Annotated in this window: 56 protein-coding genes and 1 tRNA gene (2 of these 57 running past the window's edge); 32 read left to right on the forward strand and 25 right to left on the reverse strand. The window is 43.0% G+C overall.

Features of this window, described 5'->3' with window-relative positions:
- The 6 genes from ACT3ID_RS09820 to fahA all read left to right on the forward strand — a co-directional run.
- A protein-coding gene (locus ACT3ID_RS09820) for a M28 family peptidase (RefSeq protein ID WP_491541845.1) crosses the window boundary here: on the forward strand, positions 1 to 710 show its 3' portion. Its footprint begins 949 nt before the window's first position; only the last 710 of its 1,659 coding nucleotides appear in the window; its start codon lies beyond the left edge, outside the window; its stop codon occupies positions 708 to 710.
- 67 nt (positions 711 to 777) lie between these two features.
- Positions 778 to 1,371, forward strand: coding sequence for a DsbA family protein (locus ACT3ID_RS09825; RefSeq protein WP_491541846.1), 594 nt, complete (start codon positions 778 to 780; stop codon positions 1,369 to 1,371).
- A 3-nt stretch (positions 1,372 to 1,374) separates the two neighbouring features.
- Positions 1,375 to 1,926, forward strand: a complete 552-nt coding sequence (locus tag ACT3ID_RS09830; protein ID WP_491541847.1) for a gamma carbonic anhydrase family protein — start codon at positions 1,375 to 1,377, stop codon at positions 1,924 to 1,926.
- Positions 1,927 to 1,995: 69 nt separating this feature from the next.
- Complete coding sequence (hemW, locus tag ACT3ID_RS09835) at positions 1,996 to 3,120, forward strand: radical SAM family heme chaperone HemW (RefSeq protein WP_491541848.1); 1,125 nt, start codon at positions 1,996 to 1,998, stop codon at positions 3,118 to 3,120.
- Between the two features lie 69 nt (positions 3,121 to 3,189).
- Entirely contained in the window at positions 3,190 to 4,170 is a 981-nt protein-coding gene (locus ACT3ID_RS09840) for a hypothetical protein (protein ID WP_491541849.1), read from the forward strand.
- A gap of 96 nt (positions 4,171 to 4,266) precedes the next feature.
- Positions 4,267 to 5,562 carry a fumarylacetoacetase gene (gene fahA, locus ACT3ID_RS09845; protein ID WP_491541850.1) on the forward strand — a complete coding sequence of 432 codons (1,296 nt, stop codon included), beginning with the start codon at positions 4,267 to 4,269 and terminating at the stop codon, positions 5,560 to 5,562.
- 180 nt (positions 5,563 to 5,742) lie between these two features.
- On the opposite strand, the gene ACT3ID_RS09850 is transcribed toward fahA, so the two are convergent.
- Complete coding sequence (locus ACT3ID_RS09850) at positions 5,743 to 7,494, reverse strand: MXAN_6640 family putative metalloprotease (protein WP_491541851.1); 1,752 nt, start codon at positions 7,492 to 7,494, stop codon at positions 5,743 to 5,745.
- A 167-nt stretch (positions 7,495 to 7,661) separates the two neighbouring features.
- Between ACT3ID_RS09850 and trhO the strand changes: the two genes are divergently transcribed.
- Positions 7,662 to 8,621 (forward strand): oxygen-dependent tRNA uridine(34) hydroxylase TrhO, encoded by a 960-nt coding sequence (gene trhO / locus ACT3ID_RS09855; protein ID WP_491541852.1) that lies wholly within the window; start codon positions 7,662 to 7,664, stop codon positions 8,619 to 8,621.
- 508 nt (positions 8,622 to 9,129) lie between these two features.
- On the opposite strand, the gene ACT3ID_RS09860 is transcribed toward trhO, so the two are convergent.
- Complete coding sequence (locus ACT3ID_RS09860) at positions 9,130 to 9,819, reverse strand: RNA polymerase sigma factor (protein WP_491541853.1); 690 nt, start codon at positions 9,817 to 9,819, stop codon at positions 9,130 to 9,132.
- A gap of 88 nt (positions 9,820 to 9,907) precedes the next feature.
- Here ACT3ID_RS09860 and ACT3ID_RS09865 point away from each other — a divergent pair, with 88 nt between their 5' ends.
- On the forward strand, positions 9,908 to 10,249 hold the full coding sequence (locus ACT3ID_RS09865) for a hypothetical protein (RefSeq protein WP_491541854.1): 342 nt from the start codon (positions 9,908 to 9,910) through the stop codon (positions 10,247 to 10,249).
- 29 nt (positions 10,250 to 10,278) lie between these two features.
- Positions 10,279 to 10,746: a DUF2231 domain-containing protein gene (locus tag ACT3ID_RS09870; protein WP_491541855.1), complete on the forward strand. Its 468-nt coding sequence runs from the start codon at positions 10,279 to 10,281 to the stop codon at positions 10,744 to 10,746.
- A gap of 156 nt (positions 10,747 to 10,902) precedes the next feature.
- Here ACT3ID_RS09870 and ACT3ID_RS09875 read toward each other — a convergent pair whose 3' ends face one another.
- Positions 10,903 to 11,700, reverse strand: a complete 798-nt coding sequence (locus ACT3ID_RS09875) for an alpha/beta fold hydrolase (RefSeq protein ID WP_491541856.1) — start codon at positions 11,698 to 11,700, stop codon at positions 10,903 to 10,905.
- 366 nt (positions 11,701 to 12,066) lie between these two features.
- Between ACT3ID_RS09875 and ACT3ID_RS09880 the strand changes: the two genes are divergently transcribed.
- Genes ACT3ID_RS09880 through ACT3ID_RS09895 form a run of 4 tightly spaced genes read left to right on the forward strand, consistent with a single transcriptional unit; the run spans position 12,067 to position 14,941 of the window.
- A complete protein-coding gene (locus ACT3ID_RS09880; RefSeq protein WP_491541857.1) occupies positions 12,067 to 12,609 on the forward strand; it encodes a ComEA family DNA-binding protein in 543 nt (180 codons plus the stop codon).
- 18 nt (positions 12,610 to 12,627) lie between these two features.
- A complete protein-coding gene (gene porX, locus ACT3ID_RS09885) occupies positions 12,628 to 14,181 on the forward strand; it encodes a T9SS response regulator signal transducer PorX (protein ID WP_491541858.1) in 1,554 nt (517 codons plus the stop codon).
- Positions 14,182 to 14,212: 31 nt separating this feature from the next.
- Positions 14,213 to 14,641: a tRNA (adenosine(37)-N6)-threonylcarbamoyltransferase complex ATPase subunit type 1 TsaE gene (tsaE, locus tag ACT3ID_RS09890; protein ID WP_491541859.1), complete on the forward strand. Its 429-nt coding sequence runs from the start codon at positions 14,213 to 14,215 to the stop codon at positions 14,639 to 14,641.
- A gap of 18 nt (positions 14,642 to 14,659) precedes the next feature.
- A complete protein-coding gene (locus ACT3ID_RS09895; protein ID WP_491541860.1) occupies positions 14,660 to 14,941 on the forward strand; it encodes a hypothetical protein in 282 nt (93 codons plus the stop codon).
- Between the two features lie 469 nt (positions 14,942 to 15,410).
- Here the strand turns inward: ACT3ID_RS09895 and ACT3ID_RS09900 are convergent, their stop codons facing one another.
- Together ACT3ID_RS09900 and ACT3ID_RS09905 are read right to left on the reverse strand one after the other, a co-directional pair.
- A complete protein-coding gene (locus tag ACT3ID_RS09900) occupies positions 15,411 to 16,853 on the reverse strand; it encodes a sodium:solute symporter family protein (RefSeq protein ID WP_491541861.1) in 1,443 nt (480 codons plus the stop codon).
- A gap of 95 nt (positions 16,854 to 16,948) precedes the next feature.
- Entirely contained in the window at positions 16,949 to 17,575 is a 627-nt protein-coding gene (locus ACT3ID_RS09905) for a thiamine diphosphokinase (protein ID WP_491541862.1), read from the reverse strand.
- 146 nt (positions 17,576 to 17,721) lie between these two features.
- Between ACT3ID_RS09905 and ACT3ID_RS09910 the strand changes: the two genes are divergently transcribed.
- Both ACT3ID_RS09910 and ACT3ID_RS09915 read left to right on the forward strand, forming a co-directional pair.
- Complete coding sequence (locus tag ACT3ID_RS09910) at positions 17,722 to 18,705, forward strand: DHH family phosphoesterase (RefSeq protein ID WP_491541863.1); 984 nt, start codon at positions 17,722 to 17,724, stop codon at positions 18,703 to 18,705.
- 151 nt (positions 18,706 to 18,856) lie between these two features.
- A complete protein-coding gene (locus ACT3ID_RS09915) occupies positions 18,857 to 19,978 on the forward strand; it encodes a S1C family serine protease (RefSeq protein ID WP_491541864.1) in 1,122 nt (373 codons plus the stop codon).
- 87 nt (positions 19,979 to 20,065) lie between these two features.
- Here the strand turns inward: ACT3ID_RS09915 and ACT3ID_RS09920 are convergent, their stop codons facing one another.
- Complete coding sequence (locus ACT3ID_RS09920) at positions 20,066 to 20,830, reverse strand: enoyl-CoA hydratase/isomerase family protein (protein ID WP_491541865.1); 765 nt, start codon at positions 20,828 to 20,830, stop codon at positions 20,066 to 20,068.
- Positions 20,831 to 20,891: 61 nt separating this feature from the next.
- Between ACT3ID_RS09920 and ACT3ID_RS09925 the strand changes: the two genes are divergently transcribed.
- Positions 20,892 to 21,548, forward strand: a complete 657-nt coding sequence (locus ACT3ID_RS09925; protein ID WP_491541866.1) for a phosphoadenylyl-sulfate reductase — start codon at positions 20,892 to 20,894, stop codon at positions 21,546 to 21,548.
- Positions 21,549 to 21,647: 99 nt separating this feature from the next.
- Here ACT3ID_RS09925 and cutA read toward each other — a convergent pair whose 3' ends face one another.
- Entirely contained in the window at positions 21,648 to 22,007 is a 360-nt protein-coding gene (gene cutA / locus ACT3ID_RS09930; RefSeq protein WP_491541867.1) for a divalent-cation tolerance protein CutA, read from the reverse strand.
- A 181-nt stretch (positions 22,008 to 22,188) separates the two neighbouring features.
- On the opposite strand from cutA, the gene ACT3ID_RS09935 reads away from it, so the two are divergent.
- The 5 genes from ACT3ID_RS09935 to ACT3ID_RS09955 all read left to right on the forward strand — a co-directional run bounded on the left by ACT3ID_RS09935 (position 22,189) and on the right by ACT3ID_RS09955 (position 27,060).
- Positions 22,189 to 22,271 (forward strand) — tRNA-Leu (locus ACT3ID_RS09935).
- A gap of 52 nt (positions 22,272 to 22,323) precedes the next feature.
- A complete protein-coding gene (gene tig, locus ACT3ID_RS09940; protein WP_491541868.1) occupies positions 22,324 to 23,610 on the forward strand; it encodes a trigger factor in 1,287 nt (428 codons plus the stop codon).
- Positions 23,611 to 23,661: 51 nt separating this feature from the next.
- Positions 23,662 to 24,318, forward strand: coding sequence for an ATP-dependent Clp endopeptidase proteolytic subunit ClpP (clpP, locus tag ACT3ID_RS09945; protein ID WP_491541869.1), 657 nt, complete (start codon positions 23,662 to 23,664; stop codon positions 24,316 to 24,318).
- A 24-nt stretch (positions 24,319 to 24,342) separates the two neighbouring features.
- The gene (gene clpX, locus ACT3ID_RS09950) at positions 24,343 to 25,605 is read left to right on the forward strand and encodes an ATP-dependent Clp protease ATP-binding subunit ClpX (RefSeq protein WP_491541870.1); all 1,263 of its coding nucleotides are present in this window, start codon (positions 24,343 to 24,345) and stop codon (positions 25,603 to 25,605) included.
- 138 nt (positions 25,606 to 25,743) lie between these two features.
- Positions 25,744 to 27,060: a sensor histidine kinase gene (locus tag ACT3ID_RS09955; RefSeq protein ID WP_491541871.1), complete on the forward strand. Its 1,317-nt coding sequence runs from the start codon at positions 25,744 to 25,746 to the stop codon at positions 27,058 to 27,060.
- 18 nt (positions 27,061 to 27,078) lie between these two features.
- On the opposite strand, the gene ACT3ID_RS09960 is transcribed toward ACT3ID_RS09955, so the two are convergent.
- From ACT3ID_RS09960 to ACT3ID_RS09985, 6 genes are all read right to left on the reverse strand, one after another.
- Positions 27,079 to 27,654, reverse strand: coding sequence for a sigma-70 family RNA polymerase sigma factor (locus tag ACT3ID_RS09960; protein ID WP_491541872.1), 576 nt, complete (start codon positions 27,652 to 27,654; stop codon positions 27,079 to 27,081).
- A 263-nt stretch (positions 27,655 to 27,917) separates the two neighbouring features.
- The gene (locus tag ACT3ID_RS09965; protein WP_491541873.1) at positions 27,918 to 28,643 is read right to left on the reverse strand and encodes a CPBP family intramembrane glutamic endopeptidase; all 726 of its coding nucleotides are present in this window, start codon (positions 28,641 to 28,643) and stop codon (positions 27,918 to 27,920) included.
- Positions 28,640 to 29,746 (reverse strand): LysM peptidoglycan-binding domain-containing protein, encoded by a 1,107-nt coding sequence (locus ACT3ID_RS09970; RefSeq protein ID WP_491541874.1) that lies wholly within the window; start codon positions 29,744 to 29,746, stop codon positions 28,640 to 28,642. Before ACT3ID_RS09970 ends, ACT3ID_RS09965 begins: the two co-directional genes overlap by 4 nt.
- Positions 29,736 to 30,089, reverse strand: coding sequence for a tetratricopeptide repeat protein (locus tag ACT3ID_RS09975; RefSeq protein ID WP_491541875.1), 354 nt, complete (start codon positions 30,087 to 30,089; stop codon positions 29,736 to 29,738). Before ACT3ID_RS09975 ends, ACT3ID_RS09970 begins: the two co-directional genes overlap by 11 nt.
- A 123-nt stretch (positions 30,090 to 30,212) precedes the next feature.
- The gene (aroC, locus tag ACT3ID_RS09980; RefSeq protein WP_491541876.1) at positions 30,213 to 31,394 is read right to left on the reverse strand and encodes a chorismate synthase; all 1,182 of its coding nucleotides are present in this window, start codon (positions 31,392 to 31,394) and stop codon (positions 30,213 to 30,215) included.
- Positions 31,391 to 32,497, reverse strand: a complete 1,107-nt coding sequence (locus ACT3ID_RS09985) for a potassium channel family protein (RefSeq protein WP_491541877.1) — start codon at positions 32,495 to 32,497, stop codon at positions 31,391 to 31,393. The genes aroC and ACT3ID_RS09985 overlap by 4 nt, the downstream gene beginning before the upstream one ends.
- Positions 32,498 to 32,618: 121 nt before the next feature.
- Between ACT3ID_RS09985 and ACT3ID_RS09990 the strand changes: the two genes are divergently transcribed.
- The 6 genes from ACT3ID_RS09990 (at position 32,619) to ACT3ID_RS10015 (ending at position 38,993) form a co-directional block, all read left to right on the forward strand.
- Entirely contained in the window at positions 32,619 to 33,356 is a 738-nt protein-coding gene (locus ACT3ID_RS09990) for an MlaE family ABC transporter permease (RefSeq protein WP_491541878.1), read from the forward strand.
- An 11-nt stretch (positions 33,357 to 33,367) separates the two neighbouring features.
- Positions 33,368 to 34,108, forward strand: a complete 741-nt coding sequence (locus ACT3ID_RS09995; protein WP_491541879.1) for an ABC transporter ATP-binding protein — start codon at positions 33,368 to 33,370, stop codon at positions 34,106 to 34,108.
- A gap of 12 nt (positions 34,109 to 34,120) precedes the next feature.
- A complete protein-coding gene (locus ACT3ID_RS10000) occupies positions 34,121 to 35,050 on the forward strand; it encodes an MlaD family protein (protein ID WP_491541880.1) in 930 nt (309 codons plus the stop codon).
- Between the two features lie 183 nt (positions 35,051 to 35,233).
- Positions 35,234 to 36,991, forward strand: coding sequence for a peptidylprolyl isomerase (locus ACT3ID_RS10005; protein ID WP_491541881.1), 1,758 nt, complete (start codon positions 35,234 to 35,236; stop codon positions 36,989 to 36,991).
- Between the two features lie 253 nt (positions 36,992 to 37,244).
- Positions 37,245 to 38,360, forward strand: coding sequence for a bifunctional diaminohydroxyphosphoribosylaminopyrimidine deaminase/5-amino-6-(5-phosphoribosylamino)uracil reductase RibD (gene ribD, locus ACT3ID_RS10010; protein ID WP_491541882.1), 1,116 nt, complete (start codon positions 37,245 to 37,247; stop codon positions 38,358 to 38,360).
- 39 nt (positions 38,361 to 38,399) lie between these two features.
- A complete protein-coding gene (locus ACT3ID_RS10015; protein WP_491541883.1) occupies positions 38,400 to 38,993 on the forward strand; it encodes a riboflavin synthase in 594 nt (197 codons plus the stop codon).
- 512 nt (positions 38,994 to 39,505) lie between these two features.
- On the opposite strand, the gene ACT3ID_RS10020 is transcribed toward ACT3ID_RS10015, so the two are convergent.
- Together ACT3ID_RS10020 and ACT3ID_RS10025 are read right to left on the reverse strand one after the other, a co-directional pair.
- Positions 39,506 to 42,199 (reverse strand): putative LPS assembly protein LptD, encoded by a 2,694-nt coding sequence (locus ACT3ID_RS10020; RefSeq protein WP_491541884.1) that lies wholly within the window; start codon positions 42,197 to 42,199, stop codon positions 39,506 to 39,508.
- Between the two features lie 118 nt (positions 42,200 to 42,317).
- Positions 42,318 to 42,623 carry an FtsB family cell division protein gene (locus tag ACT3ID_RS10025; RefSeq protein WP_491541885.1) on the reverse strand — a complete coding sequence of 102 codons (306 nt, stop codon included), beginning with the start codon at positions 42,621 to 42,623 and terminating at the stop codon, positions 42,318 to 42,320.
- Between the two features lie 64 nt (positions 42,624 to 42,687).
- Here ACT3ID_RS10025 and ACT3ID_RS10030 point away from each other — a divergent pair, with 64 nt between their 5' ends.
- Together ACT3ID_RS10030 and ACT3ID_RS10035 are read left to right on the forward strand one after the other, a co-directional pair.
- Positions 42,688 to 44,646, forward strand: a complete 1,959-nt coding sequence (locus tag ACT3ID_RS10030) for a phospholipase D-like domain-containing protein (RefSeq protein WP_491541886.1) — start codon at positions 42,688 to 42,690, stop codon at positions 44,644 to 44,646.
- Between the two features lie 172 nt (positions 44,647 to 44,818).
- Positions 44,819 to 45,745, forward strand: a complete 927-nt coding sequence (locus ACT3ID_RS10035) for a bile acid:sodium symporter family protein (RefSeq protein ID WP_491541887.1) — start codon at positions 44,819 to 44,821, stop codon at positions 45,743 to 45,745.
- Between the two features lie 311 nt (positions 45,746 to 46,056).
- On the opposite strand, the gene ACT3ID_RS10040 is transcribed toward ACT3ID_RS10035, so the two are convergent.
- The 9 genes from ACT3ID_RS10040 to ACT3ID_RS10080 form a co-directional block, all read right to left on the reverse strand.
- A complete protein-coding gene (locus ACT3ID_RS10040; RefSeq protein WP_491541888.1) occupies positions 46,057 to 46,434 on the reverse strand; it encodes a YraN family protein in 378 nt (125 codons plus the stop codon).
- Complete coding sequence (locus ACT3ID_RS10045; protein WP_491541889.1) at positions 46,431 to 47,024, reverse strand: GbsR/MarR family transcriptional regulator; 594 nt, start codon at positions 47,022 to 47,024, stop codon at positions 46,431 to 46,433. The genes ACT3ID_RS10040 and ACT3ID_RS10045 overlap by 4 nt, the downstream gene beginning before the upstream one ends.
- Positions 47,025 to 47,049: 25 nt before the next feature.
- Positions 47,050 to 47,301 carry an FmdB family zinc ribbon protein gene (locus ACT3ID_RS10050; protein WP_491541890.1) on the reverse strand — a complete coding sequence of 84 codons (252 nt, stop codon included), beginning with the start codon at positions 47,299 to 47,301 and terminating at the stop codon, positions 47,050 to 47,052.
- Positions 47,302 to 47,385: 84 nt separating this feature from the next.
- Positions 47,386 to 48,579, reverse strand: coding sequence for a pyridoxal phosphate-dependent aminotransferase (locus ACT3ID_RS10055; RefSeq protein WP_491541891.1), 1,194 nt, complete (start codon positions 48,577 to 48,579; stop codon positions 47,386 to 47,388).
- 123 nt (positions 48,580 to 48,702) lie between these two features.
- On the reverse strand, positions 48,703 to 49,200 hold the full coding sequence (coaD, locus tag ACT3ID_RS10060) for a pantetheine-phosphate adenylyltransferase (RefSeq protein ID WP_491541892.1): 498 nt from the start codon (positions 49,198 to 49,200) through the stop codon (positions 48,703 to 48,705).
- Between the two features lie 326 nt (positions 49,201 to 49,526).
- Positions 49,527 to 50,081 carry a 16S rRNA (guanine(966)-N(2))-methyltransferase RsmD gene (gene rsmD / locus ACT3ID_RS10065; protein WP_491541893.1) on the reverse strand — a complete coding sequence of 185 codons (555 nt, stop codon included), beginning with the start codon at positions 50,079 to 50,081 and terminating at the stop codon, positions 49,527 to 49,529.
- A 147-nt stretch (positions 50,082 to 50,228) separates the two neighbouring features.
- Complete coding sequence (locus ACT3ID_RS10070) at positions 50,229 to 51,092, reverse strand: hypothetical protein (RefSeq protein WP_491541894.1); 864 nt, start codon at positions 51,090 to 51,092, stop codon at positions 50,229 to 50,231.
- 6 nt (positions 51,093 to 51,098) lie between these two features.
- Positions 51,099 to 51,572, reverse strand: a complete 474-nt coding sequence (locus tag ACT3ID_RS10075) for a hypothetical protein (protein ID WP_491541895.1) — start codon at positions 51,570 to 51,572, stop codon at positions 51,099 to 51,101.
- 135 nt (positions 51,573 to 51,707) lie between these two features.
- Positions 51,708 to 52,376 (reverse strand): thiopurine S-methyltransferase, encoded by a 669-nt coding sequence (locus ACT3ID_RS10080; RefSeq protein ID WP_491541896.1) that lies wholly within the window; start codon positions 52,374 to 52,376, stop codon positions 51,708 to 51,710.
- 60 nt (positions 52,377 to 52,436) lie between these two features.
- Between ACT3ID_RS10080 and ACT3ID_RS10085 the strand changes: the two genes are divergently transcribed.
- The 3 genes from ACT3ID_RS10085 to ACT3ID_RS10095 all read left to right on the forward strand — a co-directional run bounded on the left by ACT3ID_RS10085 (position 52,437) and on the right by ACT3ID_RS10095 (position 55,032).
- Entirely contained in the window at positions 52,437 to 52,937 is a 501-nt protein-coding gene (locus ACT3ID_RS10085) for an MgtC/SapB family protein (protein WP_491541897.1), read from the forward strand.
- A 15-nt stretch (positions 52,938 to 52,952) separates the two neighbouring features.
- Entirely contained in the window at positions 52,953 to 54,251 is a 1,299-nt protein-coding gene (locus tag ACT3ID_RS10090; protein ID WP_491541898.1) for an MATE family efflux transporter, read from the forward strand.
- Positions 54,252 to 54,519: 268 nt separating this feature from the next.
- Positions 54,520 to 55,032, forward strand: coding sequence for a SixA phosphatase family protein (locus ACT3ID_RS10095; protein WP_491541899.1), 513 nt, complete (start codon positions 54,520 to 54,522; stop codon positions 55,030 to 55,032).
- Between the two features lie 434 nt (positions 55,033 to 55,466).
- Here ACT3ID_RS10095 and ACT3ID_RS10100 read toward each other — a convergent pair whose 3' ends face one another.
- Positions 55,467 to 57,198, reverse strand: the 3' portion of a protein-coding gene (locus tag ACT3ID_RS10100) for a SulP family inorganic anion transporter (protein WP_491541900.1). The gene runs 2 nt beyond the window's last position; the window shows 1,732 of its 1,734 coding nt (coding positions 3–1,734); only part of the start codon is in view: it crosses the right edge, with 1 base visible at position 57,198; its stop codon occupies positions 55,467 to 55,469.

Genomic DNA, 57,198 nt, shown 5'->3' on the forward strand with positions numbered 1-57,198 from the left:
TTACGGCACATCACGATCATTTAGGTGTTACAAAGCCAGTAGAGGGTGACTCCATTAACAACGGAGCTCACGACAACGCAGCGGGTGTTAGTGCTGTTCTGAATATGGCACGCGGCTATCAAGAACTGCAGCCGCAATTGAAACGCAGCGTGCTGTTTTTGCTGGTAGGGGCCGAAGAAGTAGGTCTTTTAGGGTCAAAGTATTGGGCTGAAAACCCAACAGTTCATCCCGGAAAAGTCACGGGCAATATTAATCTTGACGGAATGAATGTCTATGGCAAAACCGAGGACCTGGTGCTGGTCGGCTATGGACGAAACAGCGTCAGTGATCTTATTGAAGAGCTTGCTGAGGAACAGGGTCGCGAAGTAAAACCCGATGCCAATCCGGATCAGGGATATTTTTATCGATCCGATCACTTTTCACTGGCGAAGAAAGGTATACCGGCAGTTTTCCCCAATCCCGGTAAAAATTTTGTAGATAAACCCGAAGGTTATGCTGAAACAGTTGACAGTTTGCAAGATGCCAATTACCATTCTGTAAGTGACGAAGTTAATGAGTATTGGGACTTGTCGGGTATGGTACAGGATGTACGACTGTTTTTTGACGCTGGATACCGGATGCTTAATACCGATAGAATACAGACATGGCGTGACGATGATGAGTTTAAGCAGGCTCGATTGGAAATGATTGAAGAAGTATTATCAGAGTAAGATATGCGCAGAATTTTTCGCTAAAAATATTGTTTTAATAAATCTAACATTAAATAAGCTAAAACAGATGAAGAAGTTACTTTCTATTTTTTCTCTTGCACTTACAGTGGTATTAATTTCGGGAGCTACGTTCGAAGCACAAGCACAAAGTGAAGAAGAGCCATCCATTACCATCGTGGAATACAGTGATTATCAATGTCCGGCCTGTGCTTATTTTCATCCCATTGTTGAGAAATTAAAGGATAAGTACGGGGATCAGATTAATTTTGAGATGAGATATTTTCCGTTGAACAGCCACCGCTATGCGGCAATTGCGGCGCGTGCAGCCCAGGCGGCTAAAAATCAGGGGAAATTTAAGGAGATGCATGATCTGCTTTTTGAGAACCAGGATCAGTGGTCGAATTCCGGGAATCCGGGAGGTATTTTTGTTAACTATGCTGAAAAAATCGGTCTTGATGTAGAACAGTTCAAAAATGAGCTGAATGCGGCGGAGACACAAAAAATAGTGATGGAAGAACGGAAAGAAGGACGTACAAAGGGTGTTAATTCAACTCCGACTTTTTATATCGAAGGCGAACAGTTGAATAATTTGCCCCGTACGTTTGAACAGTTCGACCAGATTGTGCAAAATTACCTGCAGGAAAAACAAAGCAGTGACTAAATAATGATTTATGAATTTTTAGATCAAAAGCCCGATTTTCCCGAATCTGTTTTTGTGGCTCCCAGCGCCGATATTATCGGTGATGTAACATTGGGAGAAGAGAGCAGTGTCTGGTTTAATGTGACAATCCGCGGCGATGTTAACTGGATAAAAATCGGCAGTCGATCTAACGTACAGGATAATACCTGCATTCACGTAATGAATCAGACGGGGCCTACAAAGATCGGTGATGAAGTGACGATCGGTCACAATGCCATGATTCACGGCTGCACGATTCATGATCGAGCATTGATTGGAATTCACGCTACGATTCTGGATGAAGTCGTTATCGAATCCGATGTAATTGTTGCGGCCGGAAGCCTGGTGCCGCCGGGTAAGCGCTTGGAGTCGGGTTATATGTATATGGGCAGTCCTGTAAAGCAGACGCGGAAATTGACTGACGAAGAGATCATCTCCATCAAAGAGCATTCCGACAACTATGTGAAATACGCCCGCGCCTACCAGCAAAAAGATACCTACGAGACGAATCCCTTTTATACCCGAACCCAAGAATAACGAACAGGGAATTTCGAATAATGAAATATTTTGAAATTCAGCATTCCTTGTTCAATATTCGATATTCTAATGTCCGGAATTTACCTCCATATCCCATTTTGCAAGCAGGCCTGCTCGTACTGTGACTTTTACTTTGTTACGCGTACCTCTGAACGAGAACATTTCGTGAAGCGATTGCTCGAAGAAATCGAGGATTTTCGGGATACCAAGTTTACCCGTGAAACCGTTGAGACGATCTATTTTGGCGGAGGTACTCCATCGCTGTTAGAACCGAAACAGATTGAGCAGATATTGAAGAAGATACACAGTGTTTTTGATGTAGAGCTGCGGGAAGTCACCTTTGAGATGAATCCCGATGACGTTTCGGAAGAGTTCTTGGCGGATTTAAAATCGCTGGGTATTCATCGCGCCAGTATGGGTGTGCAGTCGTTTCAGCCTGAGCTGCTGAACTTTATGAATCGGGCGCATTCTAGAGACGAAGCCCTTCGCTGCATGGAGCTGTTGAGTAAATCCGATTTCGAGTCATTTACTGTGGACCTGATCTATGGAAATCCAAATGAAACAATGGAGCAGCTCAAAGCAGATTTGGAACTGCTCTTGCAGTTTCATCCGCCACATGTATCGGCGTATTCGCTTACTATCGAGCCGAATACTCGGCTGGGAAAACAGGTTGAGCTGGGGCGCATTGCGCCTCCTGAAGATGACAGAGTAGCCGATCAGTTTGATCTGATAAATAAGTATCTTAGAGAGCATGGTATTGAGCGGTACGAAGTAAGCAATTACAGTCGCCCGGGATCTGAAGCCGTGCATAACAGCAGCTATTGGGAGCACGAAAATTACTTGGGATTTGGCCCGGCAGCGCATTCTTTTTGGTGGAATGATGAGGCGGTGCGATGGGACAATGAGCGGAATCTTCGCGGATATCTGCGCAATAATTTTAATCAGGAAAGGGAGCTGCTTTCGGACAACCAACTGGTCGAAGAACGTATTATGATGGGGCTCAGAACAAGAAAGGGAATTAGTTTGAAAGAGCTGTCGGAGAGATATGATTATCATCTTAATGAACGTCAGGAATCGTATTTAAACAATCGAGAGCGGGAAAATAAACTAACGTTTGACGATCGAATTGTTTTGAGCGACCGTGGCATCAAGATTGCCGATGCTATAATTTTGGATCTTATTACGTTGCACTAATCCAATTGCTTTTCTACAGCAAATGGAACAAATTAATGCATCCGCAAATCATAATTAGGGGTACGTGATATGAAGCCGAGCTTTAAAGCATTTATGGAGAAAATTATTGACTATGCCGGATTATTCCCACCGGCCGACTTATCTCTTGACACCTCACTCCAAAATTATAACAGATATCGCAAGAGTGGGGATGCCTGGATGCTGGGACGTTTTATTATTCCCTCGGCACGGCTCGATGAGCTGGAGCCGTATCGTGATGATCTTTTTCAGAAAAAAGATCCGTATGATTTTTCTGTGCTGGGAAATGGGACTGATACGGTTGATGAGTTTCGTAATCATCTGCGAGAGATTGTGGAAGCCATAAAGCAGTTTCACGATACACACGGCGACCGGGTGACTACAGAGATACTGGAAATGAAACTTCCCCGCGAAGCAGTTTTTGTGAATGACACCGACCTGTTGTTGGATATTTATGAAGAGGTGGCTCTTCAGATGAACAGTTCAGAGCTGTTGCCGAACCAGGTTTTTTTTGAAGGACTTTTTGAGGAGAATTGGGAAAAGGAGATCGGCCTCATCCTCGAAATAATGCAAGAACATAATCAGGCGTTTGAGAGTGAAACGCTTCAGGAAATAGGTTTTAAGCTTCGTTGCGGGGGTGTTGAGGCAGAAATGTTCCCTTCGCCCCAGCAAGTTGCCTTTACGATCACTAAAGCGCGTGAGCATAATGTAGCGTTAAAATGTACCGCGGGATTACACCATCCTATTCGTCACTATTCCGATTCAGTCAATACAAAGATGCATGGCTTTTTTAATGTTTTTGGCGGTGCTATGTTGGGATATGCACATAACCTTTCGCAAGACGAGCTCATTAAAATTATCAAAGAAGAAGATCCTGGGCATTTTCATTTTACCGACGATGAATTTCAATGGGAGAATTTAGCTATTGAAAAACATGAAATTTCTGAGTTGCGAGATGTTGCACTTTTATCTTTTGGAAGCTGCAGCTTTGATGAGCCGCGCGAAGACCTTCAGAAGCTGAAGCTCCTGTAAATGGCAAATTACAAACGCCAAAAATCAAATTCCTGTTTATAATTATAATTAAGAACCAGTTTGAAATTTGATAATTATTAATTGAAAATTGATACAATGCATCAAACTAATGATCCGGAACTGGAATCATTCATCGAGGTAGATCCTGATTCTCATTTTCCAATCCAAAATCTACCATATGGAGTCGCACGATCGAAAGACAGCGGAGAAGTTTTCATCTGTACGGCTATCGGCGATCATGTTGTGAATCTGGCAGAACTCGACGCCGCCGGAGCGTTTGACGGTCCGCAGCTTGATGGCAAACCAGTTTTTCGGGAAAGCACATTGAATGACTTTATGGAGCTAGGTCCCAAAGCCTGGGCCGAAGCCCGGACGTATATCAGCACGTTATTAAGAGCTGATGAACCCTCGCTGCGAGATAATGAGCCACTTCGGGAGCGTGTATTTACACCCATGAATGAGGTGGAAATGTTACTGCCCGTGGATATTGGCGACTATACCGATTTTTACTCTTCAGAGCAGCATGCCACAAATGTGGGCAGCATGTTCCGTGATCCCGAGAATGCGCTGAAGCCGAACTGGAAGCATCTGCCGGTTGGCTATCACGGACGTGCAAGTTCGGTGGTTGTCAGCGGTACAAATCTGCATCGTCCGCAGGGACAAGTATTGCCGCCCGACAGCGATGATACGCCGGTTTTTGATGCCTGTAATCTCTGCGATTTTGAGCTTGAAATGGGATTTTTAACAGGCCCCGGGAATCCGCTGGGAGAACCTATTCCTGTTAGTAAAGCAGAAGATCATATATTCGGATTAATACTCGTCAACGACTGGAGTGCCCGCGACATCCAGAAATGGGAATACCAGCCGCTTGGTCCGTTCCTGGCTAAGAACTGGGCAACGTCCGTTTCTCCGTGGATTGTGACACTGCAGGCGCTGGAGCCGTTTCGGATTGAGGGACCGGAACAGAATCCGAAACCATTGCCGTATCTGCAGTCGCAAGGCAAATGGACCTTTGATATTAATTTGGATGTTTATCTGCAGGGCGAAGAGATGGATGAGCCGCACAAGATCTGCGCATCCAATGCAAAGAACTTGTACTGGAATATTGCCCAGCAGCTGGCGCACCAGACAATTACCGGGTGCAACGTGCAGGCCGGCGATCTCTATGCATCAGGGACCATCAGCGGAGAGGAGAAAAGCTCGTACGGCAGCATGCTTGAGCTGAGCTGGAAGGGAACTGAACCTATTGAATTTCCCAATGGCGAAACACGCACTTTTTTAGAAGATGGCGATGAGGTAACAATGACTGGCTATGCTGATACCGATGAGTATCGTATTGGTTTCGGTGAGGTAACCGGCAAGATTTTACCGGCAAAAGAGTTGGATTTTTAAGATAAACGTGAGATGTGAAACGGCAGATGTGAAGAAGAAATTAAGCCTAAAAGGTAAACTTAATGTGCTCGCAAATAGCGCGAATAATGCAGATTTACGAATTCTGCGAGGTCTGCGTAATCAGCGGGTCAAATAGCTTTCGAAGGCACGCGTTTGTCGTCTGCCGTCTTACATCTGCCGTCACTTCACCAGCGTCATCTGTTTGGTAGTTATGTTGCCATCAATATTTAAGCGAAAAAAATAAATTCCCGATGCATAGTTTCTGCCGTCGAACCGTTCTGTATAAATACCTTCGGGAAGAGACTCCTCAATCAGTGTAGCAACTTTTCGTCCCAGTACATCGAAAATTTCAAGCTGCACGTTCTGGCGTTTGGTAAGGCTGAATCTGATTGTAGTTTCATTAGAAAAAGGGTTGGGATAGTTTTGTTCAACCTGCACCGTTTGCGGATTCACCGACTGTAGCGCCAATCCATATTGGGTTTCCAGATGATAGGAACCATTTGCTGCCACAATCCCCAGCTTTTTGATTTCATTCCATCGCCAATTGGTTTCGTAATTAATAGATTCTTGCTGACTGTTATTTACAGTGATAAACTCCACAGTGCCGTCATCAAAATAACCCAGTGCTGCAACTGCGGTTTGAGGATTAGATATTTTTGAAAGGTTAACAGCAATAGCACCCGGGAAAGGTGACGGTTGTACATCAAAATAAGTGGCTGATAAGTTATTTAGAGTATCAGGCATAGCCAGCGGATCATCCCCAACAGACTGTTGGGTAATATTAGGAGCTGGATAATGTGCGCTTTCCTCGAAGCCGAAATTGCCTGAACTGAATTCCGGTCCCGAAGCCAGGTGCCAGAGCTGTGATTCAGCATATGCACGTTGATATGCCTCTTCACCGCCAAGCTGTTGTTCCAGTGCATTCACCATCGGTATTGTGGGATTATCCTTGATAATTTCCCAAACCTGCGGCCAGAAGTCCGAGCCATATTTTTCTTCAAAAAAGAGCGCCCAGGTTACGTGATAATAAGACCCGGGATAAAATGACTCCTTGGGATTATTAAAAATTGAGTCATCTGATTCAATGTAATTATAGTAGTCGTTGACATCATCATAGACCACTTCTTCCATCAGCGTGGCATCCATTTCAAGCCATAAACCCGTCTCATACCTCCATTCATTGGCGGCATACTGAATAGCATGTTTAAATTCGTGAGCGACTGTTGCATATACGGCTCCGATTTGATCGCCCTCGGGATGGTCATTGGGCGGGAAATTTTCAGAAAAGTCATTTTCTATACGGATATATGTAGTACCACCCCCCGGCGCCCGGATATCACCATAAAAAGACCCTAAGTTACGGATTAAAATTTCATAGGGTTGGTTGTTGAAAATAGGATCGGTATATCCAAGCGTTTGTACCTGGTGTCGGTACGAAGAGTCAGCAGCTTCCGCAACTTCTTCTACATAATCGGGGATGTCATTTTCATTTTCGTCAGCCGATGGAACAGCGTGGCTGCCGGTGGTTTCGTAGTGGATCTCAAAGTTTCCCGACGGCGATTGGTATGTTTCGGATGATTGAGTGGTTGGACTATCCATTATCGACTCAATTTCAGAAATCGTGGGACCTGAAAGTTTATTGTAATTTTGATGGAAATCGGTAATAGCGGGGGTCCCACATTTGAGGGGAGATGAGTTCTGTTGTTGATAGTTTTCAGGCAATTTTTGAGAATTACCTGCAGCATAAAATTTATATAGTACCTTTTGGTCAATATTCAGTTGCCCCTTCTTATAATCCTGCTCGATATCCTTATAAATGTCGTGATTGTGTTTATGGAGATCAGAATCCAGCCGTTGTTGCCCATTAGCAATATTGACAGAGGCAAGGAAAATAAGTAAACAAATGGGTAAGCAGAGCAGGGGATACTTCATTCAACAACGAAATATTAGACAGATCTGGAGTTCATTTCTTGGAAAATTACTCTTATTTTTGGCATCTGCAAATAATGTATCACCACTAAGACACTAAGTCCACTGAGGTAAAGTAAAATAAATTTCTTAGTGCTCTCAGTGATTTAGTGGTAAACAAAAATCAAATCATGTACGAAGTAATACTCTATTACAAATTCCACCCCATTGAAGATCCTGAAACCTTCTGCGAAGAACACAAGCAGTTTTGCAAGGATTTGGGAATCAAAGGACGAATTTATATCAACGAAGAAGGCATTAACGGTACTGTTGGCGGTACCCCGGAACAGATAACCAAATACAAAGAATATCTGACAAGTATTTCCGGATTTGAGGATATCGATTTCAAAACCGATGCCAGTGATTATGTGCCGTTTGCAAAGTTAAAATGTAAAACGCGTGATGAGTTGGTGGCGATTCACAAAGAGGATGTAGATCCCTCTGATGGTGGAAAGTACCTTGAGCCGCACGAATGGAAACAGGTACTGGAAAACGAGGATGATTATGTGCTGATTGACGTTCGTAACGATTATGAATCAAAAATCGGCCATTTTGAAGGTGCTATTACGCCGGATGTGGAAAATTTCTATGATTTCCCCAAATGGCTGGAGCAGGTTGAAGAGGAGATTGACAAGGATAAAAAAGTGCTGATGTACTGTACGGGTGGCATCCGATGCGAAAAATTTTCGGTGCTGATGAAAGAGAAAGGATGGCACGACGTAAATCAGCTGCACGGCGGTATTCTGAAATATGCCAATGAAGAGGGCGGCAAGCATTATAAAGGCAAGTGCTTTGTGTTTGATGATCGCCTGGTGGTGCCGGTTAATGAAGACGATATGGAACCGATCGCGCGTTGTGAAATCACGGGCAAGCCGGCAGATACCTATATCAACTGTGCGAATATGGAGTGTAATAAGCTATTTGTCTGCTCAGAGGAGGGCGCGCGGCTGATGGAAGGATGCTGCAGCGAGGAGTGCCGTGAGAGCGAGTTTAAGCGGCCGTTTGATCCCGAAAATGCCTTTCGTCCGTTCCGCAAGTGGTACAACTATTTCGACGAAGATTTTAAAGAGCGTCAGCTGGAAGAGGGGTAGTTGTTAATTTTTTTTGTCATGCTGAACGGGTCCTGCACCCAGAATAGCTGGGGACAGAGTGTTTCGATTTAGGATTTTATAGTTATTCCACAAAGATTCACAGAAAAGACACAGAGTTACACAAAGGTTTGCGTTACGAATATAGTTGCGAGGGAGCTCTGCTCCCGAAGTAATAGGGGTTTTTTGTTCTGCAGTGCAAATCAACTCCGATGAGGAGTCTCAACAGTACTGAAACAATGTAATCGTACCCTGCTATGATAAGCGTCCGCGCTTATCATTTAACCACGTTTCATGTTTCAAGGGTGGATGCTTGGAACATTCAGTGATAAGGTTTCATCCTGTCCGCTGGCTGGCGGATCAGGAATATCAGTAAAATTCAATAACTGCTTTTTAAATGAGCAGTTGCAATAGATGCTGAAGAGATTAAATCAGTTAAGAACATAGCTTGCCAGATTGTAGAAGATCCGGAAAGTCTTCTTCCACTTTGCGAATCATCTTTACAAATTTTTCATAGCAATTCTTCCTTTACAACCTGCAAAACCTGTTGGGTCATCTGGTCACAGTCTTCACCCTTGAACGAAAGAAGGTCTATTTCGTCGAGCATATCGGCCAATTCATCCCGAAGCATCTTTTTGGCGCGATGAAGTCGTACCTTAACGTTAGCTCGTGAAATATCCAGAATTTCCGCGGTTTCTTTCGTACTCATCTGCTCAATTTCGCGCATAATAAGTACACTCCGATATTTGGGCGGCAGCGCATCAATTGCTTTTTCGAGGTGCTCGTTCATATCATCCTGTATAAGATTTGTCTCAGGTGTGGATGTTTCTTTTCTACTCTTTTGATCATCATCTTCGTGATCGGTTACATCAACAAGATCAGAAATATTATTATTCCGGCTAATTTTCTTTAAAGCCTCATTTATCCCGATGCGAAAAAGCCAGGTTGAAAACTTGGCCTCACCGCGAAACTGATTCAGGTTTTCAAATGCTTTCAGGTAGGAGGTCTGCATCACATCCTTGGCATCTTCTTTATTAGAAATATAGCCTCGGACAATGCGAAAAAGCTGTTGATTATAGCGTTGAACAAGGACGCTGAACAGATCAACATTTCCAGAAATCACATCTTTAATAATCCGTTCATCAGTAAGTTTATCGGGAGATTTCTGCCGGAGTATATCTATATCGTCAGGATCTTTCATAGTATCGAATAATTGTTTTGTAACCTTTTCCGGTTTTAATGATCAAATAGTCTAGCAAGTGAATTTAAACTTAAAACCGGAACGTCGTATGCTTATAACAACAATCATTTTATTTGCGCTGGCAGCGGTACTTGGTGCGGTTCTCATTACAAAAGTACTTAAAGATGAAGAAACTCCAAAGGGAGTTGTGTACAGCCATGGTGCTGCGGCTGCCATTGCATTAGTGTTACTTATTATCGCATATATAAATCAGGGTGATACGCTGATGATGACCAGCTTACTCATATTTGTGGTAGCGGCACTGGGTGGTTTTGTGATGTTTGGGCGTGATATTTCAGACAGAGATATTCCAAAGTGGCTGGCTGTGGTTCATGCCCTTGCTGCTGTAACAGCATTTGTATTGTTGCTTTTAACAGCCTTCTGGTTGTAAAAATGAGGCATCTACAAAGTAGGTTATATATGGGGTTTAAAGGCACACTGTTTAATCATCCGGTGCATCTGATGTTGGTGCATTTTCCTTCAGCACTCTTTTCGGCCGGATTTCTGTTTGATATAGCCGGAATTATTATTAGAGAGCCGCAGCTGTTTGCAGCTTCCTTTTATACGATTTCTTTGGGGGTGGCCGCCGGATTTGTAGCCGGACTTTTTGGCTTTCTGGACTATATTAAATTAGCAGATCGTCCTAAAGTTTTCAGGATTGCAGGTTGGCATGCCGGTATCCAGCTCTCTGTACTTACTGTTTTTGGGATTGTTGCGGGACTTAAATTCCGAACCTATCCCAATTTCGTACAACCGGATATTTGGCAACTAACAGCGATGGGATTAATTTTAGCTGCTATGTTATTTGGTAATTATTTGGGTGGGGAGCTGGTGTTGAAGCATAAAGTGGGATCGATTGGAAGTGAGGAGAAAAGGGAGACTGGCTAATGAAGAAATTTAAGTGTTCACGCCCGAAAGTTTATTACAGCGTTAATAAGATAATAGAAGGCACTGCCCATTGGATCGCTGGGTTTGGGATCCGATGGATAAATTCAAGTCTGCCACCTAAAATATGCCCAAGTAGTTCAAACTTGGTATCTATTATTATCCCTTATAAAATGCTTTGGCAATGGATGTAAAATGCGACGGCCGGTCCAGAAAGGCATAATGACCGGCATTATCGATGACGACCAAAGCTGCATTTTCTATGCCTTTTTCCATACGCTCAGCTTGATAGAGGGGAGCCGCCTCATCGTTTTCGCCCCATATCAGAAGTACCTCGTGTGGGATTTTCGGCAGGCACGGCTCAAGGTATTCGGTCACCGTTTGTACGAATGTTTCTCGCATAACACCGCTTAGTTTGCTATAGTCGCTAGACCCGAGGGCTTCCCACGCGGATGTTTGCCGAAGCCGTTTTAAGGCCTTTCCACGCAGCTTAGAAGGTAATATTTGAAAGGGGGCTTTAAGCAGTTTAGCAGTGTACTTTTTGAAGTAATAGGAAACAGTTCGCCTTGGTTTCATGCCGGCACCCCCGGTAATGAGAACTTTATCGATATATTGGTCAGCTCCGGAGCGGGCACAAAGTTTTAGGGTAATACGTCCGCCGAAAGAGTGAGCAAGGAGGTCCGTTTTTTCGTATCCCTGATCGCTGATAAATTGTTGGATAAGATCCGCATAGTCATCTACATTCCAGGCTTCCTGAGGTATTGATGAATTGCCGAATCCCGGCAGGTCAAGTACATAACAATCTCTGATATCAGCCAGTTGTTTGGCCAGCGGCATCATCACCTGCTTATTGCTGCCCCAGCCGTGCAAAATAATCAGAGGATGATCACTTTCTACTCCCACGCGAGAGTAGGAGATTGATAAATTTTTGTAATGATAGATCTTTGATGTCTCCATACCTGGATTATTTATAGAGGGCTTTGAAAAACCCGTGCCACCCTGGATTTGTTTCAGGGTCTTGAGCAGAAGTTATATTAGAAGCTTTTGAAGAACAATTGCTTACAGATGCTGAAAGAGATCCTGAATCAAGTTCAGGACTAAAGATTCAGCATGATATGTACGGTTTGCTAAGTCTCTTATAATATTTCATTGACAAGTTATACCTATGTATGTGTGATTACATCTAAATTTCTTTGTGGATAATACAGGAATAAGAAGCCAAACATCGAATTATTTTGGGCTTCATACAAGAAGATTTTCTGTAAGGATATAAGCCTCTGTCGGTCTTACTCTTAGGAAACGGATACAAAAACAGGGGATCTTATGAAGAGAAAAATATTTTTTTGGCTTGAGCGGTTAAAAATTACACCTGATGAGCGTAAAACTATTTCGGCATTAGTGATACTGCTCGTCTGCCTGGGAGGCTTAAATCTTTCATTGTCATCTACGGCACCCTTTGAAGATGATGATTACCGCGAACTTGAAAAGCAGTTCAATGAGCGAAAGGCAATGCTCGAAACCGAAGAGAATGAGCTGATGGCGCAGTATTATCCTGAAGAGATGGCCGAAAGAAAAGAGGAATTCGTTGCAGCAATAGATACACTGGAGAAAGACACAACAGCTGGAAAAACTGCGCAAAAAGCCACTCAGGATACGTTAGACAGCAGAATAAACATCAATACGGCATCAGAAAAAGACTTGCAAATGTTACCCGGTATAGGTCCCGCTTATGCTCAGCGAATCATCAAATATCGTGATGAAAATGGTAATTTTGAAACAATTGAAGAGCTCAAAAAAATAAAAGGAATAGCACAAAAACGACTGGAAAAATTGAAGCCATTTGTCAAACTTAAGGATTCAAAATAAATTGAAGATGAGTCCTCTATGGCTACACGTATCCTGTGGGCGGATGATGAGATCGATCAGCTGAAGCCGCATATTATTTTCTTAAAAAATAAGGGTTTTGAAGTTACTCCTGTTACCAACGGTGAAGATGCCATCACGCTGATACAGGAACAGCCTTTCGATATTATTTTTCTTGATGAACAGATGCCCGGTATGGATGGGTTGGCTACGCTTAACAGGATCAAAACGATCCAGGCGGGGCTTCCGGTTGTGATGATCACAAAAAGTGAAGAAGAGTCGATCATGGAGGAGGCAATTGGAGGCAAAATTTCCGATTACCTGATAAAGCCGGTTAATCCCAATCAGATCGTTCTTACGACAAAACGTATTCTTGAACGACACCGCATTCGCAGTGAAAAATTTGCGCAGTCGTATCTACGCAACTTTAATAAAATTTCACAGCGAATTAGTGGGGATCTTAAATGGAATGAATGGATTGAGATTTATCAGCAGCTGACTCGGTGGGATATTGACCTGGAATCAGGTGAAGAATCGCTGCGCCAGGTATTGGCCGATCAATACCAGGAAGCTAACAAGATGTTCGGCCGTTTTATTTCGCACAGTTATCAATCATGGCTCACACAATCTACGCCGAACCGACCTCCGCTTTCAGTTGATATTGTTGATGAGTATGTCCTTCCGCATGTGAAAAATAATCAGACCACGCTGTTTATGGTTATTGACTGCATGCGTTACGACCAGTGGATGGTTTTTCAGGATCTGCTGAATGAAGATTACACCATCGATACCGATTTTTACTACTCTATTTTGCCTACGGCTACACCATATTCCCGCAATGCCATATTTTCAGGGCTGTTTCCATTGGAAATTGAATCAGTTTATCCTGATTTATGGCACCAGGGAGAGGATGAAAGCTCACTCAATCGGTTTGAACAAGAGTTGCTTCATAAACAATTGGAACGCAAAGGCGTGGATGCGAATGCCAAATACGAAAAGGTACTGAATACCGAAGAGGGACAGCGCGTAACGGATAATATTCACAACTATCTGCAAGTACCGCTAAGCACGTTTGTATATAATTTTGTGGATACGCTTGTGCATTCGCGGTCTGATTCAGACGTACTTAAAGAAATTGCTCCTGATGTGCCTGCTTTTCGGTCGTTGACGAAAACGTGGTTTCAGCACTCCACGTTATACGAGATATTTAAAATTCTGGCTGAAGAAGAGATTGTTATCGTCATCACGAGTGATCACGGTGCAGTACGGGCGTTGCGAGATACGAAAGTCTATGGTGACCGGAACACTTCTACCAGCCTCCGCTATAAATACGGTCGCAATTTAACGGCCAATGAAGATGATACAATGGTCGTAAAGAATCCGAAAGATTATCAGTTACCTACACCCCGGCATTCGAACAATTATATCATTGCCAAGGAAAACTATTACTTTGTTTATCCCACTAATTATCATCAGTATCAAAATCGTTATCGGGATACTTTTTTGCACGGTGGTGCCAGTATGGAAGAGATGATTCTGCCCATTGCTACGCTGCGACCGAAGTCTATGCTATAGTGAGATCAGAGATCAGAAAAAACAAGTTATCATGCAGAAGGAATTTACGACTAATACCCCAGAAGAAACGATTGCTCTGGGAAAAAAGCTTGCAGGCGATCTGGATGCCGGAGCTATAGTCTGCTTAAAGGGAGAGCTGGGCGCTGGTAAAACTCATTTTGTCAAGGGCATGGCTGAAGGATTGGGAATAGACAGCAACGAAGTGCAATCTCCCACGTTTACGCTCATTAATGAATACCTGGGAGACCGTCAGCTCTATCATTTTGACTGCTACCGGATGGAATCTCCGCGGGAAGCGCTCGAAATTGGAGCTGAAGAATATTTTTATGGAAATGGCATCTGCGTAATTGAATGGCCGGAGCGAATTGAGTCTCTCATACCCCCTGAAGCTATCTGGATTTCTATTGAAGCTACTGACAAGAAATCCCGAAAATTTGTCATTAGAAAAAAAGTATCGTAATCCTGTATATTAAGAACCATGGCAACAAAGAAAAGACTCTCATATCGACTTGACCGGCTGCCGGTTATTTATCCGTATAACCGAAGGGCGGATAATAATATCCAGCATGGAGATCTGGTTTACTACGGACCGTGTCCGGAGTATTATGGGATCGGTGAAGTGGTAAAGTCTTTTGAAGGATATTGCATTGTTGATTTTCGAGGCACGGGCATTTTGAATATCCAGAAAGATGCTATGGCAAGAAAGTACTTGATTCCTATCCACAAGCTGAACCTCGGGCACATCCTTAAAAGCACGTAGGGAATATTGAATAGAGAACAAGGAATACCGAATTTTGAAATTCATATTTCCTTGTTCATTATCTGCGGTTGCTATCTTGCTTCATCCAACACTAGCGCAAGCGCCGCTTGTGCCTTTTAAGCAAACCCATTCATCTGTTCGAAAGTAGATCCCATTCACAACGCATTTTTCATTAGACTAGTTGTGAGGGAGTCGAACTTCCGAACTAGACTGAGGTTCACATATAATACTTGATAAGGGGAGAATTACCATTACCGCATAGGAATCATAGAAAATCGCAGAGCTGATTTTCTATGCCCCTCTGTATAATCCTCTGCGCAACTCTGTGGTTCACTTTTTTCAAAAATTGACTTCGACACCGAAAGATTGGGGAGGGGCACGAAATGATTTTCAAAAAATATTTCAAGGAATTCCGATCCCGAACTGTGGAATTTCGAAATTCATAATTCTTAGTTCATTATTCTGCGGTTCATTTAAATTCCTCGTCTTTGATGAATTCTGTTTCTTCTAGCAATTCCCCATTTCTTCGGCGCCCGATCATCCACAAAATAATACTCACCGCCAAGCCCGGATAGAATGGCTCTACGCCCAGATAGGTATAATCGTAAGTCCCCTCGCTGGTGATAGTGCCCAGGATCAGCCAGCCCAGCGAAACAGCAGTACTGCCAACCATAGTGGGTAATACCCATTGTTTTCGAAGGGAAAAGAACTTGAGGTAAACGCCCAATACCGGAACTAGCAGTCCGGGAATCATTACAGAACCAATCACATACCATAAATCAATAACGCTCGGGTACATGATGATTAGTAAGATGCCGATTATGGCAGCTATCAACGTGCTGATGCGCGTCAAAGTGTTGTTTTCAGTATCGGGAAAGAATTTAACCAACAGATCTCGTCCGAGCGTTTGTCCCGATAAAAACAAGTAACTGTCTAATGTAGACATGATTGTAGCCAGTAGTGCTACAAAGAACAATCCCTTTAACCCAATCGGCAGTATTTCATTGGCAAGATAGGGATATACCATGATTGGTTCTGCTATCTCGGGACCGAGAATAGCCCATCCGTACATTCCGCTGAAAATGGTAAGGAAATCAAAAATCGACCACAGCACAATGGAAACGAAAATGCCTCGCTTGGCTGTATTGGGATTTTTGGCTGCTGCGGCGCGCTGGTGAAAGCTCGGATCCACAAAGGTCCACAAGGCGATAAAAAACCAGACGAGAATGTATTGAAGGCTTTCCCCACCGGTAATATCACGAAAATCATCCGGTACAGATTGCCACAGGCTGTCGAGTCCCCCTGTTTCTGTGCCGGCAAACCAGATAAGAGCAATAAAACCTCCGAACATGAGGGCTATTTGCAGCATGTCGGTATGGACGACAGCATTGAACCCGCCGAACGTTACGTATGCTACGGAGAATAATGCCACACCACTGGCATACCATAGGAAATCACCCCCGCCGCCGGTTAAATATTGAAAGATCAGTCCAAGCATTAAGATATAGGGCGCCGGGCTTACGAGAATGAAAATAGGTATGGCAGAAAAACGCCCCGCCGTATCCCCATAGAAGTTACCTACAGCTTCGGGCAGAGAAAGTGCTTTGTTCATTCTGATTTTACCGGCCAGCAGCCAGGCAAAAAGGGCAGAAAAAACGTAAAAGGGGAATCCCAGTATTAGCCAGGTAGAAATCCCGTTTTGATAGCTGTATTCGCCAATGCCAAGAATGCCGCCGTACCATGTCGAGACAAGAGTGGCAACGAAAGCAGGCAGACTCATCTTTCGCCCGGAAAGCAAAAATGATTCTTCATCCAGATGCTCCCAGTCGCGCTCCCAGGTAAGATACACGAGCAGGCAAAAGTAGAGGGCAATTATTCCCCAGTCGAGCAGCGTAAATTCAAGTTCAGTCAAAAGTCAGATTTTTTTCAAATTGAGTTAATCCGCGTTTCTCACCATACATACTTTTGAAAAATATGGGTTAAAGATATTCCGAAATTGGAAAGGGTTCAACGCGCTTCTCGGGCCACGAACAGGAGCAAATCGCCGCTCTTGTGCGTTATTTTCACAGGATTTTTAATGACTTCATTGGAAGAACCGTCACGAACGCCATTTTCCAGTGCTTCATTTTTGAGAGGATATTTTAATCCGATCGTTGTAATGCCCGATACTTTGCCCGAAAGCGGAAACAGAGATATTTGTGTACCTACTTCAATATCTTCTTCAAAAGGTGTTTCGAGCAGGCGGATCTCTCCGTAATTATCAATGATTCTCAGTTCCTCGAACTTTTCATCGTACTGTTTGAGAACAGAGAGGTTTTTGAGGGTTTGATCGAGACGTAATCCAGTGGCACCAAGAATGCTGACATGTGTACACTGCTCTTTATGAGCAAGGTCGAGCGCTTTTTCCAGATCGTTTGTTTCCTGGTCGGGACGAAAAATAATTTCGAATGACGCGGTATCGAGACCCTGAAAACTATCCAGGTCGCCTACGACAGCATCCGGTGTGGCATTGAATTGAAGGGCAATATTTCCTCCGCCATCGGCTGCAATAAAGTAATCTGCGCTCGCTCGATATTTTTGGAACAGATCTTCCGTTGGAGGTTTTCCGTTGCAAAGTATGAGCACCTTTTTCATAAAGAACCCTTTTTGGAACGATTTAAGGCCAATTCAACTATTATGATACGATAAAAAGGATTAAGATTTTACCCTGAAAAAAATATTGCTTTCTTCACAGCTATATACCATTTTATTAAGCTTATTTTTCGCGGTAATTCGTTGTTATGTTTGAAAAACTTATCAAAAAATTAAAGCAGTTTGACACGGTGGGGGTATTTTCTCACATCCGCCCCGACGGTGATTGTATTGGTGCACAGGTTGCAACCTGCTTATGGTTGGAGAGGAACGACATCAACGCTTATGCATTTAACGATGATGATGTGCCGCTGAATCTACAATGGATGGCAGAGTATTTTCCTATCCAAAAACCAAAAGAAAAAGCGCTAAAAAAATGCGATGCTTTTGTGCTTTTAGATGGTAATTCGCCCAAACGATTTGGCAGTTTCTCCGATTATATTCAGGATGATCCGAAACCTACCTTTATGGTTGATCATCATCCTGATCCCCACGACGGGTTCGATCTCAGTATTTCTGTTGAAGATGCCTCCTCAACTTGTGAGCTGATATTTCATCTCTTCCTGCAAAATGATATTTCCCAGGTTGATGAAAAAGCTGCCAAAGCACTGTATACCGGTATCTTGACTGATACAGGATCGCTTCAGTATGATAGCGTAACGCCTGAGACGATGAATATCGCTTCGGAGTTATTGAGGCTTGGCGATTTTCGTCCCAATGAAGTGGCCGAAAAAGTGTTCTCAAATAAAACATTAAATCAGCTTCACTTGCTTAGTAAAGCAATGAGCACAATAGAATTATTTGAGGACAATCAGATTGCCATTATGTACGTTACCAAAGAAATGCTGGAAGAGACAAATACTACCAATGACGATTGTGAAGGCTTTGTAGCTTATCCGCTAAGCGTTACAGGCATTAAAGCTGCTATTCTTTTTAAAGCGCTTGGCGACGGCGTCAAAATGAGTCTTCGTTCAAAGAGTAATGATGTGAATGTAAACGAATGGGCTCGTGAAATAGGCGGCGGCGGCCACAAAAAAGCATCCGGTGCATGGCATCCGGGACCGCTTGAGAAAGCAATCGAAGATTTGGTAGAAATTGGATCAAAACAGCTGGTAAGTGTGGATAAGTCGTAACAAAAATAAGTCATTTCTGATGCTCAAGAGCCCCGTTCTTACAGTAGCGGTTTTCCTAGCTGTCAGCTTAACCTTTATTAGCTGTTTAGATGAAAAAAACCAACCTGAACTTTCGGAGGAAAATAAGATAAACCGGGCTCTGGGGGCTACTATGTCTCAAGTTATTGAGGATACGGTGGAGCCTTCGAATTTAGATCCTGTAAAGGAATCTCCCGCCATTGCTACTCAGCAGCAAAATGCCAATGCTCAAATCAGTGATAGTCGGCGGACCGCCATTACTCGAGCCGTTGAAAAAGTAAGTCCGGCAGTAGTGAGCATCACCGTAACTGAAATGGTGCAGGGGGGACGTCGGCTTGCTTTTGATGAGTTTTACAATCGATTCTTTTCCGTCCCTACCGAACGCGAGGTTAGCAGTATGGGATCAGGATTTATCATCAATGAGGAAGGATTGGTGGTAACAAATCAACACGTGGCAAACGAAAATGCAAAAAAGGTTGTGGTTTCACTTTCTGACGGGTCACAATATGATGCCGAAGTACTGGGTTCTGATGAGCTGGCTGATTTGGCCCTGCTAAGGATAAAAGCCGATCGTGAATTTCCTGCTGTCGAATTTGGGAATTCTGACAGTGTGCTGGTAGGGGAATGGTCGCTGGCTGTGGGCAATCCGTTCGGGTTGTTTGAGTCGGCTAAACCTTCCGTAACGGTAGGGGTTATAAGTGCTTTAAATCGTGATTTCCGTCCCAACCCCAATGAGCCGCGCGTCTATATTGATATGATACAGACTGATGCGGCGATCAACAGAGGCAATTCGGGTGGACCGCTTGTTGACAGCGAGGGTAAAGTGATCGGCGTAAATACCTTTATCTTTACCGGTGGAACAAGCAGTGGTTTTGTAGGACTTGGTTTTGCCATTCCCAGCAATCGCGTCCAGCAAATTATTCAGCAGCTGGTATCATCCGGTGAAGTTGAACTTTCCTACGATCCGGGATTCAGTACTGTAGAAATGACGTATCAGCTGGCGGCACAGTATAACTTACCTGCCGTGCGGGGATTATTGGTTAAAGGCGTAAATCGTGATGGACCGGCCTTTGAAGCAGGAATAGTTCCGGGTGATATCATTCTCAAAATTGGTGAAGAGCGTGTACAGAGCAAGATGCACGCACAGGCGCTGCTCCGGGAATTTAATGAGGGAGATTCCATGCGCGTAGAACTTTTCCGCAAAGGCGACCGCTATGAAACAAAGATGTACCTGCGCAAAAAGGTGAGGGAATGATTATTGGTTATAGGGAAATATGGTTATAGGGAAATAAATCATGCCGTCTCTAATCCTTATACCTTATACCCTTATATCCTCATACCTCTAATTCCTATTTTTCCTATCCAAAAATATTGCCACCCGCTGCTGATGCAGATCGCTCTCCCAGAATTCGGCGAATGAGTCGAGTTCAGCATTTATTGCCTTCCATCGGGTTTCGGTAATTCGCATAGCACCTTTTTTTAGATTTTTAATAAATGAACGGTCATTTTTAGTAAGGTCTTGAGCCCAACCCCAGGTTTCATTATTCAGCTCATCATTATTTGCAACACGATCGATAAGTTTGTGTTCAAGTGCTGATTGTGCACTTATCATTTTTGCTTCAGCCAGCCAGCGAAGAGCTGTCGATCGACCAACTTTTTCGACAAGACGTGTCAGCCCGCCCCAGCCGGGCGGCAAATAAAATTTTGCCTGAGTAAAACCAAACTCTGCATCTGATGAGGCGATGCAAAAATCGAAGGCGAGCATGATTTCACAACCGCCGCCATATACCGAGCCATTCACAGAGGCGATTGTCCAGCAGGGCAGTTTTTCAATCCGTGCGAGAATCGAAAGCATCCGTCGTGCCATGGACTTAGCTTTTTCGGCAGTTTTGATAGTATGGAACTCCTGAAGGTCACCGCCGGAAAGAAAAGTTTTATCGCCTCCACCAGTTAAGATGAGACAACGCATGTTTTCATCTTGCTCTATTTCATCCAGTAAATTTTCCATCTCCTCCATCACTGCAAAGTTGACGGCATTGTGAGATTTGGGCCGGTGAACAGTTACTTGACAGATATGATTTTTTTGTTCGACTTTTAGTACACTCACTGTTAGATTGTGTTGCAATTAAAAAGATTTACGGGAATTGGTTAATAAAAAATCAATCTATATGTATCTCGTTAATAAAGAAAAAATAAATCGGTCGCTTTCCGCAAAGATTGTGGATGCCCGGGTAGCTCAAGTTTTTAACTCATTCAGGGATGTATTGGTGACATCTTCGTTCGGCACAACCTCAGCAGTTATACTGCATCTGGTAAGTCGTATTAAGCCCGAGTGTCCGATCTATTTTATTGATACGGGATATCATTTTGAGGAGACGATTGCCTATAAAGAGCGAATGACACGCCTGTTGGGTTTAAATGTCATCGATTTGAGACCTGATCCCGGTCAACATGCAATGACACACAACGAGGAGCTTTGGCAAGAGAATCCGGATCGATGCTGTGAAATCAACAAGGTTGAACCGCTCGACCGCATAAAAGATCAGTATAAAGTCTGGATGTCGGGATTGATAGGATTCCAAAATCAGCATCGAAATACCCTCAATATCATGGATGATGATAACGAACTGCTCAAGTTTTATCCGCTTATCGACTGGAATACCTCATTGGTTGAAGAATATATCGAAGTTCACAGCTTGCCCGAACATCCCTTAAAAGAAAAAGGATATCACTCTGTGGGATGTACGCACTGTACCGTGAAGGGGGCAGGACGCGAGGGCCGTTGGAGTAATTTGTCGAAAACTGAGTGCGGTCTGCATCGCTAGATTTTTTGAAATACGGGTATTGGGGAATAGGGATATAAGGTTATATGGATCAGAGGCAGCACAACTTCCTTATACCCTTATTTCCTCATATCCTAAATCCTACATATCCTCAATTTCGTAATCGATCGTCTGTTTTTTAGAATTTTTGAGAAGCCACTGCTGATACTCTTCATTACCCTCCTGTTCTGTTAGTTGCAGCGATATAATGCAGGGACAATCGTAGCTGTGCAGTTCTTTGACGCGTTCAGTCAGATCCTTCACATTGTGGTATGGAGTCTTGGCAATCAGAATAGCTTCCTTATCTTCCACAATTTCACCTTCCCAGCGGTAGATCGATTCCATGCCGTCAATAATATTGACACAAGCAGCTAATTTTTCCTTAACCAGTTTTGTGCCAATGGATTTAGCTTCTTTCTTGTCTTTGGTGGTAATATAAACGAGACGGAGGTTATAAAACATGAACGGATAAATTCGTTTTCTTGGTTTCAATAAACACTGAAATCTACAAAAATCATGAAATGACTCCTAGCAATAATGAGTTTTAACAAAGGTTTAATGTTGATAACTGAGTAAAAAAGCCGTAGTTTTCGTGGCTCTGAAAATCCAGTAGTATACACTTTAACTGAGTTGAAAAATATCTGCGAGAGTGGCGGAATTGGTAGACGCGCTAGATTTAGGATCTAGTGCCTTTCAGGCGTGGGGGTTCGAGTCCCCCCTCTCGTACACTATAAATCATTCTTACCGTTTTAATTAAAACACCATTTGGAGTAACTCTGTGGAAATAACTATTAATGATATAACCTCTGTAGACAAAGAATTAATTATTTCGGCTAATCGTGAAGATCTGGAGCCGAAGTTTAAAGAGGCCTACAAGAAGTATCGTGGTCAGATAAATATGCCTGGCTTTAGACCCGGCAAAGTTCCCATAAAAATTATTCGGAAGCGTTTCGGGGATGAAATCGAACAGGAGGAAGTAAGTAAATACGTTCAGGAAGTATTCGAAGAAAAAGTTGTTCCTGAATATGATCCTGTGGGTGAAAGCGAAATGACTGACCTTAATTGGGAGGACGATGAGCTTGAAGCCAAATTTAAAATTGGTGCACGTCCGGAATTTGAGCTTGCAGATCTCAGCGAGATCGAGGTAGATCGACTGGTGCATGATGTTTCTGATGAAGAAGTTGAAGAAGAGCTCGATCGTCAGCTCAAGCAGCAGGGTAACTGGGAAGTCGTTGAGGAAGAAATTACCGAAAACAGTCGTGTTACCGTTGATGCAATTCCTCTTGATGATGATGGAGAGCCGGATGAGGAGAATAAGGCTGAAGAAACTATTGATCTGACCAAACAAGAATCAGAGCAGTTTCGCGATGACTTAATCGGTCACGAAGTTGGTGATAAAGTAGATGTTGAGATTGGTCATGAAGATCACACACATAGCTTTCAGCTGGAAGTGGAAAAAGTGGAAAAGCTGCATAAAGCTAATCTTACCGATGAGTTTGCCAAGAAAGCGTCTAATGATGAGGCCAAAAATGTCGATGAACTTAAAAGTCTGATCAAAAGTCGTATACAGGACCAGTACGATCAGTCTTCTGATGATTTATTTAAGAACGATATCATCGATTCGCTTGTTGAAAAACATGATTTCGAAGTACCAGAAGTATTCAAAAAGCAAGTTCAGAATCAGTATGTAGAACGTGTAAAGCAGCAATCACAGGGACAGCTTCCGCCCGATTTTGATGAGGAAGAATACAAGGAAAATATGGAAGATCGGGCAATCCGTGATGCAAAATGGTTTTTCCTGAATGAAAAGCTGCAAGAAAAATTTGAGGATATCGAGATAAAACCCGAAGATATAGATGAATACTTAGAAGCCGAGGCTTCTCGTTATGGTATAGAAGTGGATCAGATGCGCAATATGTTTGCACAAAATCCGCAACAGCTTGAAAGTCTGCGGAACAGTATTCGTGAAGACAAAGTCTTTGATAGACTTAAAGACGAAGTGAAGATTAACGAGATTGACAAGGAAACCTATCAGGAAAAGCACGATGAGAATCTCCAGGCATAAGGCCTGAAATCAATATTTGTCACCAAAAAATTATTATCCTCTATAAATTTTATGGAAAAGCAACCATTATACGAAGCACCAAAAGACGAAGACGGTAACTTTACCCGTCCTCAAAATAACAATTTAGTCCCGATGGTGGTCGAGAAGACCGAACGGGGTGAGCGTGCGTTTGATATTTATTCGCGCTTGCTCAAAGATCGGGTAATTTTTCTGGGAACTCCTGTTAATGATGCTGTTGCCAGCTCGTTAGTAGCACAGATGCTCTATTTGGAATCTGAAGACCCGGAAAAAGATATAAATCTGTACATAAACAGCCCTGGCGGTGTTGTGTCGTCTGGTTTTGCTGTGTATGATACAATGCAGTATGTGAAATGTGATGTTGCTACTACCTGTGTGGGAATGGCAGCGTCAATGGCGGCTGTATTATTGGCAGGAGGAGCGAGCGGTAAACGTAATTTGCTGCCTAACTCCCGCGTAATGATTCATCAGCCTCTCGGCGGTGTGCGCGGGCAAGCCAGTGATATTGAAATAGAGGCGCAAGAGATTCTGCGCATCAAAAAGTTGATTAGCTCTATTCTTGCTGAACACAGTGGAAAATCAGTTGAGCAGGTTATGGAAGATTCCGACCGTAACAAGTGGATGGCAGCCGAGGAAGCACTGGATTACGGTTTGGTTGATAATATTATGAAGCGGAAAAACGAGAAATAATTTCCAAGAAAATTACAGTAGATAATGAGCGACCAAGAAAATAACGACGATAAAACAATTCACTGCTCGTTTTGCGGACGATCGAGCCATGAAGTCAATAGTATGGTCGCCGGTCCCAACGATGTGTATATCTGTGATCGCTGTGTAGATGACGCGTCTGGAATTGTAAAGAGCGATCTGGCTTCGATGTCCAAACAAAGAGATAAGAAGTACAAGCCTCTGCAAAAGCCGGCCGAGATCAAATCACGTCTTGATGAATATGTAATTGGTCAGGAACAGGCGAAAAAAACGCTTTCTGTTGCTGTATATAATCACTACAAACGCATCAGTTCGGAAATCGAGGATGAATTTGACGATACAGAAATTGAGAAGAGCAATATTATCCTGTTAGGTCCTACTGGCTGTGGTAAAACGTTATTAGCACGTACTATGGCCAATATTATCGACGTGCCTTTTACTATAGCCGATGCCACTGTGCTTACGGAGGCCGGGTATGTAGGGGAAGATGTGGAAAGTATTCTCTCAAGCCTGTTGCAGTCTGCCGATTACGATGTTGAACAAGCCAAACGCGGTATTGTGTATATCGACGAGGTAGATAAGGTTGCGCGGAAAAGTGATAATCCGTCAATTACGCGCGATGTATCGGGAGAAGGTGTACAGCAGGCACTGCTTAAAATTTTGGAAGGCACAACTGCCAATATCCCTCCCAAAGGTGGACGTAAACACCCCGAGCAGAATTTTATTCAGGTAGATACTTCAAACATTCTGTTTATTTGCGGAGGAGCTTTTAGCGGTCTTGAGCAGATTATCGCTAAGCGCCTTTCGTCCAGTTCGTTAGGATTTCATTCCGAAGAACAGGTGACGTTTGACAAAGATGATCCTGATATTTTCACCTATGTGGAGGCGCAGGACCTGCAGCGTTATGGATTGATTCCGGAGCTTATCGGTCGCCTGCCTGTAATTTCAGGATTGCATCAGCTATCTAAAGACGCAATGATTGAAATCCTTCTTCAACCCAAAAATGCATTGACCAAGCAGTATAAAAAGCTGTTCCAGATGGAAGGGGTAGAGCTTGTCTTTGAAGAAGATGCGCTCGAAATAATCGTTGAAAAGGCACTCGAACGAGGAACCGGTGCGCGCGGTCTCCGATCTATTATGGAGTCGTCGATGCTGGATATAATGTTTACCCTGCCATCGATGGATAACATTGAACGTTGCGTTATCACCCGTGAAACCATAGCTGACGATGCTCCGCCGGTTTATGAAAAGCGAAAGGCATCAGCCTAATAAAGGAAAACTGATAGCTCAAAACTCTGAAATTGATTTCAGAAAAGGCATCACCATTCGGTGATGCCTTTTTTATTTTGTAAAATGTACAAGCTGAATATAGTATAGAAATACTTCTTATGATTTATATTTGTCATTATGAAGATTCATCTGACATCCAATAGAATAAATATTTTCCTGATTGTTTTCTTGATCTTGTTGGGGATAGGCTCATTTGCTTATAATCAATACCTGATAAACCGTATCCTTACTCAGGAGCGGTCGGGCGTTGAGTTGTGGGCCAAAGCCATTGAATATACCAGTAATCCGCTGCAAGAGGAGATCAGTCATAACTTGCTATTTGCCTCTAACTATTTGCGTCAGAATACTGCCGTACCAGATAGTGTCATTAATTTGATTGAAGAAGCCGAGGCCGATCGGGCATCACAAACTTTTGTGACGCAAGAGATTGTGCTGAGTGAGGAGCGTTTTCAGGTACCACGCATTATTGTTGATGAGCGGGACGAAATCATTCATGCTAATCATGTAGATGAACCGTTGAATAAAGACTTGATCGAGCGATACGCCTCTATGCATGATCCCATTGAAATAAAGTTGGGTGATGAAGATTATTCCCAAACACAGTATGTGTATTATGGTGAAAGCCCTACGGTTCGTTACCTGCGCTATTTTCCTTTTATTCAGCTAAGTTTGTTGGCTCTTTTGCTGGGAATTGGATACATCAGCTATCGGGCAATCACAAAGTCTGAACGGTCGAATTTATGGGTGGGAATGACAAAAGAAGCTGCACATCAGCTGGGAACGCCGTTATCCAGTTTATACGGGTGGGTAGAATTATTGCGGGATGAAAAAGATGATGATTTTACGCAGCGGATTTGCAATGAGCTGGAAAACGATATCACGCGCCTGCGCGATGTAGCCGAGCGATTTAATAAAATAGGATCAGAACCAGAGCTGAATATACAAAAGCTGAAGCCTATTCTGGATCAAGTTGTAGATTATATGGAACAGCGGCTGCCCCAGTTGGGTAAAAATGTAGACGTTTTGCGCAAGATGGATTCCAGTATACAGGCCCGCGTAAATCCTGACCTGTTTCAGTGGGCATTAGAAAATCTTATTAAAAATGCGATGGATGCCATTAAATCTACGGCAAGAAAGGCTTATGTTTCTGTAAAATTGCACCGTAAAGAAAACGAGGTGTATATAGATATTACCGATTCGGGGACGGGGATTGAAAAAAAGTATCAGAGCGAAATATTCAAGCCTGGTTATAGTACGAAAAACAGGGGATGGGGTTTGGGGTTAAGCCTGACCAAGCGGATTATTGAGGAATACCACAACGGCAAACTAATGATTCTCCATTCTGAACTGGGTAAAGGTACTACGATGCGTATTGTTTTAAATGCAGCAGAACCTGAAGCAGGCCAAGCTAAAAGGCAGTCGGCCGAAGCCTGATATTCAATTCTAATTTAATTAATCAGGTTGATAACCTCTTTTTTCGGCATATTCCTTGAGCTGTGCTTTTAAGAGATTACGTCCTCTGTGGAGCCGCGAACGAATGGTACCGATAGGAACATCCAGCATATTGGCGATCTCTTCATAGGTAAACCCTTCAACGTCGCAAAGCAACACAACTGTTCTAAAATCCTCGGGCAGTTCTTCAAGGGCTTGAGAAATATCATCATCAATAAGATCCCTGAACATCTTATCTTCGAGGTCGGAAGTATCAGTTCGTTCAGCCCGAATTGTTTCATAGAATGTCGAAACTTCATCGTAGTCTACTTGGTTGGGTTGTTTCGACTTTTTCCTGTAATTGTTGATGTAAGAGTTTTTCAGGATCCGGAATAGCCATGCCTTTGCGTTCGTACCCTTCTCATAACTGCTGAAGAATCGAAATGCTTTTACAATAGTATCTTGCACGAGGTCTTCAGCATCACTGGGATCTGAAGTAAGGCGGAGTGCAAAGTTGTACATTGCATCCAGATGAGGAATAATTTCTTCTTCGAAATCTTCCTGTTTTTTAACTTCTTCTTTGGTTAATTCGGCCATCCCGTTGGTTCGCAAGTTTTTTGCAAGGAAATAATTTCTGTATTACGTATAACTATTAAACTGTCGATTTATTCTTATCGAATCTCGACTGCTTTTGTTTCCAAATATTAAAATTTAACAAAAAAAGTATATCAATTTAGCTTATAAATATTTAATCACTTTAACTGATCAGGGTCATAGGCAATACATATGTTGATGTTGAACTAATTTAGGAAGGTAATATGAACTCATCGTAAAGATAGGATGATCTTCTAAAAAAAGTGTCAAAGGATAACGATTAGATCGTAAATAGCGTGCGTCCACGCGGCAATACCAAATCCGCGCCAAATGTATACGGCATTGAGTGCCAATCCAAAAAGAAAGCGAAATAGAAATGATCCGATCGTAAAGGAATCACCGTAAGCACCGATATAATGGACGAAGCTAAATATAGCGGCAGCAATAACCATTGCCATTCCAAAAGCTAAATATTTCTTTGTAAAAAGCTTTTTGAAAATGAATAGCAGAAGGGAGACCAGGATAACACGAAAGAACAGTTCTTCATAAAGTCCGGCTCCCAGTGAAAGAGCAAGCTGTTGACCTGTTGATAATGCTTCAACCGATGTTGTCTGCATCATTTGCAAGAGGCCGGTTATAACAGAAGTGATTAAAATACCCAGTACAAAAGCATAAATTGAAGCTTCGATGAGCATCGTAAAGAAATAACTCAACTTTAGACTGGAAAGCCGGTGCCGCTCGCGATATATAATTACCAAGCCAATTAAGGCTGCGAAAATCAAGGTGATTGATACGATATCCCTTCCCAAGAAAGCAAACAGCCATTTAATCCAAATATCTACCGAAATGCGAACGGCCTGTTCAGTATCTGGTTGAGAAAGATATATCAGCGCCTCATACAGCAGAAGAAGGGGCAGGCTAATCAGATAGCTGTAAAGTAATGAATGAGTAGTTGAAAAATACTTCTTAATCGAGTTGCCCGCCTTGTTCATTGATTTTGATAAATGGTTACTTTGGGGGAACTGCTATTAAAGTCTAATAATTTCCAGGCTGCCGCAGAAAGTTTTAACCCATTGCCTGAAATACGGTCGTTAACACGCACATAGGTTCCTTTTTTATTTTCGGGATTTTCGATATAAATGACTGAGCCAAGTGAGATGTTAGAGTGTGCTGCTGTTAGCGCATTGGGATTGTACAGCTCGCCGCTGGTAGTTGGCTGGGCCTTCTCATTCGAACTGTATTGTGAGGCAACAACAGTACCGAGATCTTGCAAATTCCTGCTTGATAAATAGGGATTTTGATAGTTTCTGCTTGGAGGGACCAATACCGTAAGTTCACGGCCCGGCTGAAATGTAGAACTTTTAGCATTAGGATTTAAAGCTGTGAACTCCTCTTCATCCATCTGAAACTTGTCCAGCAGCTCTTCCCGTGACATAGGTTCATCTGAAATTTTATAATTAACAAACTTCCCCTGTGGTGATGATTCCACCGAGCTAGCAACTGATGGCGGTGCTGCATCATCACGCACTGTCAGCTGCTGCCCTACGCGTATATTATTACCGGAAAGGTTGTTCAACGACTTCAATTCATCCACTGTCATATCATGCTGTTGAGCAATTTTGTATAAAGAATCACCACTTTTAACCACGTAATACGTATTTGACTCTGTTTGACTGTCAACTACAATGGATTGATCAGTTCGCTCGGCAGAGCTGGACGGGTAAATGGTTAACTCTTGACCAACCTCTACATTATTTGTAGATAAATTATTCCATTCTTTGATTTCAGCAATACTTACGTTGTACTGTTTAGATATGGAAAAAAGGGTTTCTTGCTTTTCAACAGTGTGTTTGACCCCTTCTTCATTTGCCGGTTGTTTTATAACAAGCGTATCTCCTACTGAGAGATTATTAGCATCAATATCGTTCCATTCTTTCAGTTGTTGTACACTAATATCATACTGGTTGGCAATGCTAAACAGCGTTTCGCCTCTCTCCACTTTATGAGCGGTTTCCTGAGCATTAGTGGTAGAGATAAGGCAAAGAAATACAGCTATAAATCCTATTGAAGACTTAACGAGTATTTTAAGTTTCATCAGTTTCGTTCTCTTCCATTTGCATTGTTAACAGTTGCAGTGCCTCTTTTAACTCTTTTTCTGTCCGGCTCTCATTTTGCTTATCAGCTATTTCTATTCCCTTTTTATATAGTTGACGAGCATCGTCCACCCGGTCCAGTGATTCGTACAATTTGCCCAGGTGATAATAAACGCCAACGTATTCCGGATCGCTGGTCAGAATATCTTCAAATAAGATCCGTGCCTTTTTAAATTCTCCTTCTTTCCTGAATTCAAGAGCCAGGGCAAACTTTGAGAATGAATCTCCGGGATTGTTTTTAATCTGCCGCGCAAGCTGTTTAATTTTTGCTTTGTTGCTGCTCATAATACGCTAACGTATAGTTCAATACCGTATTTTGTGTTCCGTGTATAAGATAAAGAAAATGCAGCCTGTAAAAAGACCAGATATAACAAGGAACAAAATTTTATAAGAACTTTGTCTAAAGATTTAGCTCTTTTTATATCGTTCTTCAATCTCTTCAATCGAATCACCGCCGTACTTTTCCAGGAAAGCGTTGGCCAGCACGGGAGCAATGACGCTTTCCACAACCACAACAGCGCGAGGTAACGCGCAGACGTCAGAGCGTTCGTACCGGGTGTCTTTCTTTTCTTTGGATTTGATATCGACCGTATCAATAGGAGTGAGCATAGTCGGGATCGGCTTCATTACTCCACGGACAATAAGCGGCATGCCTGTAGTTACACCGCCTTCGAGCCCCCCCATACGATTGGAGCGGCGTTTAAATGTGTCATCTTCATAGATAATCTCATCGTGTACTGTTTGCCCGTGCCGACGTCCGGCTTCAAAGCCTTGCCCGATTTCAACACCTTTCATGGCTTGTGTGCCTATGATCGCTTGTGCAATTTGTCCGCCGAGCTTACGGTCCCAATGCACAAAACTGCCAAGACCTTCGGGTAGTCCTGTTACCAGCACTTCCCAATGTCCCCCCAGTGAGCTCCCTTCTTTGCGCCGTTTGATAATGAGATCGCGCATTTCCTGCGTTAGTTGTTTATCAAGGCAACGCACCGGCGATTCGTCTGATTTTTTAAAAACAGTTTCGGCGCCATTTTCAAGCATAGGGTCTACAATTTCTCGCACATCTTCCCAAGGATTTTCATAGCCTACACTTCCGATGCGGGTAACATGTCCGCCTATCTCAATGCCGAAATATTTCAAAAACTTGCGTGCGATAGAGCTGCAGGCCACCCGCATAGCTGTTTCCCGGGCGCTTGATCGTTCAATAGCTGGCCGTATATCATCATAGCGGTATTTTTGCACACCCGTTAAATCGGCATGGCCGGGCCGTGGTACGGTGATCTTTTCAACATCTTCACCGTCGCCTTCTTTGGCCAGCACTTTCGGCCAGTCAGAATCATCTTTTTCATGAGCACGATTCGGCATTTGTAACGCAATGGGTGCACCAGTGGTTTTACCAAATCGTACTCCGGATAAAATTTCGGCGCGGTCTTTTTCAAAAGCCATACGTCCGCCCCGACCGTACCCTTTTTGGCGTCGCGCCAGGTGCAGGGCAATTTCATCTTCTGTGATCGGCAATCCGGCAGGCACGCCTTCAATGATGCCTGTTAATTGTGGTCCGTGCGATTCTCCGGCTGTTAAATATCGTATCATGCAGAGTGTGTATTGTTTTGGTGGGAATTAATATGCTTCATAAATTCATGTCGGGAGACTCGTTCTTCAAGAGTTCTAAAATCCTTGCATCCTTCTTCTCGTAACTGTTTAATACGATCAACATCACCGAGAACTATCAGAGAGTCGCCCACCTTGATTTTGTCATCTCGGCCGGGATTGAAACGGATTTTATCTTTATCGTCGGGAATAATAGCAATAATGACTACAAAATATTTTTGGCGGATTTCAGCCTCTGAAAGAGTTTTGCCCGCTAGCTCCGATCCTTCAAAAACTTTCACCTCATCAAATACATGATCTTGTGTGGCACCTCCCAGAATTCGATCCATGAATTGGTCAACGTGGGGACGTAATATCACATTGGCCATACGGTCGGCTCCAATTTCATAAGGAGAGATTACTTTGTTAGCACCTGCCCGAAGAATTTTCTTAGTGTTTTGATGTTGATTCGTTCGTACAAGAATAAAAATATCCGGATTTAATTCACGTCCTATCAGCGTCACAAATACATTGTCTTGGTCTCGAGACAGGGTGCAAATCAATCCTTTTGCACGTTCAACACCAGCCTCTTTTAGCACAGATTCATCCTGGGCATTACCCTCAACGTACAGCAGCTTGTCATCACGAATGCGTTCTATGGTGTCCTCTCTGTTTTCAATTACAACAATGGGAATATTAGCATCCTGTAAAACTTCTGCAATACGGTGTCCAATACGGCCATATCCTGCGACGATATAATGCTGTTCCATCTTATCAAGCTGTTTTTTCATAGCCCTTCTTCTGAAAATTTCACTTTCGAATATTAGTTGCGTAGTCTGTGAAGCAATGTATGATATTACCCCAATGCCCATGACGAAAAGGGCCATTGTGAGGACACGTCCTGCCTCAGAGAGAGTTTTAAGTTCTGTGAATCCGATGGTGGTGATGGTTATAAAAGTCATATAAAAACCATCAAAAAATCCCATACCTTCAATGAAGTGATAGCCAATGGAACCTATCAAAAAAACAACGACTAGAATAATAAGCGCAATGGTTATTCGAAGCGCTATAATACTATCAATAATGTCATTGTAAAATTGGTTCATAAAGGTTGCTACCGCTGCATTTATTTACAAGTCATAATATAGGTTAAAAAACAAAGCGTATGAAATGACAACGACGCGTAAATTTAATAGTTTCCAGCGTTATTTTAGCAAAATGTAAAATATGGAAGCACTCGAAAAATTAGGAAAATACAGTTTACTGTTATATCGATCACTGCGATCGCTGTATGAGTTTAACACTTACAAAAGAAATCTCATCAATGAGCTGCTCAAGATTGGCTATGAATCGGTACCTATCGTTCTGTTGACGGGCGTCTTTACCGGTGCGGTAATGACAATACAAACAGCCTATCAGCTTGATTTGGCTTTTGTTCCACTATCAATTATAGGTGCAATTACTTCAGAATCACTGCTTATTGAACTTGCCGCAGTGATAACGAGTTTAGTGTTGGCAGGTAAAGTTGGTGCGCGAATAGCTACCGAATTGGGTACAATGCGTGTCAGTGAACAGATTGATGCTCTTGAATCAATGGGCTTTAATTCTGTTTCGTTTCTGGTGCTGCCAAGGGTACTCTCGGGACTTATTATGTTCCCTATTCTCTATATTTTTGCCAGTATATCTGGTATTTTGGGTGGGCTGACTGCCGGATATTTTTCGGGAGCCGTACCTCCAGCTGAATTTATGGAGGGGGCGCGACAGTTTTTCTATCCCTGGGATGTTACTTTTGGTATCCTGAAAGCGTTTGTATTCGGATATGTAATTACTTCTGTCTCTTGCTTTAAGGGATATTATGCCTCCGGTGGTGCAGAAGGCGTTGGTAACAGCACTACACAGGCTACTGTTTTAAGCTGTATTTATGTATTATTAGCTGATTTTGTACTAGCCGCTGTATTTTTGTAATAACACATAAGATGATAGAGATACGCAATCTAACAAAAAGTTTTGGATCAAATCTAATCTGGAAAGATGTTTCCTTCTCCATTGAAGATGGAGAAACAGTAGCTATTATAGGTCGTTCTGGTTGTGGTAAATCAGTATTGGTAAAGCATCTTAACGCCCTGATGTATCCGGATTCAGGCGAAGTTATAATTGATGGTAAAAATATATTTGATCTTGAATATGTGGCCTTACGAAAAATGCGCCAGCGATTCGGTGTATTATTTCAGGGATCGGCTCTGTTTGATTCCTTGAATACATTCGAAAATGTAGCCTTCCCACTTCGTTATTTCACTGATCTTTCTGAAGAAGAAATTACTGAAAAAGTTAATCGGGCTCTTTCGAGAGTAAACCTAAAGGGCACGGCAGAAAAATCCACGGCCGAGCTCAGTGGTGGTATGCGCCGCCGTGTGGCGTTGGCGCGGGCTACTATTCTGCAGCCCGATTTTTTAATTTATGATGAACCAACCTCAGGACTTGATCCCCAGACATCAGAGGAGATCAATAAACTAATTATTTCATTAGCAGAAAATTTAAACATTACATCTATTGTTGTAACCCACGATATTAACAGTGTTCTGGAGATCGCAGAAAAAGTAGCATTCCTTGCAAGTCAAAGGCTTTGTTGGCACGGAACAGTAGAGGAGATGCGACGTAGCGATAATAAGGAATTAATGGATTTTATAACTGCAAGTGAGTATCAAGTAAGAATTTAACCCGGAGATATTTTGAAAATAAGCAACGAATTAAAAGTAGCATTAACAATTCTGGCAGCCCTTGTTGTGGGATTTATCGGTTATCGTATAATGAGTGACCTGCCCTTGTTACGTCAGTCACAGGTAATACACGCCTATTTTGAGCGTGCAGATGGTCTTACTCCCGGTAATTCGGTATATATAAATGGAGTAAGAGTTGGCTCAGTTAAAAGGATAGAGCTGCTGCGCGGCGATAGTGTGGAAGTGACAATGAGCTTTGATCTTGGCGTTGAAATCCCCAGAAATTCTGTAGCTTATCTCGAATCATCGGGTTTGCTCGATGAAAAAGCGATTGTTGTGGAGCGTGGTGATGCTAAAGAAACATTGGAGTATGGCGATTATATAAGAGCTGAATATCGTGGCGGGATGATGGAAATATTAAAAGAAGAGGGCGAGCAGCTCAGTGAAGATGTTTCGGAATCATTTGAGAAGCTCAATGGCTTACTTGCTCAACTAAATGCTTTGTTCGATGATGAGACAAAAGGAAAGGTTGACAGTGTGATCCAGGATCTGCAAAATACTTCTCAAAATATTTCGAGCCTGCTGGAAAACAAACGAGGAGATATAGAATCAAGCCTTGAACATGCCGAGCGATTTCTGGCTAATATTGATACCGTTAGTACACGTAATAAGAGCCGGGTTGATTCTGTGATGGTTGGTCTCGATCGTTCTATTAATGAGCTGGAAACGTTGAGTCGTGATTTGAAGGAGACCAATGCTGAGCTCAATGAAATACTGACTAAAATAAATAACGGAGAGGGCAGTCTGGGAAAAATGCTGAACGATCCAACCTTGTATGATAACCTTGAAAATTTGTCGGGAGAAATGAACTCGCTGGTTAAAAATATAAATGAGGATCCAAGAAAATATCTTAAGCATATGAGACTCATCGAAATATTTTAAAAACAATTTCGATGTTTATCGGATAATCTCATTTGTTTTGGCACGTTAAATTTCTATATGAGCTAAATTGCTCTTAGCATAGCCTTCTTGTATATTTGGAAGCTTATCGGAAAGCGATAGAATTGTTATTTCTTTGAACTTAAAGACGTAGATACGAGGATTTTTATGGGTGTAATGGAAAAAATGAGAAAAGGCACTGGCGTTATCTTATGGGTGCTTATTTTCTCATTCGGTGTTTTATGGATGCTTGCAGATACCAACTTTTTTGATGTTATTCAGCAGGGTCCGCAGTCGCTTGGCGCAGTAAATGGTGAAAGGATATCGCTCGATGAATACAATAGCAGAGTACAGTATTATACCGAGCAGTATTCGCAGCAGACCGGCCAGTCGATGACTCCCGAAGTACGTGCAAAATATGAGCAGCAAGCATGGGAAGATGTGGTGACCAGCAAACTTCTGCAGCAGAAAATGGATGATCTGGGTATCCAGGTAACGGATCAGGAAGTTGTTGATATGATTACCGGCGAAAATCCAGATCCGTTTATTCGACAGCAATTTGGCAACGAAGACGGTACGATCGACCGTGTTGCTCTGCAAACGGCTATTGAATCCCCCGAAAACAGAGAGCTTTGGATTACGGTAGAGCAGCAGATGCGCCAGAAACGCCGACAGCAAAAAATGAATAACTACATTCAATCTTCAATGGAAGTAAGCAGCTATGAGATTGAACAGGAATATATCCGCAATAATACTACAGCGGACGTTTCCTTTGTTCGTTTCCCTTATGCTGATGTAGATGACAGCGAAAGCTCTGTTACCGATGCTGACCTCAGGGAATATTATGACAACAACCAGGATGATTTTGAGCGTGAAGAATCTTATCGTATTCAGTACGTAAGCTTTGATAAATCTCCAACCCGTGATGATACGCTGCGCACAATTGAGGAGATGGAGGAGCTGCGATCAGATTTTGCTACTGCAGAGAATGATTCATTGTTCCTGAATCGCTATCAATCAAGCACACCGTATAATGTTCAGAGAGTAGACAAAGATGATATTCGAGAACTTTATAAGCCTGTCCTGGATGTAGGTGTTAATGAGGTGACGGATATTATTCAGGATCAGGGGCGATTATATCTGCTTAAAAAGTTGGATGAAAACGCCGACGAGGTAGAGTTTGTAACCTTCAGCATGGATATCGAGGCAGATCCGATTGCGACTATTGACGAGCGTGTTAAAGAGGCTGATGACTTTAGCTTCTATGCAGAAGAAGATGGATTTGAAAATGAGGCAGAGCGACGTGATCTCGAAATTCAAGAAGCTTTCGCCACTAAAGGGAATAATTTTATATCAGGTATTGGTGAAAGCCGGCAGATAATGAATTTTCTGGAAAATTCCTATGAAGGAGCTATTTCTGAACCGCTCGAACTTTCCGGGCAGATTGTAGTTGTTAAAGTTGCCGATATAACTCCTGCCGGAACGGAAGATTTTGAAGAAGTGAAGGAACAAATACGCACTGTTGTGACTAATAATAAGCGCAAGCAGCAAGTTGTTGATCGTATAAATAATTTGCTATCTCAAAATAATGATTTGCAGTCACTGGCCGAGGCGGCAGGAAAAGAAGTTCAAATGACTGAATCTCTTGAGATGGATGAGGCGACTATCCCGGGTGCCGGAAGAGAACCCAAAGTAGTTGGTGCTGTATTTGGCCTTGATGAAGGCGATCAGTCTGGTCCGATTGAAGGCACATCAGCGGCTTTTGTTGTGCGCGTTGATAATATGCAGCGTGCAAATGTTGAAAATATGACGGCCTCGGACCAACAACGAATCCGCCAACAGTTACGTCAGCAAAAAAGTGCGGCGTTTATGAATACCTGGATCGACAGGCTGAAAGAAGAAGCCGATATTGAAGATAACCGAGCCCAGCTTCTTCAAGGTTAATAGCTTATAATCAAAGTTATTGGGGCAAGGAGGCAACTTCTTGCCCTTTTTTGTTTACCGAGGCTTTTACAAAAACCGTATTACCCTGAATTTATTTCAGGGTCTTGAGCAGAAGTTATATTAGAAGCTTTTGAAGAACGATTGCTTACAGATGCTGAAGATATCCTGAATCAAGTTCAGGGCAGGGTTCAGCATGACATCGTAGGTTTTGCAAAGACCTCTTAGCAGTATTTTTACTATTAAAGAAAACCTGATGACAACATCAGATAAAAAATGGATGCAGCTGGCATTTGATATTGCCGAACGGGGAGCAGGATATGTGTCTCCGAATCCAAAGGTGGGTTGTGTTATTGTATCGGCCGACGGTGAAAAAGTGGGGCAGGGTTACCACGAACGATATGGTGAGGCACATGCCGAACAGAATGCTGTAGATTCGGTCAATAATAAAGATCTTTTGAAAGATGCCACCGTTTATGTAACGCTGGAACCCTGCGCTCATCACGGCAATACTCCGCCCTGTTGCGAACTGTTGGCAGATCTTCCCATAAGCCGTGTAGTAGTGGCAATGGAAGATCCCACCCCGAAAGTTGCGGGTAAGGGCATTCAGTATATGCGTGACCACGGTATTACTGTTGATGTGGGCCTGATGAAAGAGGAGGCAGAAAAACGCAATGAATTTTTTCTGCACTATCACCGTCACAATCGTCCTTTTGTAACGCTCAAAATAGCTCAAACGCTGGACGGATATATCGCAGCTCCTGATGGTGACTCGGAGTGGATTAGCGGACAGCATTCACGAACGCTGGTTCATAAATGGCGCAGCGAATACGATGCCGTTATGGTAGGCCGAAACACGGCTCTGCTGGACAATCCACGCCTTACGGTCCGACATGTTGATGGGCGACAGCCCCGGCGTATTGTTGTTGACGGCCCATTGGAGCTGCCTCGTGAGCTTAACCTGTTTTCGGATCAATACGAGGAAAAAACAATTGTGTTGACACATAACGAGGAGAAGTTCAAGAACGAAGCCGATCCGATGCTGAATATTTTGCAATCAGATTATTTTCGCGGGGAAACATTATTGGTGGATAAAAAAGAAGGTCATACTGATCTTAATGAGGCTTTCCGCGAGCTTGCTCATTTACCTGTAACCTCCGTACTGGTTGAAGCAGGTCAGAATTTGGCATCTGCCTTAATTCGTCAGCGGTTAGTTGATAAAGTAGAATGCTTTATCGCACCCAAAATTTTGGGTGGAGGTACAAAATCACTGATCGGAGTGGGAATTAACCGGATGTCGGAAATTATGGAATTCCGCGATGTACAATGGCGGCAGGTTGGTGATGATTTGTTATTTAGCGGATATTTATAATCCTCGCTTCTTTTAGTGGAATTCTTATTTTGTTCTTCTATGTTTACAGGAATAATCAAATCAGTTGGAACTGTTACTAACATTAATTCACTCGATGGCGGTAAAGAACTTACCATCGCTTCCGGATTTGCTGGTGAGATAAGTATCGATCAGAGTATCAGCATTAATGGGGTCTGTCATACTGTTACCGCTTGTGATGACGATACGTTCACTGTCCAGAGTGTGGAAGAAACGCTTCGAAAAACAAACATCGGCGCTTTGAACGAGCAGGACCTGGTGAACCTCGAGCGATCGTTGCGCCCCGATCAGCTGATGGACGGGCACATCGTGCAGGGACATGTTGATGCCACAGGGACAATCAAAGAGATAGAACAAGAAGGCACCGATTGGCTTTTTACGATTGAATATCCCAAAGAATTTTCAAATCTAATTGTGGGACGTGGTAGTATTGCAGTCGATGGCATTAGTTTGACAGTGGCCAATGAGAAGAGAAACTCATTTTCGGTGGCCATTATTCCCTACACCTATGAACACACAAACTTGCAGAGAAAGCAGATGGGCGATACGGTAAATCTCGAATTTGATGTGCTGGGCAAGTACGTGGTAAAATATCTGGAGAATCGGGAAATGTGAGGCTTAAAAAAGCTATTCCCATCGACTATCAATTGTATAAATATTTTGGCAATGCGGACGAGATGGGTCGGTATAAATGCTTGCGTTATATTTAAGTCGGGAGCAGAGCTCCCTCTCAACTAGTGTAAAATAGTCAGTTAAAGTATGTCATCTCGACCGCAAGGGAGAGATCTTTGTTTTGATGTGGAATGGAAAAACAAAGATTTCTCACTGCTCCCGAAAACTTTCGGGATTGTTCGAAATGACACAAGAAGGTAGCCCTCACCTTTTCGTTTCGTCCTCTGGTGCGAAACGATTCTGCCGAATGAAAAACTCAGTCGCCAGCGAATATGATTCATTTTCTTCCTTCTTAATCCAGTTAAAGGTCGGGAGCAGCTCCCTCTCAACTAGTGTGCGACTGGAGTATCGGTGTGGTGAAATGACATACCAGACGTCATCCCGATTGGAGTTCCGAAGGCTTTCGGAACGGAACAGAGGGATCTATCCTGGCAGAGAATCCGAAACGGTTGTAATTAAAAACCGGGTGGGCGTCGACCTGTTTGGCCGGAAGAGCGCTCGAGATTATTGAGCCCCGGTAGTTTCTGGAAAACGCTTTGCAATTGTCCCGCATTGACGCGCAGCGAAAAGAAGTAGTACTGATTGTCACCAAATGGATTCATTGTAAACGAAAGATCCCAGCAGTGGAGATTTCGATTCAGCGAGAATTGTGAGGGAGTAAGTTCTTTCTCCACTAAATCATAGCCGATTTCCGTACGAAAATCCCATTTTGGGGTTAATTTTAAGTTTATATTTCTGGCATTAATAGTAGCGGATTTTCGGTTTTCTCCCGTCGGATTCAAATTCCACCGATAGCTGATATCAACCGAGAAAGAAAACGGCGAACTGAATGACTGAACCGGCTGGCGATTGAAGTGGGGATCAACAGGATGAAAGATACTCTGATTTAGGGGATTATAATTCTGAGGGTAATGAGGATCGTCATTTATTTCTAAGCCTTGACTGCCCCATTTAAAGGAATAGCTGGTGCTGGTTCGAAAGCTTGTTAATTCAAGCGGTTTTTGTGATGTGGTTAGCAGGTAATTATCAATTTTATTACCATTTTCATCGCGCTCATAAAAGTTGAATTGAGCACTGGCTCGAAGATTTAATCCAGGTAGAACTTTCGTTCTGAAAGAGGTATTAAGATCAGACAGTTTAAGACTGTCAGCGGCAAAGTTATAGCTGGTACTAAAATCAAGCTGATCTATCAGGCGAACGGTTTCTTCCTTTTTTTCACCGGTGGAGTCACGTTCCACTTTCTTGGCCTCAAATACGTTGTCGAGACTAAAACTTATTGCTCGCTGTTCTCCTCTGCCCGGTCCCCTGAATACTTCATCCTCAAATATAGAGTATTTTTGTGTATTCCCAGTGGTATCAGTCTGTACAGTCCGGTAAAATCCCCAGTAATCACTGCTGAAGTCAGGTTGATAACTGAGCGATATGGTGGGGCGAAGCGTATGACGGAAACTCTCAAACTTGCCGATATTAAAGTTTGAGAGTCCGTAAAAAGTGGTGTTAAAAGATAAGTTAGTATTAAAATCGCGGGCGGTAGCAAAGCCTCTGACTTTCTCTTCAACAATCTCATTATTTTCCTCATCAAATCGTTTCCTGGTTGTGGTAGGAAACCAGTATTCATTATAATTACCACCCGCACTTACATTAAGAAATCGGCTTGGGATAAGCTGACTCATATTTAAGCGTACTTGTTGCCGAAATCCAAATTCATAGTGATCGTCGTTATCAGTGGCTTCGCGGTATTTGCCGGGATCCCGTAAAGCCTCAAACCAATTGACTTCGGCTGTGTCTTCTTCGATCGGATCAAAATCATAATTAGAGCTAAAACTGTTATCGTAGTCTAATGTGATCGTTTCATACCATTTCGATTCTCCGGGGGTTTCACTCTCAAAAGGGGAGAATTGTCGCGGATTAAAACTTATTTCAGGACCTGAAATAGAGGTAACATTGGTTGCAAAGTTTTGATTCTGTCGTACAGAAGCATTAAAAGTATATGCACCTTCGGGATGCCGGTACCGGTAAGTTATATTTGAACTTGTACTTGTCTCAGCCCGTTGTGTGGGATCATAGGAATTTTGCTGATAAAAATCTTCTGTTCGCAGATGGATACTTGTATTGAAATTGGCATAGGGAGAAAATTCTTGATCGTGACTGATGCGTAACTCTTTTTGAACGTTGCTCGAAAAACCCGGATCAGTAGGTTCCAGGCCACTGTTCTCTTTGGAATATCCAATCTGGACATTACCATTCAGTTTATTACGTATCCGGTAGTTGACACGGCCATCAAGATAATAGGAGCCGGATGTAAATATATCGCCTGATACCTGTCCTGTAAGATAATCGTTGAAGTACTGGAACCATCCTACATTCTGTAATCCAATACCCCGTCGCTGTCTCTGCTGATAGGCATAGGTAGGTTCAAGCAGCCCCGATTGTTTCTGATCAAATTTTCCGGGCAGATAACCAAAGGGAAAAATAAATGGATAGGGAATATCCAGGATATAGAGTCGGGCACGTTCGAAAAAAACTTCTTCCTCATCCACCACTTTCATTTTATCAGCCTGAATATAGTAGTGAGGATGATCGAGCTGACAGGTTGAGTATATAGCATCCTCTAAATAGACAACATGAGGGCTCGTATTCTTCACCTTTGTCCCGATAAGATTTCCATCCTGAACACCAACCCGGGCCACCTCAAAGCGCCCTTTTTCCGTCTCATAATTGAAGTCTATTTTATTGCTTCGAATCCGCTCATTTTCACGGGTTAATACAGGTTGGGATAGCGTATCATCGGGAGTAGCAGTATTTGCGCTAACCAAAGTCTGATCTAGATTCATGGATACTTTTCCAGCTTCTAGTTGTCCTGAGGAATGAACAACTGAGGCGTTTCCGTAGAGTGTGGCAATACGATCTTCTTCAAAAGTAAAAGTGAGCGAATCGCGTGCCTGAAAGTTAACCTGTCCTTCTTGTTCTGGCGTATCTGCCACACCAGTTCCTCCTCCCATTCTCTGTTGTTGTTGCCCTCCCTGCATCATTTGTAAAGTATCCTGAACTGCAGTGGTATCCTGGGCGGATAAAGATTGTATCCCCGAAAAGAGCAAAACCAGCAAAAGCAGTGGAGTGGTTACGGGATATTTAGCAATCTTTTTCATGCAGGTATTGCCAGAGGAATTAAGACAAAATGAAGAATTAAAAACTCGATATCGGCTCGTTTATTATAAGGTAGAACGACTAAGAAATGAAGTGGGAAGATAAGGATAAAGGTGAAGTCTACTCAACTTCTTTTATCTTATAAACAGTTTCACCCTCTTTTTTCATACCGTATTCTTCACGGGCTATTCGCTCAAATAAAAAGGGATCGCTTTCTAAATCCTGAAGTTTCTGTTTAAGAATAAGAGTTTCTGTTTGCAGGTTCTCTTTTTTTGCCTTGAGCTCTTCTTTACGCTCTTGAAGCTCCATCCGTGTCCAAATACTGTATGTGTCGATAAAAGTAAACCAGATTATGACAAAGCCGCCCAGGATCATAATAAGAAACGATTTTCGCCACCGTAATGGATTTAGAAGCTGAAGATTCATCTGGTAAGTTGCTTAAGGCTGTATTATTGCCGAATATTATGCTCGAAAATACTACAAAATACGGATGAAAAACAACCCAATGCTTTTTAGAGGGTGGCTGGTTCTTTTCGGGATAGTGCTATTACCTCTACAGATGTGTGCTGCTACAAATCAGGCAGATAGCAGTTCGGTGGAGTGGATCAGGGTATATTTTAATATGCCCGCTGATTATTCTAAAGCTTTGCCCGGAAATATGAGTAACAGCAGTCATGATCTAATCGGGTCACTCGAGACGCTTATTTATTCTGCCGAACACAGCGTTGATTTGGCGATTTATGATTTGGAGCATCCACGAATAGGCCAGGCATTGGCCGAGGCTCATCGGCGCGGTGTGCATGTGCGTATCGTCACTGATAATTACAATCGTATGGATTCAGAAGAGATCGACTCCACCATGTGGGCAACACTGCGTCGTGCAGGCATTACCTCTATTGATGATGATGGCGACATCTATAAGACCGATGGTTCAGTTGCTGATTATTCGCTGGTGAATTCGGGAGCCGATATGCATCACAAATTTGCGGTTATTGATGGTCGCAGCCCCGATCCCAGTGACGATATTGTCTGGACCGGATCGACTAATCTAACCTATACCGGAGCATTCAATACCAATAACACTATCCTAATTAAAGACAGTGGCATAGCTGAAGCTTACTTGTTAGAGTTTGAGCAGATGTGGGGCAGTAGTGGAGACAATCCGAAACCATTGAACGCCAGATATCACAAAGACAAAGAGCCGGTCAGCGATCATATCTATTTTGTTGGGGATACCAAGGTCGAGCTTTACTTTTCGCCGATTAACCGTGAGAGAACCAAACCGAGTGTAATGGAGCGATTAGTTAAGTTGATTCGCGATGAAGCGCAACACGATATCGCTTTTCAGACCTTTGCGATTACGCCGGACATATCGATGAGTCAAACTATTTGGGATATGTCGGCAGCCGGTGAAATTACGCTAAATGGAGTTATTGATCCGCTGTTTTACTATCGCTATAAAAATAACGGTGATATCTGGGGATCCGATGAGGCACAGCTGGACCATCGAATGATATTGCCGGCCAGCGAGATGCGAAAGCTTCACCACAAGGTAATGTTATTGGATGCCACTCATTCCGATCCAGAAGATCAGGGTATAACCATTGCCGGATCATATAATTTCTCTAAAAATGCAGAAGTAAATAATGATGAAAATCTGCTGATTATCCATTCCGACCGCATCACTAATCAGTTTTATCAGGATTTTAGCGGCGTAATGCGCCGGGCGAATGGGGAAGCGGAAACACCTGCACCATGCGTTGACAGCAATGAATGGTATCCCATAAAAAAGATTACCGATGGATCTGAATTTGCCATAGAAATATTACCGGGTCTGGAGTATGGGGTTAGATTGCTCGGGGTAGATGTGCCGCGGATATATGCTACAAATGATTCCTCTGATTTCTATTCGGCCGAGGCTGCAGAGTACCTTCGCAATCTGATATCAGGCGGAGAAGTGAAACTAAAAGGGGCGTCGGGACGAGAGCCCGGCGCGGCTTATGGTGCATTTCAGTCGTATGTGACATTAAAGAAAGATGGAAAGAGAATTTCGTTGAATAGACATCTGCTGGAACAGGGATTCGGACAATACAGCAGATATTATGCCCAGCATCCGGATTCTGTTGCGGCTTTCAAGCAATATGCTCAAAGTGCTCGGGAGAATGAGGAGGGTATTTGGAAAAATCCCGGCAAAAAAGATAAAAAAATTCCGCGAGCTGAAGTAATAGATGATGTAAGTGAGCCGGCTAATATTTTCCCGATTAATATCAATTCGGCTGATCGAGCTCTGCTGGAACTCTTGCCCGGCATTGGCCCCGCTTACTCCCAACGCATTATTTCTTATCGTAAAGAAAACGGAAGCTTTACAGATGTTGAGCAGCTTCGGAACATAAATGGCATTGGTCCCAAAACAATGGATAAGTTACGAGCGAATGTGGTGATTGAATAAAATAAATGCCTATAAGTTTGTAACTTCATGGTGCGTTCATTAGCCCGGATTTCTCACAATGTTAATGGTACATAGTTGTAACCTACTAATACACAGAGATATAAATTTCCTGGTGAGAAATCGGGTTAGGAGTAACCGTTGCAGCCGGACCCGATGGTAATCTTTTAAGTATATGAATGAGTCGATAGATGCGATACGTATAAATTTAGATGGCACGGGATTGCTAATCATGAACATCTCGCTTGCCATTATCATGTTCGGAGTTGCTCTGGAGTTAAGCGTTGGGGATTTTAAACGATTGCTCAAGGAGCCTAAATCCACGCTTGTGGGATTGTTTTCTCAGCTGGTATTGCTACCGGCCGTAACCTTTTTACTGGTGCTTTTTTTCGAACCGCATCCTAGTATGGCACTGGGCATGTTCATGGTGGCAGCTTGCCCCGGAGGAAATATTTCAAACTTTTTCTCTCTTTTGGCGAAGGGGAATGCTGCTCTTTCTGTAAGTATGACTGCTATTGTCACACTTACGGCAATAATTATGACGCCTTTCAACTTTACACTCTGGGCCAGCCTGTATGAGCCCACCAATCTCATCCTCAAAGATATCTACATTAATTTATGGGAGGTTTTTAAGATTATCGGTCTTATTTTGGGAGTACCCTTATTTTTGGGAATGATAGTGCGACGTTATAGAGAAAATGTGGCCGACAAAATCTCCTATTGGATTAAGACTTTCGGGATCTTATTCTTTGCCGGTTTTGTACTTGTTGCTTTTGCAATGAACTTTGAGAAATTCATTTCCTATGTGCATCTGGTAATTGTGCTGGTTTTCTTTCACAACGCCTTTGCGCTTTTGGGTGGTTATAGCTTGGCATCTGCTTTTAATCTGCAGGAGCAGGATCGCAGATCCATTGCCATCGAAACAGGAATACAAAATTCTGGTTTGGGGCTTTTACTCATATTCAACTTTTTCGATGGATTGGGAGGAATGGCGCTTGTTGCGGCCTGGTGGGGTATATGGCACGTCATCACCGGTCTGACAATCGGGTGGTATTGGTCAATCGGCAAATCAACGCTGAAAAGTGTGTTCAGTACCGGGTAGTAGTTGATAACCTTTCCAAAGGTATTAGGAGCTAGTTGTTATTCAACTGCATTAAGTAACTTTGGAAAGGTTATTATCCCTTATTTTTATCTGTATTTTCAGAGATCTAGTCTCGGCCCTGCTCCGAGACTACGAGTAAATGTTCTGCGTTTGGTTTAACTCCATATTGAGAGGCCCAAGTGTTTAAAAAAGACGCGGAGCGTCCGCCTTCTGTTCAACCGCAGAGCGGCTGAACGAGATTGATAATCTTTCTAAAGGTATGGAGAGCTCTGGTTGTTATTAATTGCACATGATACTTTTGGGAAAGTTATTCATTGCCTTTGCGTAAACGCATCTTCGAAATGTTTGATATCCGGTGCTTCATTCTTCTTTTGAAGGATGGATATCACATCAAAACGCACCGGCACGCCATCCATTTTTCGTTCGTAAATCCAGGCTTCAGCTGCTTTATAAATGTTCTCTATTTTATCCTTATCGACAAATTCTTCCGGTTCGCCGAACTTGTTAGTAGAACGTATTTTAACTTCAGCAAAGACGATCCAGGTTTCATTATCATAAGCCACAATATCAACTTCGGAGCGTTCAAAGTGATAATTACGCTCCAAAATTGTATAGCCCTTCGATTCCAGGTAGGCGGCTGCTAATTCTTCGCCATCGTCACCGATTTCTCGCGTTGATTTGTTGCTCATTGCGTGTCGGATGGATTTGTATCAGAATCTGAACCGGTAATTGAGTGTTTCATTTCGGCCAGTTTCACAAGATGCTTTAGGAATTTAAGATTCTTTTTGTTGATGTATGGGAGTAGTGCTCCGGTAAAACGTTCAAACATTTCCAGGAATTCGGTGAAATTTTCAATCCGTTCCCGGAACTCTTCCTCTTCTTCTGTTAGCGATTCTTTTGCTTCCAGAAGTCCAAGCGTCTCGTTGAGGTTTTCCCGAATCGGGGCTACTTCGCGCTGCTGCCGCTCTCGAATGATGGTTGATACAATAGTCCAAACATCCTTTTCGGCGGTATAATAATCTTTTCGTTTTCCCTTATAGTGTACTTTGTGGATCAGTTGCCACCGCAAAAGATTTCGCAGATTCATATTTGCATTGCCGCGGCTGATATCCAGCTGATCCATTATAGTATCGGTGTCCAGCGGTTCCGATTCGGCATACAGGAGCGCGTGAATTTGGGCCATTGTCTTGTTGATGCCCCATGCCGATGCCATCTCCCCCCAAAGCAGAATAAATTGCTCTAAAGCTTCTTTATGCGTTTGGGAGCGATCGGAATTCACAACTCATGAGTTATTATTGGAATGATTATCCAGCCGTTCCATTAGTTGATGAACTTGCTTCACTATTTCCCTGTGTAGAATGGCTTCCGTTTTGATCTTTGTTTTTATAATCCGTGACATAGAAGCCATCACCTTTATAGACAACACCGCCGCCACCCGAAATCACACGTTTTACTTTTTGACCTGTTTCGGGGCATTTTTCAAGAGCATCGTCATTAATACTTTGTCGTACTTCAAATGTTGTACCGTCTTCACGTTTGTATTTATATGTAGGCATAGTTCAGTATTTTCTTTTATCGTTCAGCGCACAAGTAAAGCATAAATTGTGCCAAAATCTCTTTTAATGTACAAATTTGCAGTATCAGGATAGCTGTTCCAATCCTTTTTTCAGCCGTTTTATCGCTTCTTTTAGGTCATCCATCGATGAGGCATAGCTGAGACGGATGCCGTTCGGTTCACCGAAAGCATCGCCGGGAACAGCAGCCAGTCCGTGCTGCTCAATCAGATACATGCACAGTTCGGTACTGGTACTGATTGTCTCGTTATCAGTAGTTGACTGGTCGAGATAGTGCGAAATATCCGGAAACACATAGAACGCTCCCGAAGGTTTAAAACATTTGAGTCCTTCTATTGCTGACAGCGCATCAACAATAAAATTTCTTCGCTCCTTAAATGAATCACGCATTGTTTTCACAGCATCCAAATCTCCCCCATAAGCTGCTTCGCCGGCTTTTTGTGAAATCGCAGAGGGAGCCGATGTTTCCTGGCTTTGGATTTTGGCAACTGCATCAGCAAACTCCTGGGGCGCGGCCAGGTATCCCAGTCGCCAGCCTGTCATAGCAAAGCCTTTGGAGAAGCCATTGATTAACACCGTTCGTTCTTTTAGTTCCGGAGCGACATTAAGTACTCCAACATGATCATCCTCAAAAACAATGTACTCGTAAATTTCATCAGAAATTATATTTATTTGGGAATGATCTGCCAATACATCAGCCAGTGCTTTAAGTTCATCAGCGGTATAGCAGGTTCCTGTGGGATTAGAGGGACTGCACAGAATGAGCGCTTTCGTATCTTCGGTGATCGCATTTTCCAGCTGCTCGGCTGTCATTCGATAATTGTTTTCAAATGATGTTCGCACAGTAACCGGTGTTGCTCCAGCTATGTTGACCATCTGCGGATACGAAACCCAATAGGGCGTAGGTATGATAACTTCATCACCTTCATCGACCATAGCCAGCAGACTGAAACCCAGGGCCTGTTTGGCTCCATTCGTGCAGACAATCTGCGAGGGATTATAATCCAGATTATTATCGCGTTTAAGTTTGCGGACGATATTTTCACGCAGTTCAGGTGTCCCGGTGTTCATGGTATAGCCGTGGAACCCCTCATTTATAGCCTTTATGGCAGCATCACACACATGTTTGGGCGTATTGAAATCAGGTTCGCCGGCGCTTAAAGAGATTACCGATTTTCCTTGTCGCTTCAGTTCTTTGGCTTTAGCTGAAATGGCAAGAGTTTCGGAGGGAGAAACAGCCTGCGCGCGCTTTGATATCATAATCTTATATTAATCTGGTTGAGAGGTCGCATTAAAGAAGAAGGAAAATAGAAAAAAGTGGCCTCTAATTCTAAAGGATAAATATAATTTTGGGGATATCGATACTTGGTATAAGGATATTTACTATTCCTTATCTTTAAATTTTTCCCGCAGAGCTTCGCCCACATGTTCAGGCACAAACGAGGAAAGGTCGCCATCCCAATAGGCAATCTCTTTGACAAGCGAAGCAGATATGAAAGTTAACTGTTCGTTAGGCATCAGAAAAACAGTATCCACATCGGGAGCGAGACGACGATTGGTGAGTGCCATACGGAATTCATATTCAAAGTCAGAGACCTGTCGAACGCCGCGTACAAGTGTCTGGGCATTTTTTTCTTTGGCAAAATCGACCAGCAAGCCGGTAAATTGCTGTATCTCCACCCGGTCGGCCCACGGCTTGTCTTCCAGACATTCGGCAATAAGAGCTTCGCGCTCATCACCAGTGAACACGGTCTCTTTTTGGCTGTTAACGGCAATCGTGATAATAACTTCATCAAACAGGTCGGTAGCCCGTTCCAGAATATCCAGGTGACCGTATGTAATAGGATCAAACGACCCGGGATAAAGCGCCAACGTTTCCATGTTGTTATATGTAATTAGTTATTCGTGTTGACTGATTGAAAAAAGAATAGGGCAAAAATTGCATTCCAGAGAATAACATACCCCTAAATCCCTCCCGAAAGCTTTCGGGGGGGCTTTCTCCCCACCCTTTAAAACAAGGCGTTCCCCTCCGTGGGAGGGGACAAGGGTGGGTCTATATTTATCTGAAGCCATACTCAAAATCATTTAAACCTAATCGGTAAATGGGTTGATTATTGATAAATGTTGCTAATTGAACAAGGCTAAATTTTAAACGACTCTTACCAACCCAAAAAAAATAGTATATAAATTAAATTTGGACTTATTTATTAAAACTCCACTCCTTCTTCAGCAGTAAAAATACTGACATGAGTCCGGCCATATTCTTTGTAATACGCGCAATGCGGATGATCGTTGAAGTTGTGTCTCTTATCATGTTCAAGTATAAGCCATCCGCCTTCGGCCAGCCATCCGTCATTGACGATAGTTTCAATCATTTCGTGCATCAGCGGAAATTCATAGGGCGGATCTGAAAATACAATATCATAGGGCAATGGCATCCCTTCCAGAAATTTTTCAACCGGAGAAGTTACCGCCCTGATTTGATCGTCAATCTCAAACTCTCTGCACACCGATTCGATATGTCGAATATTTCGGCGGTCATTATCCACGAAAAGAACACTTTCGGCGCCGCGAGAGATAGCCTCAACACCTAAATTCCCAGATCCGGCAAATAGATCCAGCACTTTAGTATTGCGGATATACTTGCGGGCATCAAGAATGGAGAAAAGCCCCTCTTTTGTTCGTGCTGCGGTGGGACGTACGTTTAGCGTATTGGGGATATTTATCTGACGTCCCTTTAAAGTACCGGTAATGATGCGCATGTGAAATTTTGGTACTACTTTTTTCAGTTTAGATAACTCAAGTCAAAAGTAAGAAAAATTACTCTCTTTATTATAGATAGGATATAAAGAAGTTAGGGAGATATATATTTTGCCATTCCTTATATCCTTATACCTTATTTCCCTTTATCAATCATAGTTCAGAGCCAGCATAATGGCGGGGAATGCATTCTCCAGGTTAAAACCATAGGTTTCTTCCTCCGCATCAATCTGGATTTTATCCAGGGAATCCATTTTGGTGATTGTTCCGGCGTCATCCCAGAACGGTTGCAGAATTTCGATAACATTAAAGGCTTCAATCCCATAGACATAAACTTTCTCGTGAAGTCCCTTCATCCAGTTAAGCTGCTGGCTGTGTTGCAACCATAGATAAGGAAGATCTTGTATCTCGTCATAAGATATGTAGGTAGCGCCGCGCAATTTGCCAAGGATAAATGAACTGAGTGTAATACAACTTCGATAGCAGCAGATCGTCATGAAGGAACCACCGGGATTGGCATGTTGTACCCAACGCGAACCAATTTCAAAATCGCTGATTAAGTCGGTGGTAGAAGTGCTCGATACAACTTCTTGCAGTCCCTGAAATGTTTCCTCATTACGTAACAGTAAAAATTTGTAGTCCTGGTTACTAAGATTGTACCAGGTGGGATGAATTTTTTTCCGATCTATGCCACTCATTAAAATGTTGATATGCTTTTCACGCTCGTCAGAATCATCATACACGATTTTAGGGACGGCGGTCCAGCATTCTTGAGTGGGGAAAGAAAGAATACGGATATGCTGGATGTTGTATTCTTCTTTAACCTGTTGGATTGTTTGTTGAATGCCCCGAAAATGCTGCTCGGAATTTCCAAGCAGCGTTTCGGTGACATCAAAATTGAAGTTGAAGCATCCTATACGAGCCAGTTTATCTTGTTTGCTCGAATCGTTAACAGCATAAAAAAGCTGGTTTCCAAAAAAACAAAGCCCTAAGCTAGGATGTTGTTCCTCCATGTTTCCTTATTCCCAACTGGCAGCATTACGATCTGTTGTATTTTCCAGAGATCCGATGCGATCATCCGTGGCTGGATCTGCAAGCAAGTAAATTTGAGGTCTTAACGTATCATTAAGGGTGTATTCAAATTTGGGATGTGGCGGTCGTGGTGAATAGATCAGAGAGTCTGGATTATAGGGTTTATTCGGCTGAGCAAATAGTGAATCACCTTGCGCAAGCATGGTGGAATCATTATTCAAGAAGGAAACAAGAGAATCCAGTCCGCCCTCGGTAGGAGGGAATTCACCTTTAATGCGTTCATACTGCACCAGCGCGTCACGGACGGTTTTCATTTGTTGTCGAACTTCTTGCTGCATCTGTTCGCGTTCAACTACTTCTTGATATGGATCAACAATCGAATGGTAGAGCCAATACCCTAAGACGACAATAATGATACCCAGTACAATGCTTAATAATCGGTTGCGTTTTTCAACTTCCATGAGCAGATACGTATATAATTATAGTGATTTGCGAAATTTATGACTTTGAAAATACATGCCGACTTAGTGATATGCAACTTCAAGTGTTAAATGCTTGTAAAGGCTGGAAAGCTGTGAAATAGAGAAAAGCAGGAGCTAAGACTTTTCAGAAGGATATAAATGGTAAATCTTTTCAATAAAGTATGTTGAGAGTCCACGCTGACGAAATTTACCAACCTCATCCAGCTTAGACTGTTCGTGCATAAGATCGATCTGTAACTGATCTCCAAACAGTTCATTAACTTCTTCTTCCATCACAGAAAAAGGTGGACCGTCCATTTCTTCCTGAGGATATTCAAATGTCTGGAGAAGTATATGGGTATGAGGATTGCAGAGTGCCAGCAGTTTTTGGGTATAGTCTTTACGCATATCTGGAGGTAGTGCTACAATAGATGCTTTATCATAGATGAGATCGAGAGCAGGTATTTTGTCGGTCGGAAGCCGGAAGAAATCTCCTTCCCACAACTCAAAAGAATTTGATTTGTAGATCACAAAACCGTGGCTGGATTTCTTCCGAAATTCCTCTGGTTGTTCATTGATGAATTCTATAAGAGCTTTGCGCGACACTTCGACGCCGATAATATAACTTCCCTGCTCGGCCATCCACTGCATATCGATATTCTTGCCGCATAAGGGAACAAGAATCCGCGGATCAGATGTAAATGATAGTTGGGACCATATATCGGCTAGCTGCGGATGTACATCATTCATGTGCCAGCCAATATTATTTTTTCGCCAGCGGCTTTGCCAATAACTGAGTTCCATTTATTAGTGTCTCCGAGAGAGTGATAAAGTATCTAACTGCACAAAAATAGTATAATAACAATGACTATCATAGAATATGACCTGCTTTTATTGCCCATTGTAAAGGTGATTTATGCCATGATTTTAGGGGGATTAATGGGGCTTGAGCGGGAACTGGCAAAAAAACCAGCAGGTCTGCGTACGCATATGCTGGTTACCGGTTCGGCTACTCTGCTGGTAGTTTTGGGGGATATAATGATCAATAATTACAGTGGTGGAGCAGTTGTAGATGCTATCCAGGCCGATCCTATTCGTATTATGGAAGCAATAATTACAGGCATCAGCTTTTTGGGGGCCGGCACGATTATTTTCAGAAATAGAGATGAGACGGTCGAGGGATTGACGACCGCAGCTTCAATTTTGTTTGCTTCTGCAATAGGAATAACAGTAGCATTGGAGCAATTTTTACTGGCGGGTATACTTACCATTATCGCTATCGTAACTTTGTTTGGTTTGGGTTATATTGACGGCTTTATTCGTTGGCTGCGTAAATATGTTTATGGAACAAAACCCAAAGACTAAACAGATTCTAGTCGGTTGAATCGTAAAATTCTCAACCTTGCGATCCCCAACATAATTAGTAACCTCTCTGTGCCGCTTTTGGGCGCGGTGGATACCGCCCTTGTAGGTCATCTCGAGGAAGCCTACTATTTAGGCGCCATTGCAGTAGGCAGCATGATCTTCAATTTTATTTTTTGGGGATTTGGTTTCCTGCGGATGGGCACGACCGGCATCACCGCACAGGCTTTTGGGGAAAAAGACCGTACCGACAGTATTATGACGCTGGCCCGGGCGCTGACGGTGGCCTGGGTATTCAGCCTGCTGATCATTCTGCTCCAGGTTTGGATTGCCGACCTCAGTTTTTGGCTCGTCGAAGCATCCGAAGAGGTAGAGCACTATACGCGCATCTATTTTAACATTCGGATTTACACCGCACCAGCCACACTTTCGCTGTATGCCATAAACGGTTGGTTTTTGGGGATGCAAAATGCCCGTTACCCGATGATTGTTACTGTTTTCCTGAATGCGCTTAACATCGGACTGGATATATTATTTGTCTATGGAATGGATATGCATGTTGATGGTGTGGCACTGGGAACGCTCATCGCTCGTTACGCCGGAATTACACTAGCAGTTATTTTGCTTGTTACGCAATATAAAGACTGGCTGAAGGGATATGTACATGATCTGCTGCTCGAAGTAAAAGCAATGAAAAATTTCTTCACGGTCAACCGGGATATTTTCATTCGCACGTTGTGCCTTATATTTACCTTCTCATTCTTTACGGCAAAATCAGCCGAGTTCGGTGACGTTATTCTTGCAGCCAATTCTATTTTGCTGCAGTTATGGATGATCGTCTCATACGGCATTGACGGATTTGCCTATGCCGCCGAAAGCCTTATTGGCCGGTATACCGGATCTGATCAACAAAAACGTGTAAATCTGGCCGTGAAATATTGCTTTATCTGGGGGACGGGTATCGGTCTTGCGGCTTCGGCAGTGTATGCCATTTTTGATGTTCAGATCCTGCAGATTTTTACCGATCAGCAGGATGTGATTGAGGCGGCCTTAACGGTATTTTTCTGGACGATTCTTGGTCCGACGGTGAGTAGCTTCTCATATATCTGGGACGGCGTTTTTATAGGTGCCACCGAAACGGGACCGATGCGCGATTCGATGATAATTGCAACCTTGCTTGTCTTTTTGCCGGTGTATGGGATTGGAGTATTCTATTTAGGTAATCATGCTATCTGGCTGGCAATGACGCTCTTTATGATTGCTCGCGGTGCGACGCTAACATTTTATGCTCCGAAACATATTTTAGGAACGAGGTAACGAACCTTTCCAAAGTTATCAAATGCAATCAGCACCTAACACCTTTGGAAAGGTTCTCTTGGATGAAATAAATTCTTTGGGAGAAATGCGGTTGCTCTGACAGCAAGCAAAGCATCTGCGAACAGTTTAATTTGCAGAGATGTTGAAAAGATAGAAGCTATCAGCTTCTCAAACGGCTGTTTCTGCTGATAACTGAATGCTGACAGCCAGCAATTGTTGAAAACTGATTAAATGTAATGCATAGACGAACATAAAACTTGCTGATTGGATGAAAACAATACTCCTGTTACGTCATGCGAAATCATCGCATAACCGTTCTCGTATCAAAGACATAGACCGTCCGCTGACTGACCGTGGTAAAAAAGAGGCCCTTCAAATGGGAATGTTTGTGAAGGACATTAAAGCTCTGCCTGATTATGTGATGAGTTCTCCGGCAAAACGAGCAAAACAGACAGCACAGCATTTTGCTAAAACGGCCGGTCTTGATTCCGATCTCATTAGTTGGATTGATGAGTTGTATTATGGTGGCGCCCGCGATTATCTTACTGTCATACAAAAGACTTCATCCGGCATAGACGATATCTTAATTTTGGGGCATAATCCACTGTTAGAGGAGACGGTTTCACTGTTGTGCGATGATGAAGGTGTATATATCGTACGGATGGAGACATCGGCGCTTGTTTGTATAGAGCATCCTGCTATTGAATGGAATCAGATAAAGCCCGGTACGGCTCGAATAAGATGGATGATTACCCCGGATCTGATAAATTACATTCTGTGACACGGGATTCATCTCTTTTTTTTCGTCTCCTTGTGGTACTCTACTGCACAACGTGGTTCAATTTGGGTTTTATTGTTATGCCACAAAGATTCACAGAGAAGGCACAGAGTTACACAAAGATTTCAGGCCACGAGTTGCGGGTTATGCGCTGCAATATTGTAGTTGTGAGGAAGCTCTGCTCTCGAAGTAAATACAGATTGCTTGCTCTGCAGCACAACAAACTAAGGGTCATTCCGAAGAATTCAGTGGTTTCCTGAATGATGAGGAATCTCAATTGTATTGATGACAATGTAATTGGACTAGGGCAAATCCTGTGTTAACATTTGAAATCCCTCTCCCGAACCTTCGGGATCGGGATGACAAACAGAGGTGATATTGCCAGGTGTTGCTCTTAACCAAAGCAATCTTTTCTCAAATTTCCCATTTCTCAGCTATCAACCGGTTACCTCATTGTAATCATCCAGTCTCGAAGTCTGATCTTCCTCATCGATAATTTCCAGAATTTCGCTTACTGCTTCGTGCGGGTCCCGGAAAAAATGGTCAGGGCCAAGGTATTCCCGCAATCCCGATTTATCAACGATGTCGCGGACCGGCCCTTTAAGTCCGGTGATATATAATTCGATATCCCAGTTTTTAAGCGTGCCTATCATCGATTTTATCTGATCCACGGCAGTGGTGTCGAGCGTATTAATTGTACTTCCGTCAATAATAACATAGCGTGTTGACTCATTTCGCTCTCGACTTTTTTCGATGATATAATCTCTGAAGAAGTCGGCATTGACGAAAGAAAATGATGCATCTACCCGCAGTATCATGACTCCATCTATTGGTTTGGCTTCGGGATTACGCTCCATATTCTTAAATAACCGTGTGCCGGGAATAATACCGAGTTCAGCAACATTGGGTCGGCTGTATCTGTAGAGCATAAGAATCATCGATGCCACCACGCCGAGCAGAATACCCTCTTGAATACCTATTAGAAGCGTGCAAACCGCCGTAAAAATTGCGATAAGTCCTTCGCTGCGTCTGGTTTTATAAAGAAATTTGAATTCTGATATATCGATGAGATTGAGTGCCGAAACGATAATGATAGCTGCCAGTATCGGCATTGGCAGATAATAGAAAATCGGGGTCAGAAAAAGCAACGTTGCAATAATGACAAAGGAGGTAATGAAGTTAGCGAGCGGTGTTTGAACATTTGCCTGTTCTGAGGCTGCTGAACGTGAAAAGCTGCCCGAAACAGGAATAGATCTAAACAGGCTTCCAAAGAAGTTGGAAGCACCTATAGCCACAAGCTCATGATTGGCATCAATAATATAGTTATTGCGTTTGGCAAAGGTTTGTCCCAGAGAAGCAACGCTCATAAATTGTACCAGGGCCAATGTGAGTGCTGTGGGCAGCAGTTCCCGCATGTTATTAAAATTAATCTCCGGTAGATCAAATGAAGGCAATCCTGTAGGAATGCTGCCTACTAGCTGGATACTCGAATTTCCTAAACCTGTCAGCCATGATAGAAAAATACTAATAGCCAAAATGACTACTGATGCTGGGAAAATTGGTTTGGTGTATTTTAGTATTGCCAACAGTACAATTGCAACAGCTCCCCATAGGAACGTTTGCAGATGTATCTGATCAATCTGAAGAAGAATCTCATCGATAATAACAATGATGTATTGTGTTTGTGGTAACTCGATGCCCAACAAATAATTGAACTGACTGAAAGCAATAATCAGCGGCGCGGCAAGGGTAAATCCCGCAATAACAGGTCTGGAGAAGATATTGAATATGGCTCCAAGCCGCATTGTGCCCATCATCAGTTGGAGCCCCCCGGCCATCATTGTGAGGAGAATGGTTAATGTAATATACCGTTCCGTATTCGGTTCGGCCAAAAGGCTTACACCAGCGGCGACAATAAGCATATCAATAGCTACGGGACCGATAGAAAGATTCTTTGAAGTACCCAGCAACGGGTATATGAGCAATGGGATAACACCGGCATAAAGCCCATAAATAGGAGGTACGCCTGCAATTACAGCGTAGGCCATTCCCTGCGGGATAAACATAACACCCGTTGTGAGTCCTGCCGTTAGGTCCCCCTTGAATTTTCGGGTGTTATAATTGGGCAGCCATGTAGAAATTCTAAACGTTTTCTTGAGCCAATCTTCC

The sequence above is a fragment of the Fodinibius sp. GM108 genome (genome assembly GCF_058386985.1).

What these genes read in the sequence shown, in the direction of transcription:
- ACT3ID_RS09825 (WP_491541846.1), top strand. Translation starts at nt 778, where the DNA reads ATGAAGAAGTTACTTTCTATTTTTTCTCTTGCACTTACAGTGGTATTA.
- ACT3ID_RS09830 (WP_491541847.1), top strand. Translation starts at nt 1,375, where the DNA reads ATGATTTATGAATTTTTAGATCAAAAGCCCGATTTTCCCGAATCTGTT.
- hemW (WP_491541848.1), top strand. Translation starts at nt 1,996, where the DNA reads ATGTCCGGAATTTACCTCCATATCCCATTTTGCAAGCAGGCCTGCTCG.
- ACT3ID_RS09840 (WP_491541849.1), top strand. Translation starts at nt 3,190, where the DNA reads ATGAAGCCGAGCTTTAAAGCATTTATGGAGAAAATTATTGACTATGCC.
- fahA (WP_491541850.1), top strand. Translation starts at nt 4,267, where the DNA reads ATGCATCAAACTAATGATCCGGAACTGGAATCATTCATCGAGGTAGAT.
- ACT3ID_RS09850 (WP_491541851.1), bottom strand. Translation starts at nt 7,494, where the DNA reads ATGAAGTATCCCCTGCTCTGCTTACCCATTTGTTTACTTATTTTCCTT.
- trhO (WP_491541852.1), top strand. Translation starts at nt 7,662, where the DNA reads ATGTACGAAGTAATACTCTATTACAAATTCCACCCCATTGAAGATCCT.
- ACT3ID_RS09860 (WP_491541853.1), bottom strand. Translation starts at nt 9,819, where the DNA reads ATGAAAGATCCTGACGATATAGATATACTCCGGCAGAAATCTCCCGAT.
- ACT3ID_RS09865 (WP_491541854.1), top strand. Translation starts at nt 9,908, where the DNA reads ATGCTTATAACAACAATCATTTTATTTGCGCTGGCAGCGGTACTTGGT.
- ACT3ID_RS09870 (WP_491541855.1), top strand. Translation starts at nt 10,279, where the DNA reads ATGGGGTTTAAAGGCACACTGTTTAATCATCCGGTGCATCTGATGTTG.
- ACT3ID_RS09875 (WP_491541856.1), bottom strand. Translation starts at nt 11,700, where the DNA reads ATGGAGACATCAAAGATCTATCATTACAAAAATTTATCAATCTCCTAC.
- ACT3ID_RS09880 (WP_491541857.1), top strand. Translation starts at nt 12,067, where the DNA reads ATGAAGAGAAAAATATTTTTTTGGCTTGAGCGGTTAAAAATTACACCT.
- porX (WP_491541858.1), top strand. Translation starts at nt 12,628, where the DNA reads ATGGCTACACGTATCCTGTGGGCGGATGATGAGATCGATCAGCTGAAG.
- tsaE (WP_491541859.1), top strand. Translation starts at nt 14,213, where the DNA reads ATGCAGAAGGAATTTACGACTAATACCCCAGAAGAAACGATTGCTCTG.
- ACT3ID_RS09895 (WP_491541860.1), top strand. Translation starts at nt 14,660, where the DNA reads ATGGCAACAAAGAAAAGACTCTCATATCGACTTGACCGGCTGCCGGTT.
- ACT3ID_RS09905 (WP_491541862.1), bottom strand. Translation starts at nt 17,575, where the DNA reads ATGAAAAAGGTGCTCATACTTTGCAACGGAAAACCTCCAACGGAAGAT.
- ACT3ID_RS09910 (WP_491541863.1), top strand. Translation starts at nt 17,722, where the DNA reads ATGTTTGAAAAACTTATCAAAAAATTAAAGCAGTTTGACACGGTGGGG.
- ACT3ID_RS09915 (WP_491541864.1), top strand. Translation starts at nt 18,857, where the DNA reads ATGTCTCAAGTTATTGAGGATACGGTGGAGCCTTCGAATTTAGATCCT.
- ACT3ID_RS09925 (WP_491541866.1), top strand. Translation starts at nt 20,892, where the DNA reads ATGTATCTCGTTAATAAAGAAAAAATAAATCGGTCGCTTTCCGCAAAG.
- cutA (WP_491541867.1), bottom strand. Translation starts at nt 22,007, where the DNA reads ATGTTTTATAACCTCCGTCTCGTTTATATTACCACCAAAGACAAGAAA.
- clpP (WP_491541869.1), top strand. Translation starts at nt 23,662, where the DNA reads ATGGAAAAGCAACCATTATACGAAGCACCAAAAGACGAAGACGGTAAC.
- clpX (WP_491541870.1), top strand. Translation starts at nt 24,343, where the DNA reads ATGAGCGACCAAGAAAATAACGACGATAAAACAATTCACTGCTCGTTT.
- ACT3ID_RS09955 (WP_491541871.1), top strand. Translation starts at nt 25,744, where the DNA reads ATGAAGATTCATCTGACATCCAATAGAATAAATATTTTCCTGATTGTT.
- ACT3ID_RS09960 (WP_491541872.1), bottom strand. Translation starts at nt 27,654, where the DNA reads ATGGCCGAATTAACCAAAGAAGAAGTTAAAAAACAGGAAGATTTCGAA.
- ACT3ID_RS09965 (WP_491541873.1), bottom strand. Translation starts at nt 28,643, where the DNA reads ATGAACAAGGCGGGCAACTCGATTAAGAAGTATTTTTCAACTACTCAT.
- ACT3ID_RS09970 (WP_491541874.1), bottom strand. Translation starts at nt 29,746, where the DNA reads ATGAAACTTAAAATACTCGTTAAGTCTTCAATAGGATTTATAGCTGTA.
- ACT3ID_RS09975 (WP_491541875.1), bottom strand. Translation starts at nt 30,089, where the DNA reads ATGAGCAGCAACAAAGCAAAAATTAAACAGCTTGCGCGGCAGATTAAA.
- aroC (WP_491541876.1), bottom strand. Translation starts at nt 31,394, where the DNA reads ATGATACGATATTTAACAGCCGGAGAATCGCACGGACCACAATTAACA.
- ACT3ID_RS09985 (WP_491541877.1), bottom strand. Translation starts at nt 32,497, where the DNA reads ATGAACCAATTTTACAATGACATTATTGATAGTATTATAGCGCTTCGA.
- ACT3ID_RS09990 (WP_491541878.1), top strand. Translation starts at nt 32,619, where the DNA reads ATGGAAGCACTCGAAAAATTAGGAAAATACAGTTTACTGTTATATCGA.
- ACT3ID_RS09995 (WP_491541879.1), top strand. Translation starts at nt 33,368, where the DNA reads ATGATAGAGATACGCAATCTAACAAAAAGTTTTGGATCAAATCTAATC.
- ACT3ID_RS10005 (WP_491541881.1), top strand. Translation starts at nt 35,234, where the DNA reads ATGAGAAAAGGCACTGGCGTTATCTTATGGGTGCTTATTTTCTCATTC.
- ribD (WP_491541882.1), top strand. Translation starts at nt 37,245, where the DNA reads ATGACAACATCAGATAAAAAATGGATGCAGCTGGCATTTGATATTGCC.
- ACT3ID_RS10015 (WP_491541883.1), top strand. Translation starts at nt 38,400, where the DNA reads ATGTTTACAGGAATAATCAAATCAGTTGGAACTGTTACTAACATTAAT.
- ACT3ID_RS10020 (WP_491541884.1), bottom strand. Translation starts at nt 42,199, where the DNA reads ATGAAAAAGATTGCTAAATATCCCGTAACCACTCCACTGCTTTTGCTG.
- ACT3ID_RS10025 (WP_491541885.1), bottom strand. Translation starts at nt 42,623, where the DNA reads ATGAATCTTCAGCTTCTAAATCCATTACGGTGGCGAAAATCGTTTCTT.
- ACT3ID_RS10030 (WP_491541886.1), top strand. Translation starts at nt 42,688, where the DNA reads ATGAAAAACAACCCAATGCTTTTTAGAGGGTGGCTGGTTCTTTTCGGG.
- ACT3ID_RS10035 (WP_491541887.1), top strand. Translation starts at nt 44,819, where the DNA reads ATGAATGAGTCGATAGATGCGATACGTATAAATTTAGATGGCACGGGA.
- ACT3ID_RS10040 (WP_491541888.1), bottom strand. Translation starts at nt 46,434, where the DNA reads ATGAGCAACAAATCAACGCGAGAAATCGGTGACGATGGCGAAGAATTA.
- ACT3ID_RS10050 (WP_491541890.1), bottom strand. Translation starts at nt 47,301, where the DNA reads ATGCCTACATATAAATACAAACGTGAAGACGGTACAACATTTGAAGTA.
- ACT3ID_RS10055 (WP_491541891.1), bottom strand. Translation starts at nt 48,579, where the DNA reads ATGATATCAAAGCGCGCGCAGGCTGTTTCTCCCTCCGAAACTCTTGCC.
- coaD (WP_491541892.1), bottom strand. Translation starts at nt 49,200, where the DNA reads ATGGAAACGTTGGCGCTTTATCCCGGGTCGTTTGATCCTATTACATAC.
- rsmD (WP_491541893.1), bottom strand. Translation starts at nt 50,081, where the DNA reads ATGCGCATCATTACCGGTACTTTAAAGGGACGTCAGATAAATATCCCC.
- ACT3ID_RS10070 (WP_491541894.1), bottom strand. Translation starts at nt 51,092, where the DNA reads ATGGAGGAACAACATCCTAGCTTAGGGCTTTGTTTTTTTGGAAACCAG.
- ACT3ID_RS10075 (WP_491541895.1), bottom strand. Translation starts at nt 51,572, where the DNA reads ATGGAAGTTGAAAAACGCAACCGATTATTAAGCATTGTACTGGGTATC.
- ACT3ID_RS10080 (WP_491541896.1), bottom strand. Translation starts at nt 52,376, where the DNA reads ATGGAACTCAGTTATTGGCAAAGCCGCTGGCGAAAAAATAATATTGGC.
- ACT3ID_RS10085 (WP_491541897.1), top strand. Translation starts at nt 52,437, where the DNA reads ATGACTATCATAGAATATGACCTGCTTTTATTGCCCATTGTAAAGGTG.
- ACT3ID_RS10095 (WP_491541899.1), top strand. Translation starts at nt 54,520, where the DNA reads ATGAAAACAATACTCCTGTTACGTCATGCGAAATCATCGCATAACCGT.